At 61.8% G+C, this 55,563-nt stretch carries 54 protein-coding genes, 1 pseudogene and 1 riboswitch (1 of these 56 running past the window's edge); of the genes and pseudogenes, 32 read left to right on the top strand and 23 right to left on the bottom strand.

Annotated features, from left to right (window positions below; translation table 11 throughout):
- The 9 genes from mdcA to madM form a co-directional block, all read left to right on the top strand.
- Window positions 1–1,160: the 3' portion of a malonate decarboxylase subunit alpha gene (mdcA, locus tag V3W39_RS19635; RefSeq protein ID WP_169386924.1), read on the top strand. It extends 511 nt beyond the left edge of the window; only the last 1,160 of its 1,671 coding nucleotides appear in the window; its start codon lies beyond the left edge, outside the window; the stop codon is at window positions 1,158–1,160.
- Window positions 1,161–2,009: a triphosphoribosyl-dephospho-CoA synthase gene (locus V3W39_RS19630; RefSeq protein ID WP_177120038.1), complete on the top strand. Its 849-nt coding sequence runs from the start codon at window positions 1,161–1,163 to the stop codon at window positions 2,007–2,009.
- Window positions 2,009–2,308 (top strand): malonate decarboxylase subunit delta, encoded by a 300-nt coding sequence (locus tag V3W39_RS19625; RefSeq protein ID WP_003216806.1) that lies wholly within the window; start codon window positions 2,009–2,011, stop codon window positions 2,306–2,308. Before V3W39_RS19630 ends, V3W39_RS19625 begins: the two co-directional genes overlap by 1 nt.
- Window positions 2,301–3,143 (top strand): biotin-independent malonate decarboxylase subunit beta, encoded by an 843-nt coding sequence (locus tag V3W39_RS19620; protein WP_259195579.1) that lies wholly within the window; start codon window positions 2,301–2,303, stop codon window positions 3,141–3,143. Before V3W39_RS19625 ends, V3W39_RS19620 begins: the two co-directional genes overlap by 8 nt.
- On the top strand, window positions 3,140–3,916 hold the full coding sequence (mdcE, locus tag V3W39_RS19615; protein WP_177120040.1) for a biotin-independent malonate decarboxylase subunit gamma: 777 nt from the start codon (window positions 3,140–3,142) through the stop codon (window positions 3,914–3,916). The genes V3W39_RS19620 and mdcE overlap by 4 nt, the downstream gene beginning before the upstream one ends.
- Complete coding sequence (locus tag V3W39_RS19610; RefSeq protein WP_330213150.1) at window positions 3,910–4,506, top strand: malonate decarboxylase holo-ACP synthase; 597 nt, start codon at window positions 3,910–3,912, stop codon at window positions 4,504–4,506. The genes mdcE and V3W39_RS19610 overlap by 7 nt, the downstream gene beginning before the upstream one ends.
- Window positions 4,503–5,408 (top strand): malonate decarboxylase subunit epsilon, encoded by a 906-nt coding sequence (mdcH, locus tag V3W39_RS19605; protein ID WP_330213149.1) that lies wholly within the window; start codon window positions 4,503–4,505, stop codon window positions 5,406–5,408. Before V3W39_RS19610 ends, mdcH begins: the two co-directional genes overlap by 4 nt.
- Before the next feature lie 246 nt (window positions 5,409–5,654).
- Window positions 5,655–6,068 (top strand): malonate transporter subunit MadL, encoded by a 414-nt coding sequence (madL, locus tag V3W39_RS19600; RefSeq protein WP_010167643.1) that lies wholly within the window; start codon window positions 5,655–5,657, stop codon window positions 6,066–6,068.
- Between the two features lies 1 nt (window position 6,069).
- A complete protein-coding gene (gene madM, locus V3W39_RS19595; protein ID WP_003216820.1) occupies window positions 6,070–6,834 on the top strand; it encodes a malonate transporter subunit MadM in 765 nt (254 codons plus the stop codon).
- A gap of 102 nt (window positions 6,835–6,936) precedes the next feature.
- Here the strand turns inward: madM and V3W39_RS19590 are convergent, their stop codons facing one another.
- Genes V3W39_RS19590 through V3W39_RS19580 form a run of 3 tightly spaced genes read right to left on the bottom strand, consistent with a single transcriptional unit; the run spans window position 6,937 to window position 8,997 of the window.
- Window positions 6,937–7,851 (bottom strand): LysR family transcriptional regulator, encoded by a 915-nt coding sequence (locus tag V3W39_RS19590; protein ID WP_010167642.1) that lies wholly within the window; start codon window positions 7,849–7,851, stop codon window positions 6,937–6,939.
- A gap of 37 nt (window positions 7,852–7,888) precedes the next feature.
- Window positions 7,889–8,431 (bottom strand): chromate transporter, encoded by a 543-nt coding sequence (locus tag V3W39_RS19585; RefSeq protein ID WP_177079257.1) that lies wholly within the window; start codon window positions 8,429–8,431, stop codon window positions 7,889–7,891.
- Window positions 8,431–8,997 (bottom strand): chromate transporter, encoded by a 567-nt coding sequence (locus V3W39_RS19580; RefSeq protein ID WP_003216826.1) that lies wholly within the window; start codon window positions 8,995–8,997, stop codon window positions 8,431–8,433. Before V3W39_RS19580 ends, V3W39_RS19585 begins: the two co-directional genes overlap by 1 nt.
- A gap of 235 nt (window positions 8,998–9,232) precedes the next feature.
- On the opposite strand from V3W39_RS19580, the gene trhA reads away from it, so the two are divergent.
- The gene (trhA, locus tag V3W39_RS19575; RefSeq protein ID WP_177043129.1) at window positions 9,233–9,850 is read left to right on the top strand and encodes a PAQR family membrane homeostasis protein TrhA; all 618 of its coding nucleotides are present in this window, start codon (window positions 9,233–9,235) and stop codon (window positions 9,848–9,850) included.
- On the opposite strand, the gene V3W39_RS19570 is transcribed toward trhA, so the two are convergent.
- Complete coding sequence (locus V3W39_RS19570; RefSeq protein WP_330213148.1) at window positions 9,845–10,747, bottom strand: LysR family transcriptional regulator; 903 nt, start codon at window positions 10,745–10,747, stop codon at window positions 9,845–9,847. The two genes, trhA and V3W39_RS19570, sit on opposite strands and share 6 nt — an antisense overlap.
- 108 nt (window positions 10,748–10,855) lie before the next feature.
- Here V3W39_RS19570 and V3W39_RS19565 point away from each other — a divergent pair, with 108 nt between their 5' ends.
- From V3W39_RS19565 to V3W39_RS19555, 3 genes are read left to right on the top strand one after another with little or no spacing between them, the layout of a single operon-like run.
- The gene (locus tag V3W39_RS19565) at window positions 10,856–12,097 is read left to right on the top strand and encodes a D-amino acid dehydrogenase (protein ID WP_330213147.1); all 1,242 of its coding nucleotides are present in this window, start codon (window positions 10,856–10,858) and stop codon (window positions 12,095–12,097) included.
- A gap of 10 nt (window positions 12,098–12,107) precedes the next feature.
- A complete protein-coding gene (locus tag V3W39_RS19560) occupies window positions 12,108–12,461 on the top strand; it encodes a RidA family protein (protein ID WP_177043132.1) in 354 nt (117 codons plus the stop codon).
- 47 nt (window positions 12,462–12,508) lie between these two features.
- Window positions 12,509–13,387 (top strand): transporter substrate-binding domain-containing protein, encoded by an 879-nt coding sequence (locus V3W39_RS19555; protein WP_371321477.1) that lies wholly within the window; start codon window positions 12,509–12,511, stop codon window positions 13,385–13,387.
- 134 nt (window positions 13,388–13,521) lie between these two features.
- Here the strand turns inward: V3W39_RS19555 and V3W39_RS19550 are convergent, their stop codons facing one another.
- Together V3W39_RS19550 and V3W39_RS19545 are read right to left on the bottom strand one after the other, a co-directional pair.
- Complete coding sequence (locus tag V3W39_RS19550; protein WP_259195589.1) at window positions 13,522–14,241, bottom strand: 16S rRNA (uracil(1498)-N(3))-methyltransferase; 720 nt, start codon at window positions 14,239–14,241, stop codon at window positions 13,522–13,524.
- A gap of 91 nt (window positions 14,242–14,332) precedes the next feature.
- On the bottom strand, window positions 14,333–15,739 hold the full coding sequence (locus V3W39_RS19545; protein WP_330213146.1) for an adenosylmethionine--8-amino-7-oxononanoate transaminase: 1,407 nt from the start codon (window positions 15,737–15,739) through the stop codon (window positions 14,333–14,335).
- A 281-nt stretch (window positions 15,740–16,020) separates the two neighbouring features.
- On the opposite strand from V3W39_RS19545, the gene V3W39_RS19540 reads away from it, so the two are divergent.
- Together V3W39_RS19540 and V3W39_RS19535 are read left to right on the top strand one after the other, a co-directional pair.
- Window positions 16,021–16,572: a cytochrome b gene (locus tag V3W39_RS19540; RefSeq protein WP_063026565.1), complete on the top strand. Its 552-nt coding sequence runs from the start codon at window positions 16,021–16,023 to the stop codon at window positions 16,570–16,572.
- Window positions 16,573–16,604: 32 nt separating this feature from the next.
- Window positions 16,605–17,201, top strand: coding sequence for a YceI family protein (locus V3W39_RS19535; RefSeq protein ID WP_010167625.1), 597 nt, complete (start codon window positions 16,605–16,607; stop codon window positions 17,199–17,201).
- Between the two features lie 161 nt (window positions 17,202–17,362).
- Here V3W39_RS19535 and V3W39_RS19530 read toward each other — a convergent pair whose 3' ends face one another.
- The 5 genes from V3W39_RS19530 to ahcY form a co-directional block, all read right to left on the bottom strand.
- Window positions 17,363–19,249 carry a DEAD/DEAH box helicase gene (locus V3W39_RS19530; RefSeq protein ID WP_017476487.1) on the bottom strand — a complete coding sequence of 629 codons (1,887 nt, stop codon included), beginning with the start codon at window positions 19,247–19,249 and terminating at the stop codon, window positions 17,363–17,365.
- Window positions 19,250–19,471: 222 nt separating this feature from the next.
- Complete coding sequence (locus V3W39_RS19525) at window positions 19,472–20,275, bottom strand: substrate-binding periplasmic protein (protein ID WP_177043136.1); 804 nt, start codon at window positions 20,273–20,275, stop codon at window positions 19,472–19,474.
- A 69-nt stretch (window positions 20,276–20,344) separates the two neighbouring features.
- Window positions 20,345–21,427 carry a hypothetical protein gene (locus V3W39_RS19520; RefSeq protein WP_177112512.1) on the bottom strand — a complete coding sequence of 361 codons (1,083 nt, stop codon included), beginning with the start codon at window positions 21,425–21,427 and terminating at the stop codon, window positions 20,345–20,347.
- Window positions 21,428–21,502: 75 nt separating this feature from the next.
- Window positions 21,503–22,348, bottom strand: a complete 846-nt coding sequence (metF, locus tag V3W39_RS19515; RefSeq protein ID WP_177112513.1) for a methylenetetrahydrofolate reductase [NAD(P)H] — start codon at window positions 22,346–22,348, stop codon at window positions 21,503–21,505.
- A gap of 175 nt (window positions 22,349–22,523) precedes the next feature.
- A complete protein-coding gene (gene ahcY, locus V3W39_RS19510; RefSeq protein ID WP_330213145.1) occupies window positions 22,524–23,933 on the bottom strand; it encodes an adenosylhomocysteinase in 1,410 nt (469 codons plus the stop codon).
- A 21-nt stretch (window positions 23,934–23,954) separates the two neighbouring features.
- Window positions 23,955–24,060, bottom strand: a riboswitch (S-adenosyl-L-homocysteine riboswitch).
- 198 nt (window positions 24,061–24,258) lie between these two features.
- Between ahcY and V3W39_RS19505 the strand changes: the two genes are divergently transcribed.
- The 4 genes from V3W39_RS19505 (at window position 24,259) to V3W39_RS19490 (ending at window position 29,604) form a co-directional block, all read left to right on the top strand.
- Window positions 24,259–24,663 carry an acyl-CoA thioesterase gene (locus tag V3W39_RS19505; protein WP_034128915.1) on the top strand — a complete coding sequence of 135 codons (405 nt, stop codon included), beginning with the start codon at window positions 24,259–24,261 and terminating at the stop codon, window positions 24,661–24,663.
- Between the two features lie 163 nt (window positions 24,664–24,826).
- Complete coding sequence (locus V3W39_RS19500) at window positions 24,827–26,728, top strand: patatin-like phospholipase family protein (protein WP_330213144.1); 1,902 nt, start codon at window positions 24,827–24,829, stop codon at window positions 26,726–26,728.
- Window positions 26,729–26,791: 63 nt separating this feature from the next.
- Window positions 26,792–27,676, top strand: a complete 885-nt coding sequence (locus tag V3W39_RS19495) for a formate/nitrite transporter family protein (RefSeq protein WP_177131943.1) — start codon at window positions 26,792–26,794, stop codon at window positions 27,674–27,676.
- A 65-nt stretch (window positions 27,677–27,741) separates the two neighbouring features.
- A complete protein-coding gene (locus tag V3W39_RS19490; RefSeq protein WP_330213143.1) occupies window positions 27,742–29,604 on the top strand; it encodes a DUF3857 domain-containing transglutaminase family protein in 1,863 nt (620 codons plus the stop codon).
- 9 nt (window positions 29,605–29,613) lie between these two features.
- On the opposite strand, the gene V3W39_RS19485 is transcribed toward V3W39_RS19490, so the two are convergent.
- Window positions 29,614–30,870: a cation:proton antiporter gene (locus V3W39_RS19485; RefSeq protein ID WP_177043141.1), complete on the bottom strand. Its 1,257-nt coding sequence runs from the start codon at window positions 30,868–30,870 to the stop codon at window positions 29,614–29,616.
- A gap of 254 nt (window positions 30,871–31,124) precedes the next feature.
- On the opposite strand from V3W39_RS19485, the gene V3W39_RS19480 reads away from it, so the two are divergent.
- Together V3W39_RS19480 and V3W39_RS19475 are read left to right on the top strand one after the other, a co-directional pair.
- A complete protein-coding gene (locus tag V3W39_RS19480) occupies window positions 31,125–31,958 on the top strand; it encodes an EamA family transporter (RefSeq protein WP_177043142.1) in 834 nt (277 codons plus the stop codon).
- 31 nt (window positions 31,959–31,989) lie between these two features.
- Window positions 31,990–32,376 (top strand): MAPEG family protein, encoded by a 387-nt coding sequence (locus tag V3W39_RS19475; RefSeq protein WP_177043143.1) that lies wholly within the window; start codon window positions 31,990–31,992, stop codon window positions 32,374–32,376.
- Window positions 32,377–32,498: 122 nt separating this feature from the next.
- Here the strand turns inward: V3W39_RS19475 and mltA are convergent, their stop codons facing one another.
- Window positions 32,499–33,671, bottom strand: coding sequence for a murein transglycosylase A (gene mltA / locus V3W39_RS19470; RefSeq protein WP_177043144.1), 1,173 nt, complete (start codon window positions 33,669–33,671; stop codon window positions 32,499–32,501).
- Window positions 33,672–33,799: 128 nt separating this feature from the next.
- On the opposite strand from mltA, the gene V3W39_RS19465 reads away from it, so the two are divergent.
- A complete protein-coding gene (locus V3W39_RS19465; RefSeq protein ID WP_177043145.1) occupies window positions 33,800–34,249 on the top strand; it encodes a c-type cytochrome in 450 nt (149 codons plus the stop codon).
- A gap of 6 nt (window positions 34,250–34,255) precedes the next feature.
- Here V3W39_RS19465 and V3W39_RS19460 read toward each other — a convergent pair whose 3' ends face one another.
- From V3W39_RS19460 to V3W39_RS19440, 5 genes are all read right to left on the bottom strand, one after another.
- Entirely contained in the window at window positions 34,256–34,651 is a 396-nt protein-coding gene (locus V3W39_RS19460) for a DUF1090 domain-containing protein (RefSeq protein WP_177043146.1), read from the bottom strand.
- A gap of 80 nt (window positions 34,652–34,731) precedes the next feature.
- Entirely contained in the window at window positions 34,732–36,405 is a 1,674-nt protein-coding gene (gene ligB, locus V3W39_RS19455) for an NAD-dependent DNA ligase LigB (protein WP_330213142.1), read from the bottom strand.
- A 110-nt stretch (window positions 36,406–36,515) separates the two neighbouring features.
- Window positions 36,516–36,857: a DUF1090 family protein gene (locus V3W39_RS19450; protein ID WP_177043147.1), complete on the bottom strand. Its 342-nt coding sequence runs from the start codon at window positions 36,855–36,857 to the stop codon at window positions 36,516–36,518.
- Between the two features lie 220 nt (window positions 36,858–37,077).
- A complete protein-coding gene (metK, locus tag V3W39_RS19445) occupies window positions 37,078–38,268 on the bottom strand; it encodes a methionine adenosyltransferase (protein ID WP_003216863.1) in 1,191 nt (396 codons plus the stop codon).
- Window positions 38,269–38,287: 19 nt separating this feature from the next.
- Window positions 38,288–39,283, bottom strand: coding sequence for an ArsR/SmtB family transcription factor (locus V3W39_RS19440; RefSeq protein ID WP_177112517.1), 996 nt, complete (start codon window positions 39,281–39,283; stop codon window positions 38,288–38,290).
- 247 nt (window positions 39,284–39,530) lie between these two features.
- Here V3W39_RS19440 and tkt point away from each other — a divergent pair, with 247 nt between their 5' ends.
- From tkt to fba, 6 genes are all read left to right on the top strand, one after another.
- Entirely contained in the window at window positions 39,531–41,528 is a 1,998-nt protein-coding gene (tkt, locus tag V3W39_RS19435; protein ID WP_330213141.1) for a transketolase, read from the top strand.
- 209 nt (window positions 41,529–41,737) lie between these two features.
- A complete protein-coding gene (gene epd / locus V3W39_RS19430) occupies window positions 41,738–42,793 on the top strand; it encodes an erythrose-4-phosphate dehydrogenase (protein ID WP_177043150.1) in 1,056 nt (351 codons plus the stop codon).
- 27 nt (window positions 42,794–42,820) lie between these two features.
- Entirely contained in the window at window positions 42,821–43,984 is a 1,164-nt protein-coding gene (locus tag V3W39_RS19425; RefSeq protein WP_102605030.1) for a phosphoglycerate kinase, read from the top strand.
- Between the two features lie 29 nt (window positions 43,985–44,013).
- A complete protein-coding gene (locus tag V3W39_RS19420) occupies window positions 44,014–44,241 on the top strand; it encodes a hypothetical protein (protein WP_177043152.1) in 228 nt (75 codons plus the stop codon).
- Between the two features lie 60 nt (window positions 44,242–44,301).
- Window positions 44,302–44,637: an MliC family protein gene (locus V3W39_RS19415; RefSeq protein ID WP_330213140.1), complete on the top strand. Its 336-nt coding sequence runs from the start codon at window positions 44,302–44,304 to the stop codon at window positions 44,635–44,637.
- 174 nt (window positions 44,638–44,811) lie between these two features.
- Entirely contained in the window at window positions 44,812–45,876 is a 1,065-nt protein-coding gene (fba, locus tag V3W39_RS19410; protein WP_003177554.1) for a class II fructose-bisphosphate aldolase, read from the top strand.
- Window positions 45,877–45,936: 60 nt separating this feature from the next.
- On the opposite strand, the pseudogene V3W39_RS19405 reads toward fba, so the two are convergent.
- From V3W39_RS19405 to V3W39_RS19395, 3 genes and pseudogenes are all read right to left on the bottom strand, one after another.
- Window positions 45,937–46,128 (bottom strand): annotated as a pseudogene (locus V3W39_RS19405) (fructose-bisphosphate aldolase); the annotation flags it as partial.
- Window positions 46,129–46,346: 218 nt separating this feature from the next.
- Entirely contained in the window at window positions 46,347–47,576 is a 1,230-nt protein-coding gene (gene alr / locus V3W39_RS19400) for an alanine racemase (RefSeq protein ID WP_330213139.1), read from the bottom strand.
- A gap of 141 nt (window positions 47,577–47,717) precedes the next feature.
- Complete coding sequence (locus V3W39_RS19395; protein WP_177043155.1) at window positions 47,718–48,383, bottom strand: polysaccharide lyase family 7 protein; 666 nt, start codon at window positions 48,381–48,383, stop codon at window positions 47,718–47,720.
- A gap of 308 nt (window positions 48,384–48,691) precedes the next feature.
- On the opposite strand from V3W39_RS19395, the gene V3W39_RS19390 reads away from it, so the two are divergent.
- The 3 genes from V3W39_RS19390 to V3W39_RS19380 are packed head-to-tail and all read left to right on the top strand — an operon-like array spanning window position 48,692 to window position 51,663.
- Window positions 48,692–50,803, top strand: a complete 2,112-nt coding sequence (locus V3W39_RS19390; RefSeq protein WP_177043156.1) for a putative bifunctional diguanylate cyclase/phosphodiesterase — start codon at window positions 48,692–48,694, stop codon at window positions 50,801–50,803.
- Window positions 50,804–50,846: 43 nt separating this feature from the next.
- On the top strand, window positions 50,847–51,347 hold the full coding sequence (locus V3W39_RS19385; protein WP_010167569.1) for a M48 metallopeptidase family protein: 501 nt from the start codon (window positions 50,847–50,849) through the stop codon (window positions 51,345–51,347).
- Between the two features lie 19 nt (window positions 51,348–51,366).
- Window positions 51,367–51,663, top strand: a complete 297-nt coding sequence (locus V3W39_RS19380) for a winged helix-turn-helix domain-containing protein (RefSeq protein ID WP_177043157.1) — start codon at window positions 51,367–51,369, stop codon at window positions 51,661–51,663.
- A gap of 97 nt (window positions 51,664–51,760) precedes the next feature.
- On the opposite strand, the gene V3W39_RS19375 is transcribed toward V3W39_RS19380, so the two are convergent.
- On the bottom strand, window positions 51,761–52,213 hold the full coding sequence (locus V3W39_RS19375; protein ID WP_177043158.1) for a GNAT family N-acetyltransferase: 453 nt from the start codon (window positions 52,211–52,213) through the stop codon (window positions 51,761–51,763).
- 220 nt (window positions 52,214–52,433) lie between these two features.
- Here V3W39_RS19375 and V3W39_RS19370 point away from each other — a divergent pair, with 220 nt between their 5' ends.
- The gene (locus V3W39_RS19370) at window positions 52,434–53,171 is read left to right on the top strand and encodes a substrate-binding periplasmic protein (protein ID WP_330213138.1); all 738 of its coding nucleotides are present in this window, start codon (window positions 52,434–52,436) and stop codon (window positions 53,169–53,171) included.
- A 105-nt stretch (window positions 53,172–53,276) separates the two neighbouring features.
- Here V3W39_RS19370 and yccS read toward each other — a convergent pair whose 3' ends face one another.
- Window positions 53,277–55,460 (bottom strand): YccS family putative transporter, encoded by a 2,184-nt coding sequence (gene yccS, locus V3W39_RS19365; protein ID WP_177043160.1) that lies wholly within the window; start codon window positions 55,458–55,460, stop codon window positions 53,277–53,279.
- Window positions 55,461–55,563 lie beyond the last annotated feature (103 nt).

The raw sequence follows: 55,563 nt of genomic DNA, 5'->3' as shown, positions 1-55,563 counted from the left end.
ACACGCCCGCGCTGATTGAGCCGGCGGCCTTCAGCGATGGCATCGTCATCGTCCAGGTCAACCAGTTGGTGGATGACGTCACCGACCTGCCCCGCGTCGACATCCCCGCGAGCTGGGTCGACTTCGTGGTGGTCGCCGACAAGCCCTTCTACATCGAACCGCTGTTTACCCGCGACCCACGGCACATCAAGCCGGTGCATGTGTTGATGGCGATGATGGCGATCCGTGGCATCTACGAAAAACACAACGTCCAGTCCCTGAACCACGGCATCGGGTTCAACACCGCCGCGATTGAATTGATCCTGCCAACCTACGGCGAATCCCTGGGTTTGAAGGGCAAGATCTGCCGCAACTGGACCCTCAACCCGCACCCAACCCTGATCCCGGCCATCGAAAGCGGCTGGGTCGAAAGCGTGCATTGCTTCGGCACCGAACTGGGCATGGAGAACTACATCGCCGCCCGGCCGGATGTGTTCTTCACCGGCCGCGACGGCTCGCTGCGTTCCAACCGAATGTTCTGCCAACTGGCCGGCCAATACGCGGTGGACCTGTTTATCGGTGCTACCTTGCAGGTCGACGGCGACGGCCATTCCTCCACCGTCACCCGTGGCCGCCTCGCCGGTTTTGGTGGTGCGCCGAACATGGGCCACGACCCGCGCGGTCGCCGCCATGGCACACCCGCCTGGCTCGACATGCGCCACGACGACGCCCCGGAAGCCTTGCTCGAACGCGGCAAAAAGCTCGTGGTGCAAATGGTCGAGACCTTCCAGGAAGGCGGCAAACCGACCTTCGTCGAAACCCTCGACGCGGTGGAAGTAGCACGCAAAAGCGGCATGCCCCTGGCACCGATCATGATCTACGGCGACGACGTCACCCACCTGCTCACCGAAGAAGGCATCGCCTACCTGTACAAGGCGCGTTCCCTGGAAGAGCGCCAGGCGATGATCGCCGCCGTGGCCGGGGTGACTGCCATCGGCATGCGCCACAACCCCAAGGACACCGCGCGCATGCGCCGCGAAGGCCTGATCGCGCTGCCCGAAGACCTCGGCATCCGCCGCACCGACGCCACCCGTGAGCTGCTGGCCGCCAAGAGCGTGGCCGATCTGGTGGCGTGGTCCGGTGGTTTGTACAACCCGCCCGCCAAGTTCAGGAGCTGGTAAATGCACGCACTTAAACTGCACGACCTGACCCTGGCGGAACGCCTGGCCGACATGGCCGTCGATGCGCTGATCGATGAAGCCGACCTGTCACCCAAACCTGCACTGGTCGACCGTCGCGGCAACGGCGCCCATACCGATTTGCACCTCGGCCTGATGCACGCATCGGCCCTGTCGCTGTGGCCGGCGTTCAAGGAAATGGCCGAGGCCGCTATCGAATTTGGCGAAGTTGGTTTGCCCTTGCGCGAAGCCCTCGGGCGCATCGGTCGCGAAGGCGAACAGGCGATGCTCGTCACCACCAACGGCGTGAATACCCACCGCGGTGCGATCTGGGCGCTCGGCTTGTTGGTCGCCGCCGTCGCCCTGCAACCCGAGTCCAGCAGTGCCAACGCCGTGACGTTACGCGCTGCCCGCCTGGCCTTGCTCAACGACCGCTACGCACCACAACCACTGAGCCACGGCGCCCAGGTCGCACAACGCTACGGCGCTCGCGGTGCCCGCGAAGAAGCGCAATTGGGCTTCCCATCGGTGCTGCAACGCGGCCTGCCGCAACTGAAAAAAAGCCGCCTGCACCAACACGGCGAACAGAACGCTCGCCTTGATGCCTTGCTGGCGATCATGACCGACCTGGCCGATACCTGCGTGCTCTACCGCGCCGGCCCCGAAGGCTTGCAGGCCATGCAACAAGGCGCCCAAGCGGTGCTGGACGCCGGTGGCAGCGCAAGCCTCGCCGGGCGCCGCCAACTGCACGAGCTGGACCAGCAACTGCTGGCGCTGAATGCCTCCCCCGGTGGCGCCGCCGACCTGTTGGCCGCCTGCCTGTTTATCGACCGCCTCGACGGAGCGCTGTGATGGAAACCTTATCCTTTGAATTCCCCGCCGGGCAGCCCGCCAAGGGCCGTGCGCTGGTGGGTTGCGTCGGCTCCGGCGACCTGGAAGTGCTGCTGGAACCGGGCACTGCCGGCACCCTGACCATCCAGGTGCAGACCTCGGTCAATGGTGCGCAGCTGCGTTGGCAGCACCTGTTTGAACGGATCTTCCAGGAACAGACGCCGCCCGCACTGAACATCGATATCCACGACTTCGGCGCCACCCCCGGCGTGGTGCGCCTGCGCCTGGAACAAGGCTTCGAGGAGATCGGTCATGACTGACTTGCTCAACACCCACAGCTTCGTCGAACTCGGCGCCCGGCAGCGGGCCAAGGCTTTGCTCGACGCGGGCAGCTATCGCGAATTGATCGATCCGTTTCAGCGTGTCATGTCGCCCTGGCTGAGCCGCCAGGGCGTGGTGCCTCAGGCCGACGACGGCGTGGTGATCGCCAAGGGCAGCATCGCCGGTTTGCCGGTGGTGATCGCGGCTATCGAAGGCAATTTCCAGGGCGGCAGCCTCGGTGAAGTCGGCGGCGCAAAGATGGCCGGCGCACTGGAACTGGCCGCTGAAGACAACCGCAACGGCATCCCGACCCGTGCCATCCTGCTGCTGGAAACCGGCGGCGTGCGTTTGCAGGAAGCCAACCTCGGCCTGGCCGCGATTGCCGATATCCACGCCGCGATTGTCGACCTGCGCCAGTACCAGCCGGTGATCGGCGTGGTGGCGGGCAGCGTCGGTTGTTTTGGTGGCATGTCCATCGCGGCGGGCTTGTGCAGTTATCTGCTGGTGACCCGCGAGGCACGCCTGGGTTTGAACGGCCCGCAGGTGATCGAGCAGGAAGCCGGGCTTGAGGAATACGACTCCCGCGACCGGCCCTTCATCTGGAGCCTGACCGGCGGTGAACAGCGCTTTAACAGCGACTTGGCCGACCGTTATGTGGCCGACGATGTGGCGCAGATTCAGCAGCAAGTCACTGAACTGCTGCATCAAGGCTTGCCGGAAAAACAGCGCAGCCGTCAGGTCGAACATTATCTGGAACGCCTGGCTGCACTGAACGCCGAACCGCAAATCGACCCGGCGACGGTTCGCGATCTGTATCAGGGAGAACGCTCATGAGAGGTTTGCAGTGGTTCAACGCATTGAGCGGCGATGCTACGCCGGTGAGCGGTTTGCCGAACTCGCTGAAAGTCGCTGACGGTGTACTCGGTGATCAACCCGTGCGGTTTATCGCGGTAGTCACGGACCCGGAAAACCGCTTCCCCCGCGCGCGCAATGGTGAAGTTGGTTTGCTCGAAGGCTGGGGCTTGGCCAAGGCGGTTGATGAAGCGATCAATACGGGCGACAAGCGCCCGCTGATTGCCATCGTCGATGTGCCGAGCCAGGCCTATGGGCGTCGCGAAGAAGCCCTGGGCATCCATCAAGCCCTGGCCGCCGCCGCCGACAGCTATGCCCGTGCCCGCCTGGCCGGTCACCCGGTGATCGCGCTGCTGGTGGGCAAGGCGATGTCCGGCGCGTTCCTCGCCCATGGTTACCAGGCCAATCGCCTGATTGCCCTGCGCGACCCCGGCGTAATGGTGCATGCCATGGGCAAGGCCTCGGCGGCGCGGGTGACCCTGCGCAGTGTCGAAGAGCTGGAAGCCCTGGCCGCCAGCGTGCCGCCAATGGCCTATGACATCGACAGCTATGCCAGCCTCGGTTTGCTCTGGGAGACCTTGTCGGTCAGCCAGATCGAGCAGCCCACTCCTGAAGATGTAGCGCGAGTCAGCGATTGCCTGGTGCACGCGATCAAGGATGTGCAGGCGGGCGGCCGTGACCTGAGCGGTCGCCTGGGCGCCACCAATCGTGCGGCTTCCAGCCACGTGCGCCAACTGCTGCGGGAGCAATGGTGAACGCTCACGACTTGCTCTGGGGCATGACCCCGGCGCATGCGCCCGCCGATGCGCCGGCCTGGGTGCTGGAAGCGTTGGCCGCCGGGCATCCGGTGGTGGTACGGCGTGCCATGGCGCCGCCGGGCCAGGTGGCGGTGGGTGTACGCGGGCGCTTGCGCGAGCAGCGCTTCGCCGCCGTGATGCCGATGACAGCCGTGCAACGATGCGTGGTGCCGGAAGACCTGCGCGGCGTGATTTCGCCACGGGATTTGCCGGCGTTGCAGGCCCTCGCTCAACTGCGCCCGGTGTTGGCGAAGGAGAGCTGGGGCGTCACCGGCAGCGCGGGTTTCGAGCTGGCCAGCGGTATTGAAGCGCTGCACGCCAAGAGTGACCTGGATTTGATTTTGCGCACGCCCGAGCCGCTTGATCGCGGTGATGCAGAGGACCTGCTGGCGATACTGGACACCGCGGTGTGCGCCGTGGACCTGCAACTGCAAACGCCTTTTGGCGCGGTCGCCTTGCGTGAGTGGGCCGGTGGTTCACGTCGCGTACTGCTGAAAAATGCCAGCGGCGCGCAGTTGGTGATCGACCCATGGCAGGCCGTGGCATGAGCAGCCTCCTGGCGTTCCCGGGGCAGGGCGCCCAGCGTGCGGGCATGCTCCAGCAGCTGCCGCGCGCGGTGCTGGACGAAGCCAGTGCAGCCTTGAACGAGGACGTGTTGAAGCTTGATTCCGCCGAAGCGCTGGCTTCGACCCGCGCCGTGCAGCTCTGCTTGTTGATTGCCGGCGTCGCCAGTGCACGCTTGCTGGAACACACACCCGATTACGTAGCCGGCCTGTCCATCGGCGCCTATCCGGCCGCCGTGATTGCCGGCTCACTGGACTTTGCCGACGCGCTGAAACTCGTCGGCCTGCGCGGCGAATTGATGCAACAGGCGTATCCCCACGGCTATGGCATGACCGCCCTTATCGGCCCGGACCTGTCCACCGTCGAAGCCTTGCTCGCCCAGGTCCACAGCCCGCAAACCCCGGTGTACCTGGCCAATATCAATGCCGACAACCAGACGGTCATTGCCGGCAGCGACGAAGCGATGAAAGCAGTTGCCATTCTGGTGCGCGGCAATGGCGTCGCCAAACGCTTGGCCGTCAGCGTGCCGTCCCATTGCGCGCTGCTGGAAAAACCCGCCGAGGCCCTGGCCGAAGCATTCGCCCAAGTGACGCTGAAAACGCCGGCCATTACCTACCTGAGCAGCACCCGCGCCCGGCCGATCCACAACACCGAACACCTGCGGGACGACCTGGCTTTCAACATGTGCCGCATCGTCGACTGGCGCGGCACCGTGCAAAGCGCCTACGAGCGTGGGGTGCGCCTGCACATCGAACTGCCTCCCGGCGCCGTGCTCACGGGCCTGGCACGCCGGGTGTTCGAGCAAGGCACCGTCATCGCCTTCGAAGGCGCCCGCCTGGACACCTTGCAGGCCTTGCTGCGAGAGGAGGGAAACCATCACCGATAGAGCTCCACCAAGGCTGATGCTGGTCGGTCAAGAGATAGAGCGGGTCACCAATGACCTGTGGCGAGGGAGCTTGCTCCCGTTGGAGTGCGCAGCGCTCCCAGGATTTCAGGGCCGCTACGCAGCCCAACGGGAGCAAGCTCCCTCGCCACAGGTACGGTATTCATCTTTATCGGATCGGCATTGCCGCCCAAGGCTTTCGAAGCACAAAAACAACAATTTCGATGAAGCACTTTGAGGACAACCATCATGATTATTTACGGTGTGGCGTTGCTGGCGATCTGCATGTTGGCAGGCGTGATTCTGGGAGACATGCTCGGCGTTCTGCTAGGCGTCAAATCCAACGTGGGCGGGGTGGGGATCGCGATGATCCTGCTGATCTGCGCCCGGCTGTGGATGCACAGGCACGGCGGCATGACCAAGGAATGCGAGATGGGCGTGGGCTTCTGGGGTGCCATGTACATCCCGGTGGTGGTGGCGATGGCGGCCCAGCAAAACGTGGTGACCGCACTGCACGGCGGCCCGGTGGCGGTGCTGGCGGCGATTGGTTCGGTGGTGGTGTGCGGTTGCACGATTGCCTTGATCAGCCGTACGCACAAGGGCGAACCGTTGCCCGATGAAGAGCCGCTGATTGCGGCTGCACCTGTCGCGGGAGGTCGCTGATATGTGGGAACTCATTGAGAAAGGCCTGGCCAATAACGGGCTGGTGACGGCGTTTGCATTTGTTGGTGTGGTGATGTGGATTTCGGTGGTGTTGTCCAAGCGCCTGACGTTCGGACGCATCCATGGGTCGGCCATCGCGATTGTGATCGGGCTGGTGCTGGCGTGGGTCGGCGGTACGCTCACCGGTGGGCAGAAAGGCCTGGCGGACGTGGCGCTGTTTTCCGGGATCGGGTTGATGGGCGGTGCCATGCTGCGGGACTTTGCCATTGTGGCTACGGCGTTTGAAGTGCAGGCCACCGAGGCGCGCAAGGCCGGCCTGATCGGGGCGATTGCGCTGCTGTTGGGCACGGTGTTGCCGTTCATTGTGGGCGCGAGTATCGCCTGGGCATTTGGTTATCGCGATGCGATCAGCATGACCACCATCGGTGCGGGCGCGGTGACTTACATCGTCGGGCCGGTGACCGGGGCGGCGTTGGGTGCAAGCTCGGATGTGGTGGCGTTGTCCATTGCCACCGGCTTGATCAAGGCGATCCTGGTGATGGTCGGCACGCCCATGGCGGCACGCTGGATGGGCCTGGATAACCCGCGCTCGGCCATGGTGTTTGGTGGTCTGGCCGGCACGGTGAGCGGCGTGACGGCGGGCCTGGCGGCGACGGACCGGCGGTTGGTGCCGTATGGCGCGTTGACCGCCACCTTCCACACCGGGCTTGGGTGCCTGTTGGGGCCGTCGGTGCTCTACTTCATCGTGCGCGGGATTGTCGGCTAGATCCAATGGCCTCATCGCAGGCAAGCCAGCTCCTACAGTTGACCGAGTACTCCCAGGCAACTCGGTCAACTGTGGGAGCCGGGCTTGCCCGCGATAGCGGTCTCAAGCCTGGCGATTTGCGTACATCCGGCACTCTGCCAACAGCGCGAGCAAGTTCGGGTCGCGCTCCTTGGCTTTCAGAAACACCACGCCAATGTGCTGCTGCAAGCGGTAGCGCGGTTGCAGGGGAATCAGCTTTACCCGGTTCTCGTACACCGCCGCAATCCGTCCCGGCAGCAGCGCATACCCCACGCCCGAGCTGACCATGCTCAGCAGGGTGAAGATGTCGTTGACCTGCATCGCCACTTTCGGCTCGAACCCTGCCTGCTTGAACACGCGGTTGCCGTCCTGATGGGTGGCGAAGCCTTGGGTGAGGGTGATGAAGGTGGCGTCGCGCACGTCCGCCAGGTCGATTTCCTGTTCGCGGTCGAAAGGTGAATCCGCCGGGGTGGCGAGGAAGATATCGTCGGAGAACAGGGCGATCTGCTCGCAGTCCGGGTCGTTGGCGTGCTCGTCGAGGGAGATCAGAATCGCGTCGACTTCCATGTTCTTCAGCTTGTACAGCAAGTCGAAATTGGAGCCGAGGATCAGGTCGATATTGAGTTCGCTGCGGCGGATCTTCAGGCCCATGATCAGCTGCGGCACGGTCTTCACCGTCAACGAGTACAGCGAGCCCAGCTTGAAGCGCTCGGCGGAGAAACCGGCGGCCTCGCGGGTCACCCGCACGCTGTCCACCACATCCTGCACCAGCTTCTGCGCGCGCTCTTCCAGCACATAGGCGCTTTCCAGTGGCGTGAGGTTGCGCCCTTCGTGCTTGAACAGCGGGCAGCGCAGGGCGTTTTCCAGGGAGTGGATCGCCCGGTGCACGCTGACGTTGCTGGTCTGCAATTCAGCCGCCGCCCGCGCCAGGTTGCCGGTGCGCATGAACGCCAGGAAGATCTCCAGTTTCTTGAGGGTGAATTCTTCGTCGATCAGCATGGCCGTGACTCTTGTTCGAATGCCGTCGATTGTGCCCCTAAAACCAGTTCACTCCCAGCCATGCACTGCACAGGCCCAACACCACGCCGAGGATGATCAGCCAGATCGCATTGAGCCGCGTGTAATACACCACGGCGGCGCTGGCGAGGGTCAGTACCAGGCTGGTGGCGTTGTTTTCCAGGCTGTTCATCAGGATGTAGCTGGCGGCCAGGATCAGCCCGATGGAGATCGGCAACAGGCTGCCTTTGACCCGCTGCACCCACGGCGTGTTGGTGTGTTTCTCCAGCCAGCCGGCGCCGACGTAGGTCAGCACCGAGCAGGGCACCAGCTTGGCGGTCAGCGCCACCAGCGCCCCCGGCAACCCGGCGGCTTGCTGGCCGATAAATACCAGGAACATGCCGTTGGGCCCCGGCAAAGCCTGGGACAAGGCGAAGAAGGCGACGAACTGGGCGTCGGTGATCCAGTTCATGTCGGTGACGGTGTAGCGGTGGATATCGCTCAGGGCCACGGTGTTGCCGCCAATCGCCATCAGCGACCACAGCGCGCATTGGATCATCAGGTGGAACAGTACGCTCTGCATCAGCCGGCCACCTTCTGCTTGCCCATGAAACTCAAGGCCAGGGAGCTTGGGATGCAAATCAGCAAGACCATCCACAACGGCAGCACCAGCACCGCCATCAACACGAAGGTCAGGACGAACGCGCTGTAATTTGCCAGGGTTCGCGGCATGGCCTTGAGCAGGCGCAAGGTGGTGCCGAGCATCAGCCCGGTGGCGATCGGCATGACCGCACCGAAGATCTGTTGCACCACGTCATGGCTCCACCATTTGGCATAGGCGAAGCCGGCCAGCACGGTGATCAGCGAGGGGAACAGATACAGCCCGACCACGGTCACAACCGCACCCGGCAAGCCGTGCAGGCGCCGGCCGTAGATGATGCCGACGTTGGCGATGTTCGGGCCGGGGAAGAACTGGCCGGTGGTCAGCAGCTCGTTGAAGCCTTGCTCGCTGACCCACTGCCGGCGGTCGACCATCATCTGCCGAGCCCAGGGCATCACGCCGCCGAAGCCGAACAGGCCGACCATGGCGAAGTTGTAAAACAACTGCCACAGACTGGGATGAGGCTGGGCAGGTTCGAGGTCAGGCATGGGTATTACCGATGAGGTGCTTTTATGTAGGAGCTGGCTTGCCGGCGATAGCGGTATATCAGCAGCAGATGTAGGGCTGACCCACCGCTATCGCCGGCAAGCCAGCTCCCACAGGATGAAGCGAATCATCCATCGGCGTGTGCATTTGGGCAAATGAAGAAAGGTTGTTACCTGATATTGGCCGGGTGACGTCAGAATGGTCTGGGTGATAACGGTTATTCGAGGTGAGTGACACATGTATCACGGGGAACGATTCAACGCCTGGAGCCATTTGCTCGGGGCGGTTGCGGCTTTTATTGGCGCAGTGTGGATGTTGGTGGTGGCCGGTATGGACGGCAGCCCCTGGAAGATTGTCAGCGTGGCCATTTACGGTTTCACGCTATTGGTGCTGTACAGCGCGTCCACCGTGTACCACAGCGTGCGCGGGCGCAAAAAAGCGATCATGCAGAAGGTTGATCACTTTTCGATCTACCTGCTGATCGCCGGCAGCTACACGCCGTTTTGCCTGGTGACGCTGCGCGGGCCGTGGGGTTGGACGCTGTTCGGGATTGTGTGGGGGCTGGCGGTGATCGGCATCCTGCAAGAGATCAAGCCCCGCTCCGAGGCGCGGATCCTGTCGATTGTGATCTATGCCGTGATGGGCTGGATCGTGCTGGTGGCGGTCAAGCCGCTGATTGCTGCGCTGGGGCCTACCGGGTTTGCCTGGCTGGCGTCGGGCGGGGTGCTGTACACCGTGGGCATTATTTTCTTTGCCCTGGAGGACCGCCTGCGGCACTCCCACGGGATCTGGCATTTGTTCGTGATCGGCGGCAGCCTGCTGCATTTTGTGGCGATCATGGGGTACGTTTTATAGCCGGTCCAGTTGCTCCTGGGCGCGGCTGCCGAAAATCTCCAGCAGGCTCGCCAGCATGTGTGGCGGCGGTTCGTCGGCGCGGGTCAGCGCATACAAGGTGATGGGCAGCGGCGGCGCCAGCGGGCGAATGCAGGTGGTGGCCGGTGACGCGCCGAGGGCGGTGAACGGGTCGATCACTGCCAGCCCGGCGCCCGACTCGACCATGGCCCTGGCCAGTGAATAGGTCTGTACCGCGATGCTGACTTGGGGCGGCGGATCCACTGCCTCCAGGTAGCTGTCCAGCTTGGCCGACAACGGGTCGGCGCTGGACAGGCCAATCAACGGCGCGCCCGCCAAAGCCATCAGCGGCAGCGGCTTGCCCAATTCGTTTTCCCTCCAGTAACCCAGCGGCGCCAGCGCCACCAATACGCCGTGGGCCAACGCCTGGGCGCTCAGCCCCGGGTGATCGGGCGGCTGCAGGGTCAACGCCACATCCACTTCACGCATCAACAGGTTTTGCACCAGCTCGCGGCTGTGGGCGCTGGACAGCTCGCAGGCGATGTCCGGGTAGCGTTGGGTCCATTCGCGAATGGCCGGCGGCAGCAACGATAAGGCCAGCGCCGGCGTCGCGCCGATACGCAGGCTCTGGCCCGGCTCGCGGCGCAGGTTTTGCGCCAGGCGCCGCACGGCTTGCAGGCTCTCGGTCACCTTGTCGACTTCCCGCTCCAGCGCCAACGCTTCCGGCGTCGGTTGCAGCTTGCCGCGGATGCGCAGGAACAGCGGGAACCCCAACTGCAACTCGGCGTGTTGCAGCACCTTGCTCACCGCCGGCTGCGAGACATGCAGCAGCTGGGCCGCGGCGCTGATGGAGCCGGTCTGGCGGATGGCCTGGAAGATTTCGATATGACGCAAGCGCATGGGCAGTCCATAACCTTTGTTTATGGGTGACCCATCTTTATTCATTGTCCCGCCGCTGTCACCTGCCCCTAACCTTCAACCCAGACAACACAGGGTTAAGGAACAGACATGGCTCAGCAGGTTTGCGTCATCGGTGGTGGGGTTATCGGCCTGGCGAGTGCCTACGCCCTGGTGCGTGCCGGTATGCAAGTGACGGTGGTCGAGGCCCGGGAAACCCTGGGCAGCGAGACCAGTTTCGCCAACGGCGGGCAGTTGTCCTATCGCTATGTCGCGCCCCTGGCCGACAAGGGCGTGCCGCTGCAAGCCATCGGCTGGATGCTGCGCGGTGACTCGCCACTGAAGCTGCGCCCACGCATGGACCCGGCCCAGTGGCGCTGGATGGCGTCATTCCTGGGGGCCTGCCGTGGCTCGGTGAACCAGCGCAATGCGGCCCATCTGCTGCGTCTGGCGTCCCTGAGCCAGAACACCCTGCAACGCTGGCGTGAAGAAGACCAACTGGGCGACTTCCACTGGCGGCGCAACGGCAAGTTGGTGACCTTTCGCACCCTCGACAGCTATGAGCGCGCACTGAATAAAGTGACCGACCCGTTGCAACAGCAAGTGCTCTCGGCGGCGGACTGTGAACGGCTGGAGCCGACCCTGGACGGCGGCAGCTTTTTTGGCGGCATCTACACGCCCAACGAAGAGGTGGGCGACTGTCATGCCTTCTGCCAGCAGTTGGCGGCGCGGCTGGAAGCGTCGGGGCGCTGTACGTTCCTGCTGGGGCGCAAGGTGACGCGCATCCATCATCACGCAGGCCGTGTGCACTCGATTGAAATGGGCGATGAGGCGATGTCTGTCGAACACCTGGTACTGGCCGCCGGGCACCGCAGCCCCGAGCTGGCCTTGCCTGGCATGTCGTTGCCGTTGTATCCCCTCAAGGGCTACAGCCTGAGTGTGCCGATCGGCGCGCAGCATCGGGCACCGAGCATCAGCATCACCGACTACGACCGCAAGATCGTCTACGCGCGCATCGGCGAGCAGTTGCGAGTGGCGGCGATGGTGGACATCGTCGGCTTCGACACCCGCCTGGAGCCCAAGCGCCTGGCGCTGATTAAACGCCAGGCCCTTGAGACTTTCCCGCTGGCCGGTGACTACCCGCATGCGGTCGAATGGGCCGGCATGCGCCCGGCCACACCCACCGGCGTGCCGCTGATTGGTGCCAGTGCCTGCAGCAACCTGTGGCTTAACCTTGGCCACGGTGCCCTCGGCTTCACCCTGGCCTGCGGCAGCGGCCAGGTGCTGGCCGAGCTGATCGGCCGGCACACCCCTTCCATTGACATGCAGGGCTTCGCGCCCCGCGCCGCTTGAGGATGCCTCGATGACCATCACCCGAATCAACAGTAATAGCCGCCTGTCTGGCGCCGTGGTTTTCCAGGAACTGGTGTTCCTTTCCGGCCAGGTGCCGGGCGAAGGGCGGGACGTGAAGACCCAGACCGAAGAGGTGCTGGCCAAGATTGATGCACTGCTGGCAGAGGCGGGCAGTGACAAGGATCATCTGCTGAACGCGACCATCTACCTGAACAATATCGAGGACGGGTTTGCGCCGATGAATGAAGTCTGGTCCGCCTGGCTGTCGCCGGGGCAGGCGCCGACGCGGACCACGTTGCAGGCACAACTGGCCCGGCCCGATGTGCTGGTTGAGATCAGCGTCATTGCTGCCCGCCGTCCATAAACAACTGGAAAAACCAACGGAGAATAACAATGCAAAAAATCCTGTTGATGAGCTTCACCTTGTTGATGTGCATTCAGGCCCATGCTTCTGAAGCCCCACTGGAAGGCACGCTAAGCAAGATCGCCAACGCCAAGAGCATCACCCTCGGCTACCGCGATGCCTCCGTGCCTTTCTCCTACGTCGGTGACCACAGCGGCAAGCCCATGGGCTACTCGGTGGAACTGGCGAACAAGATCGTCGAGCGCATCCAGCAGAAAACCGGGGTGCCGAAGCTCAACGTGAAATACAACCTAGTGACCTCCCAGACCCGCATCGCCCTGGTGCAAAACGGAACGGTGGACCTCGAGTGCGGCTCCACCGGCGTGACCGCCGAGCGGCAGAAGCAGGTGGCGTTTTCCTACGGGTTTATCTATGTGAAGGGCCAGTTGCTGACCGCCAACGACAGCGGCATCAAAAGCTTCGCCGACCTGCGGGGCAAGAACGTGGTGACCACCGCCGGCACCACCAACGAGCGTTTCCTCAAGAGCTACAACGTTGATCACAAACTGAACATGTCAGTGATCAGCGCCAAGGACCATGGTGAAGCCTTCCAGATGCTGCAATCGGGCCGGGCGGCGGCGTTCTACATGGACGACGCGTTGCTCTACGGCGAGCGCGCCAAGGCCAGGGACCCGCACAAGTGGGTGGTGGTCGGGGAAGAACAGTCGCGGGAAATCTACAGCTGCATGGTGCGCAAGGACGACCCGCAGTTTCTCGCGGTGGTCAACGAAACCCTGGCCGGCCTCTACAGCTCGGGGGAAATCAACGGGATTTACCAGCGCTGGTTTGAACAGCCGATTCCGCCCAAGGGCTTGAACCTGGAGTTCCCGATGACCAGCGAGTTGAAGGCGATTATTGCCAAACCGGTGAGTGACCCGGTGGAATAGTGGAGTGGAAGCCCGATCAAAATGTGGGAGCTGGCTTGCCTGCGATAGCGGTGCATCAGCAACAAATGTATGGCTGACCCACCGCTATCGCAGGCAAGCCAGCTCCCACATTTGATTGGGTTTGCAAAGCCTAGTTAGAAGTCGCCCCACAATTGCTGGGCTACCGACAGTGCCACGACTGGCGCTGTTTCGGTACGCAGCACACGTGGGCCCAGGCGTGCCGAATGGAAACCCGCCCCTTGTGCCGTTTCGACCTCTGCGTCGGTCAAGCCACCTTCCGGCCCGATCAGGAAGGCCAGGCTCCCAGGCTTGGCATGGCTCACCAGCGGCTCGGCCACCGGGTGCAGCACCAGCTTCAAATCCGCCTCGGCCTGTTTCAGCCAATCCGCCAGCAACAGCGGTGGATGAATCACCGGCACCCGCGAACGACCGCATTGCTCGCACGCGCTGATCGCCACCTGGCGCCAGTGCTGCAAGCGCTTGTCGGCGCGTTCGTCCTTGAGGCGCACTTCGCAGCGGTCGCTGAAGATCGGGGTGATTTCATTCACTCCCAGCTCGGTGGCTTTCTGGATCGCCCAGTCCATCCGCTCGCCACGGGACAGGCCCTGGCCAAGGTGAATCTGCAACGGCGATTCGACCTGCCCGGCGAAAGCTTCGATGACTTGCACCACCACGCGTTTTTTACCGACTTCCAGCAAGCTGGCGCGAAACTCCTGGCCGGAGCCGTCGAACAGTTGCACGGCGTCGCCTTCGCTCATGCGCAATACGCGGCTGATGTAATGCGCCTGGGCCTCCGGCAACTCATGGTCGCCAAGGCTCAGGGGGGCGTCGACAAAAAAGCGGGACAGTCTCATTTCTGTTCTCGGAAGAAATACAAAACCTGTGGGAGCCGAGCTTGCTCGCGATGACGCAAGCCTTGGCACCCGATTAATCAAGTGAACTCAATCAACCCGGATCACGAAACCCCGGGTGGAAATCCTTGGGCACCGCCACGCTGACCTTGCTGTTGGTGGCGATATCGATCCCTTCGCTGGCCACTTCAGCCAGGAAGTCGATCTGCTCCGGGGTGATCACGTACGGCGGCAGGAAGTACACCACGCTGCCCAACGGCCGCAGCAACGCGCCGCGCTCCAGGGCATGTTCAAACACCTGCAGGCCACGGCGTTCCTGCCACGGGTAGGCGGTCTTGGTGGCCTTGTCCTGCACCATCTCGATGGCCAGCACCATGCCGGTCTGGCGCACCTCAGACACGTGAGGATGGTCCACCAGGTGCGCGGTGGCGGTCGCCATGCGCCGGGCCAGGGCCTTGTTGTTCTCGATGACGTTCTCTTCTTCGAAGATATCCAGGGTCGCCAGGGCCGCCGCACACGCCAGCGGGTTGCCGGTGTAGCTGTGGGAATGCAGGAAGGCGCGCAGGGTCGGGTAGTCGTCGTAGAAGGCGTCGTACACATCGTCGGTGGTGACCACGGCGGCGAGCGGCAGGTAGCCACCCGTCAGCGCCTTGGACAGGCACAGGAAGTCCGGGCGGATGCCGGCCTGTTCACAGGCGAACATCGTGCCGGTGCGGCCGAAGCCCACGGCGATTTCGTCGTGGATCAGGTGCACGCCGTAGCGGTCGCAGGCCTCGCGCAGCAGCTTGAGGTACACCGGGTGGTACATGCGCATGCCGCCGGCGCCCTGGATCAGCGGTTCGACGATCACGGCCGCCACGGTGTCGTGGTTTTCGGCGAGGGTCTGCTCCATGGCCAGGAACATGGTCCGGGAGTGTTCTTCCCAGCTCATGCCGTCGGGGCGCAGGTAGCAGTCCGGGCTCGGCACCTTGATGGTGTCCAGCAGCAAGGCCTTGTAGGTTTCGGTGAACAGCGGCACATCGCCCACCGACATCGCGGCGATGGTTTCGCCGTGGTAGCTGTTGGTCAGGGTGACAAAGCGCTTTTTGTTCGGCAGGCCGCGGTTGAGCCAATAGTGAAAGCTCATCTTCAGCGCGACTTCGATGCACGACGAACCATTGTCGGCGTAGAAGCAGCGGGTCAGGCCTTCGGGCGTCATCTTCACCAGGCGCTCGGACAGCTCGATCACCGGCTGGTGGCTGAAGCCGGCGAGGATCACGTGCTCCAGCTGGTCCACCTGGTCCTTGATGCGCTGGTTGATGCGCGGGTTGGCGTGGCCAAACACGTTGACCCACCAGGAACTGACGGCATCGAGGTAGCGTTTGCCTTCGAAGTCTTCCAGCCAGACGCCTTCACCGCGCTTGATCGGGATCAGCGGCAGTTGCTGGTGGTCTTTCATCTGGGTGCAGGGATGCCACAGCACGGCGAGATCGCGTTGCATCCACTGATTATTCAAACCCATGTTCATTCTCCTCGAAGCGGCTCGCGGCAGGCGCGGGCGAAACAATCGCGCAAGCCTATGCAATGCAGGGCTGTGTCACAACCCAATTGCATGCTTGTAAGGCAAATCGCAGTAAACACAGGACGGTCTGTCACGTTTCTTGGGAATAGTCCTTAATCTCTTGTTAACTTACTGTGCATAGGCTCTTGATCGTATTTCTCGATATTTCAAAGCGAAAATTTCCGCTTTAATTCGATAGGTAAATCGATAGTCTTGGCCATAGCTCTTACGGGATTTGGGACATGCAACTACGTAATTCACCGGCCCGCTACGGCTGGGTCAGTATTGTTTTGCACTGGGGCGTGGCCCTGGTGGTGTTCGGTCTGTTCGCGTTGGGCCTGTGGATGGTCGGTCTCGACTACTACAGCACCTGGCGCAAAGACGCCCCGGACCTGCACAAGAGCATCGGCATCACGCTGTTCGCCATCATGCTTGTGCGCATCGTCTGGCGTCTGGTCAGCCCGCCGCCGCCACCGCTTGCCAGCTATAGCCGTATGACACGCCTGGGGGCTGCGTTTGGCCACGCATTCCTGTATCTGGGGCTGTTTGCCGTGATGATCGCCGGTTACCTGATTTCCACCGCAGACGGTGTCGGGATCCCGGTGTTTGGCCTGTTTGAGATTCCTGCACTGGTTTCCGGGCTACCGGACCAGGCAGACACTGCAGGCGTGGTGCATTTGTACCTGGCCTGGGTATTGGTGGTGTTCGCCGGCCTCCATGGTGTGGCAGCGTTGAAACACCATTTCATTGATCGTGATGTGACCCTGGTTCGTATGCTGGGGCGCAAAGCCTGATGTTCAACCTCGACTCACAAGGAATAGAAAGCATGTTGAAAAAGACTCTCGCCGCTCTGGCCATTGGTTCTGCTCTGCTGACTGCCGGTCAGGCGATGGCAGCTGACTACGTTGTCGACAAGGAAGGCCAGCACGCCTTCGTTGACTTCAAGATCAGCCACTTGGGCTACAGCTTCATCACCGGTACCTTCAAGGACCTGGACGGCAAGTTCAGCTTCGATGCCGCCAAGCCTGAAGACAGCAAGATTGAGTTCAACGTCCGCACCGCCAGCGTGTTCACCAACCACGCCGAACGTGACAAGCACATCGCCAGCAAAGACTTCCTGGACGTTGGCAAATTTGCCGATGCCAAGTTCGTCTCCACCAGCGTCAAGACCACCGGCAAGAATGCCGCTGGCCAAGTCACTGCTGACGTGACCGGCGACCTGACCTTCCACGGCGTAACCAAGCCGATCGTCGTCAAGGCCACCTTCCTGGGTGAAGGCAAGGATCCATGGGGCGGCTACCGTGCCGGCTTTGAAGGCACTACCTCCTTCAATCGCCAGGACTTCGGCAAGCAGATGGACCTGGGCCCAGCGTCCAACACGGTTGAGCTGTACGTGACGTTTGAAGGTGTGAAAGCGAAGTAATGCTTCGTATGTAGGAGCCGGCTTGCCGGCGATAGGGCCGCACCGTATGTGACGTTCTCAAGATCGTCATCGCCGGCAAGCCGGCTCCTACAGTTTTCAAGCTTCAATGAAAAATGCCCCGGATCTCGCGATCCGGGGCATTTTTTATGCAGCGCTGAAAATCAGCGGTTGCGGGTCAGCAACGCCGGCTTTTCACCACGTGGACGGCCCGGCAGTTGATCCAACTGCTCAGGTGTCAGCGTGCGATCACTTTTCGACTCTTTGTGGATGATCTTCGGTGCCGGGCCGCCGCGCGGGTTTTGCACCGCTGGCTCCGACAAACGAGGTTGATCATCACGGGCCGGGCGACGGTTGCGCGACTCTTCGCGACGGGCCTGGCCGTCACGGGGTGCACCGTTACGCGGGCCGCTGCGCTTGGCCGGCGGGGTGCCGGTGGTAGCGCCGTTGCTGCTGCGCGGACCGTTCTGGCGACCTTGTGGCTGGCCGCCGGTGCGTGGTGCGGAACCTGCGCCTGCGCCCTGGGCTGGAGCGCCTGGACGACGACCACGACCCTGGGCCGGCTTGGCCTGGGGCACGTAGTCAACGCGGTTACCGAAGTTGTCCACGTCGTCGTCCAGGAACTCGTCCGGAGCACGGTCGGCGGCAGCACGTGGCGGCTGGCTCGGCTGGCGCTGTTCGCGGGCCGGGGTGCCTTCACGGGGCTTTTGCTCACGGGCCGGGCGTTCGCCACGGCCATTGGTCGCAGCCTTGTCCTTGCCGCCCTTGTCCTTGCCCTTGTCTTTACGACCGCCACCACCACCGCCGCCGTTCGGGCCATCGCCCTTAGGACCGCGTGGGTTGTTGCGCGGGTTACGCACGTCCGGACGCTCGCGCACTTCAGGCTTCTCGGCCTCAACAGCGCTGGAGTCGAAGCCCATCAGGTCGCCGTCGGCGATTTTCTGCTTGGTCATGCGCTCGATGCTTTTCAGCAGTTTTTCTTCGTCCGGTGCGACCAGGGAAATGGCCTCGCCCGAACGACCGGCACGGCCAGTACGGCCGATACGGTGCACGTAGTCTTCGTCGACGTTTGGCAGCTCGAAGTTGACCACGTGTGGCAACTGGTCGATGTCCAGGCCGCGAGCGGCGATGTCGGTGGCCACCAGGATGCGCACTTCACCGGCCTTGAAGTCGGCCAGGGCTTTGGTGCGGGCGTTCTGGCTCTTGTTGCCGTGGATCGCGACGGCGGTGAGGCCGTGCTTGTCCAGGTACTCCGCCAGGCGGTTGGCGCCGTGCTTGGTACGGGTGAACACCAGCACCTGTTCCCACGCGCCGGCGGTGATCAGGTGGGCCAGCAGGGAACGCTTGTGGGCAGCGGGCAGGCGGAACACGCGCTGCTCGATACGCTCCACCGTAGTGTTCGGCGGCGTGACTTCGATGCGCTCGGGGTTATGCAACAACTTGCCCGCCAAAGCGGTGATGTCGTTGGAGAACGTGGCCGAGAACAGCAGGTTCTGGCGTTTGGCCGGCAGGCGCGCGAGGACCTTTTTCACGTCATGGACAAAGCCCATGTCGAGCATGCGGTCGGCTTCGTCCAGCACGAGGATTTCCACGTGGGACAAATCGACGCTGCCTTGGCCGCACAGGTCGAGCAAACGACCCGGGCAGGCAACCAGTACGTCGACACCACGGGACATGGCCTGAACCTGTGGGTTCATGCCGACGCCGCCGAAGATGCAGGCACTGACGAACTTCAAGTCGCGGGCATACAGCTTGAAGCTGTCATGCACTTGGGCGGCGAGTTCGCGGGTAGGGGTCAGGACCAGTACGCGCGGTTGGCGCGGGCCATGACGCTGGGATTTGTCCGGGTGACCGTTGGGGAACAACCGCTCCAGGATCGGAAGGGCGAAACCGCCGGTTTTACCAGTACCTGTCTGAGCCGCAACCATCAGGTCGCGACCTTGCAACACGGCGGGAATGGCCCGCTGTTGCACCGGAGTAGGCTCGGTATAGCCCGCTGCCTCGATGGCGCGGACTAAAGCCTCGGAGAGACCGAGGGAAGCAAAGGACATGAGTAATCCTGTTTTAGTTAGGGCTTGGCCCAGAGGGATAGTCTTGCCTGGCGTGAATGGCGTTTAGATGAACGCAATCCCGTCCGGTCCTGCTGGGGCTGGCGGGCACTCAGACGGCTCGCGCGGGCTTGAAAGCTGCGCTGTAGCGGGGTCGGGTGCCTTTTGCAAGACCGAAGCGTCCGGGCGTAAGCCTGGCGGAAAGGCCGGAGTATAACAGAGCAATCACTCTGCGCTGCTTTCCTGCTGCTCAACGGTGCTCGCGGGCAGGGCCAGGGCGCTGGTTTGAGGGCTGCTGCCTGCATATTTGGCGCTCAAGGCCGCGTAGGCCGGCTCTTGCTTGAAGCGTTTGAGTTCGGCGGCAAAGCGTTGCACCAGCAAATCCATGCCGGCCCCACGGCGCACGGCCAGAAATTGCGGCTGGTGGCTGATCACCTGGGGCGCCTGGGTGATCTGGTCCTCAAGCCCGAGGGCCTTGAGCACATGCTGGCCGACCCGGCGGTCGGTGATCACCAGGTCGATCCGCCCAAGGGCCAGTTTGCCGAAGTTGGCCTCGTGGCTGGCGGCCGGCTCCTGCTTGAACAGGGTGGATTCGCTGAACTCGGCGCCGTAGAGGTAGCCGGGCGAGGTGCCGATGGTCAGGCCGCGCAGGTCGTCGAAGGTCTGGAACGGATGCGGGCGATCATTGGCGTAGAACAGCACGAACTCCACATCGGACAGCGGCTCGCTGGGGTACAGCAATACATTGTCCCGTTCGTGGCTGTGGAAAATATCCAGTGCGCCATCAGCCTGGCCTTGGTCGAGCATCGCCAGGCAGCGCTTCCAGGGCAGGAATTGCCAGTCCACATCGATGCCCAGGCGCTGGAACACGATCACCGTGGTCTCGTAGTCGAGCCCGCGCATGGTGCCGTTGTCGTCATACACGTACGGCGCCCAGGGCTCGGTGACAATGCGTAATTTCTCGCCGTGGGCGCCGAGGCTCAGGCAAGCGAAAAGAACAGCGGTCAACAACCGGAAAGTGACAGGCATGCCCTGAGATTACGACTGTCGCGGGCTAAAGAGAAGCTCTGGCACAGTGATCTGCGGGCGGCTGGCGGATTACCGGCCTGGAGTTTTGATCAGGTGTTCGTAGATCGCCTCGCGGCGCTCGCCGAGAATCAGGCGCACCACGGGATTGGCGAACCAATGCTCCAGCAGATGGGCGTCAACGGGCTTGCCCTGGCGCTCTTCCTGATTTTGTCGGGCCTTGTCCCACCAAACCGGGCCACACGCCTGGTCGAACTCGTTTTCATGTTCGTAGCAGCCGTAGAGGATTTCCCGGATGAACTGCTGCTGATGCTTGGGCAATGCCAGGGTGATCAGCTTGTACATCAGGCGTTGCAGGCGCGGCGGGCGGGGCAGGTGGGCCGACACCTGGCGCGTGTCGTCCAAAGCCGTGACGCTGGTGGGGTTCGTCGCATGTTTGGCGATCCACGCCTTGACCTTGGCCCGGAACAGCTGCTTGCGGCTCCAGTAGTGGTGGATCAGGTCCGGGCATTCACGCACGTTGAGGGTGCGATAGGCCGCGATGGACAGGCAGAACTCTTCCAGGGTGTAGGCGCCCTGGGCATGGGGAAACAGTTCGTCCATCAACTCGATCGAGCGGTCGAGGATGTGCGCGTCCTGCTGCGTCAGGCCCATGACCCCGGAATTGAGGGTCATCATGTCGTCGTCGGCCACGCCCATGTCCAGCAGGCGCTGGTACAAGGCGCTGTACAGGATGCTTTCGTGGTTGTCGCCGTATTTGGTGTAGAAGGCGTTGCACAGCAGGGTGCCGGGCTGCACACGCTCAAACAACGCCAGGGGCGAATGGTGGAAAAACGTGTCGGTGTCGATCAGCAGCGCCACTTCGGATTCTTGCAGTACTTGCCGCAGCACCACGTGCTTGGTGCGAAAGTGGTAGCCATGAGGTTCGCACCAGCGTTTGCGCGTGGCTTCGTCCAGCGGGCGCACCGTCACCGGCAACAGGCGATAGGGTTCGGGGTTGTCACTGAAGACCTGGATGTCGAGGCCGGCATCCGGCGTATCCCGCAGAAAGGCCAGGGCGCTGGCGATGCTGAATACGGCTTCCTGATGGTAAGTCTCTGCGCCGAACACGAGGTAGACCAGTTGCGGGCGGGACATCGGGGTGGCTGTATTCATGAACTGCAGAATTCCGTGTACGTTTAGAACGGCAAAGGCCCTCATTGTGAGGGCCTTGGCATTTCGGGACAGACCTTAGCGTGGCAGCTTGAGGTTGTTCCAGACAGCGAGGCTTGGCTCAGCCTGGTTCAGGGTATAGAAGTGCAGCCCTGGTGCGCCACCTTGCAACAATTGTTCACACATTTCGCTGATGACCTGTTCGCCGAACGCCTGGATGCTCTTGACGTCGTCGCCGTAGGCTTCCAGTTGTTTACGAATCCAGCGTGGGATTTCCGCGCCGCAGGCGTCAGAGAAACGCGCCAGTTTGCTGTAGTTGGTGATCGGCATGATGCCCGGCACGACCGGGATGTTCACACCCATCGCCTGTACACGCTCAACGAAGTAGAAGTAGCTTTCGGCGTTGAAGAAGTACTGGGTGATCGCACTGTTGGCGCCGGCGTTGGCTTTGCGCACGAAGTTCTGCAGATCGTCTTCGAAATTGCGTGCCTGGGGGTGCATCTCCGGGTAAGCGGCCACTTCGATATGGAAGTGATCACCGGTTTCTTCACGGATGAAGCTCACCAGGTCATTGGCGTAGCGCAGCTCGCCGCTGGCCATGCCCATGCCGGACGGCAGGTCACCGCGCAGGGCGACGATGCGCTTGATGCCGGCTTGCTTGTATTGGGTCAGCAGGCTGCGCAGGTCGGCCTTGCTGTCGCCCACGCAGGACAAATGCGGAGCCGCAGGTACTTTGATTTGGCTTTCCAGCTGCAGCACGGTGTTGATCGTGCGATCGCGGGTGGAGCCGCCGGCACCGTAGGTGCAGGAGAAGAAATCGGGGTTGTAGCTGGCCAATTGCTTGGCGGTCGCCATCAGTTTTTCATGCCCAGCATCGGTCTTGGTCGGGAAGAACTCGAAGCTGTAGCGGCGGTCTTGGGACATGGTCATACCTATGGAAACTCATAAAGCCAGAAGGTGCACACCGTCAATGTGGGAGCGGGCTTGTGTGGGAGCCGGGCTTGCCCGCGATGCAGGCACCTCGGTGCGTCAGTCACACCGAGGTGATGCTATCGCAGGCAAGCCAGCTCCCACTTAAAGCCGGTGCCTACAGTAGGACTTAGTAGCGGTAAGCGTGCGGCTTGAACGGACCTTCAACGCCCACACCGATGTAGTCGGCCTGGGTCTTGGTCAGTTGAGTCACCACGCCGCCGAAGCCGCGGACCATTTCCAGGGCCACTTCTTCGTCGAGTTTCTTCGGCAGTACTTCCACGGTCAGGCGCTCGGCTTTCTGGGCTGGCGACAGGTCGGCGTATTTCTGGCCGAACAGGAAGATCTGGGCCAGTACCTGGTTGGCGAACGAGCCATCCATGATGCGGCTTGGGTGGCCGGTGGCGTTGCCCAGGTTGACCAGACGGCCTTCGGCCAGCAGGATCAGGTAGTCATCGTTCTGCGGGTCGAAATCACCAGCGCCGGTACGGTGAACCTTGTGTACCTGTGGCTTCACTTCTTCCCATGCCCAGTTCTTGCGCATGAAAGCGGTGTCGATTTCGTTGTCGAAGTGACCGATGTTGCACACCACGGCGCGCTTTTTCAGGGCCTTGAGCATGTTCGAGTCGCACACGTTGACGTTACCGGTGGTGGTCACGATCAGGTCGATCTTGCCCAGCAGGGCCTTGTCGATGCTCGCTTCGGTGCCGTCGTTCTGGCCGTTGATGAACGGCGAAACCACTTCGAAACCGTCCATGCAGGCTTGCATGGCGCAGATCGGGTCAACTTCGGACACTTTAACGATCATGCCTTCCTGGCGCAGGGACTGGGACGAACCCTTGCCCACGTCACCGTAGCCGATCACCAGGGCTTGCTTGCCGGACAACAGGTGGTCGGTGCCGCGCTTGATCGCATCGTTCAGGCTATGACGGCAGCCGTACTTGTTGTCGTTCTTGCTCTTGGTCACCGAGTCGTTGACGTTGATGGCCGGGATTTTCAGCTCGCCCTTGGCCAGCATGTCCAGCAGGCGGTGTACGCCGGTGGTGGTTTCTTCGGTCACGCCGTGGACGCGGTCGAGGATCTGCGGGTACTTCTTGTGCAGCAGCTCGGTCAGGTCGCCGCCGTCGTCGAGGATCATGTTGGCATCCCATGGCTTGCCATCCTTGAGGATGGTTTGCTCCAGGCACCACTCGTACTCTTCTTCGGTCTCGCCTTTCCAGGCGAACACGGCGATGCCGGCAGCGGCGATAGCGGCAGCGGCCTGGTCTTGAGTCGAGAAAATGTTGCAGGACGACCAGCGTACTTCGGCACCCAGGGCAACCAGGGTTTCGATCAGCACGGCAGTCTGGATGGTCATGTGGATGCAGCCGAGAATCTTCGCGCCCTTGAGCGGCTGCTCAGCGGCGTACTTGCGACGCAGGCCCATCAGGGCTGGCATTTCGGATTCGGCGATAAAGGTTTCGCGACGGCCCCAGGCAGCGAGGGACATGTCGGCGACTTTGTAGTCGGTAAAACCTGCAGGCGTGATTACAGCGCTCATGAAGAGCCTCCATTCGTAGTGTGCGAATGGGCGCCGTTGTGCGTTTAGTATCCAGCTGGCTAACCAGGCCGGACAACGCCCCATCCGAGCCTGACAGGTCGAGCCTGCTGCAGCGCCCCTCGGACAGGTGGCGGGAGAACGGTATCAATCGAAGATGACCGTTTTGAAGCGGAGGCGATTATAGCCGCCTGCGCCTGACTTCTAAAGCCTTTCTGTCGGCGGCATGAAGATCGCTCATGGGGCTGATAGGCAATGGCTCATAGAGCTTGGGCCCGGCCTCTGCCATGATGTTGCCCATCATTTCGCAACACGCTTTGGAGTGAACATGAACTTCCACACCCGCAAATGGGTAAAACCCGAAGACCTCAACCCCAATGGCACTCTGTTCGGTGGCAGCCTGCTGCGCTGGATCGACGAAGAAGCGGCCATCTACGCGATTGTCCAGTTGGGCAACCAGCGGGTGGTGACCAAGTACATCTCCGAAATCAACTTCGTCAGCGCCTCGCGCCAGGGCGACATCATCGAACTGGGCATCACCGCCACCGAGTTCGGCCGCACCTCCATCACCCTGACCTGCGAGGTGCGCAACAAGATCACCCGCAAGAGCATCCTGACCGTGGAAAAAATGGTCTTCGTCAACCTGGGTGAAGACGGCTTGCCGGCGCCCCATGGCCGCACCGAGATCAAATATGTGAAGGATCAGTTTCAGGAAGACGGCCTCAGCGAATAACGTCGTGCGGGCGTGACTTGTTTTGCAAGACGCTTCCGGATGGATCGTTCCAGGCTCTCTCGTCACACAGGACTACACCCTGTAGAGAGAGTCGACAATGGAACTGTTAAACCCTGCTCAGCCTTCATACCCTCAAACTTCGCCAGCCGCTGCCCGAGACATCGTGGGCAGTGGCCTGTCAGCGGCATTCGACACGGCCTCGGCACCGGTTGTCCAAAGGAGTGGCCACGCTACCGTTCAACCCCAAGGTACGAAAACGTCCCTGGTAGACGGCGCAGGTGAACGCAACCTGGCGTTGAGTCGCTACCCGAATGGCGTTGTGGAAGTGACGCTGTCCCCACCGCCGATCACTCAACTGGTACTCAGTGGCGGCGGTGCCAAGGGCATTGCCTATCCGGGGGTGGTCCAGGCGCTTGAAGATAAAAACGCCTTGAAGGGTATCCGCAGTATTTCAGGCTCATCTGCCGGCGGTATTTCGGCAGCCCTTCTGGCCAGTGGGATGGGGGCCAAGGACTTCGACACGCTGTCGGACCGCCTTGAATTGCCCAAGCTGCTGAACAGCAAATACGCCATTCCCGCTTGGCTGCAGGATGCGAGCTCGAGTGTCGGGAAGGTGGCGGGCAAGGTCAGCAGCCTGGCAGAGGTTTTGTTTAACGTGTTGCCACGCCTTGGCTCCAAGGCCGAACCCCTGGAGGCATTGGTGCGCGACGAGTCGCGAAAGACGGTGCTGGCGCACATTGCCGATTTGCCCAGGGACCAGCGCACACCACAAATCCTGGCGATTGCGGACAAATTAAGTGCGGGCGGCGCGACGACGTTCGGTGATTTGCAGGTGTTGAGCCGGCATATCCCGGCAATCAAAGAGCTCAATATCACGGGTACCGGCTTGTTCGATGGCCGACCGCAATTGGTGGTGTTCAATGCCAGTCTCACGCCGGACATGGACATCGCGCGCGCCGCGCATATTTCGGGGGCGCTGCCGGTGGTGTTCAAGGCGCCGCAGGAGCAAGGGCATGGGTTTCAGGAACACGGCGAGAAAACCTTCTTTCAGGATGGCGGCCTGCTGCTCAACACTCCCGCCACTGACTTTTTCCAGCGCACGTTTCCCTCCAGTGCACTCGCCGATACTGAACAACTGATCTTGAAGTTCGACGGTGATGAGCCCGCGGCGGTGCGCGGCAGTCGCCTTGACGGTTTCAAGGACCGGTTTCTCGGGATCCCGAACGCGGCCAATCATGAGCTGATGGCCTCGAAACTCAATGTCATGAAGGATCAGACGGTCGTTATGCCATTGAAGACCGGCATGGGTGACTTCAGCGGATTTCTCAACGGCACGATCAATTTCACCATGCCGCTGGAGGTCAAGAATCACCTGCAGGAACTCGCACGGGCTGCGGTGAATGCCCATATGGAAAAACGCTCTGAAGTGCGGGAGCAGTATTTATTCGGCTCGATTGAAGGTGCTGTGTTGGCCATGAGCGATTCCATGCTTGCCAGCGTAAAGGACGCACTTGATCAGGACGAAGCGTCCAGTGACGTGCTGCGTTTTCGAAACGAAGCCCGGCAGGGGCTTGCCATGCTTGATAAGGCTGTCGCGTCGGCCAATACCGGCGATCGGCTGCAAATGACGCCTGAATTGGCGTCGGCGTTGCGTAACCTGGACGCCCTGGCCAGCCGCCCGGAATACGTCGAGTGGCTGGGAGTTCGCCTCAATGATGCGGACAAGCCCAATTTTCAGCAGCTGCTGCAAGCGCCGCATCAGAACGCCTCAAGGGTCCTGGCCAGTGCCATCAGCGAAATGAAAAAGCGCAATATCGCGGTGATCGCCGACAACTTCACTCGGGAGGTTCTCTATCCCTCGTTGTTTCGCCCGGGCCAGCCGGATTCGAATGTCGCCCTGCTGCGTCGGGTTGAACACAACCTGGGCCGGGCAACGACGCCGGCCCAGGTCAACCAGGCGCTCGATGACATCGTTGAAAACTACGTGGCACGTAATAAACCCTGGTCGCAGCCGGGGCGCTCCACGACAGTGGAAATGGCCAAGGCATGGCGCCTGGCGGTTTAGTGGCTGAACAGTCCTGAACGCCGCGTGTCGTAGCTAAAAGCACACAACGGATTCAGGAACGCCATGGCCACTGAAAAAGACGGCAAGACCCCCAACCTGTCGCAGGAAGAGCAGCACGACGTCGACAAGAACCAGCCGCCTCGCGCGGCGGTTCTGCACGAAATCATCCGCACCCAAGGCGACCAGGAACTGGAGCGTACCGTGGCGGCACTGTGGTGGTCGGCGCTGGCCGCCGGCCTGACCATGGGGCTGTCTTTGATGGGCATGGGTTTGCTCAACTCGCGGCTGCCGGATGGCGAAGGGTTCAAGGTGATTGCCAGTTTTGGCTACTGCGCAGGCTTTCTTGCGGTGATTCTCGCGCGCCAGCAACTGTTCACCGAAAACACCCTGACGGCGGTGTTACCGGTGATGAGCAAGCCTACCCTGAGCAATGCCGGCCGGCTGCTGCGCTTATGGACGGTGGTGCTGGTGGGCAACCTGTGCGGCACCTTGCTGGTGGCGTATGTGATGCTGCACCTGCCGATCTTCGACACCAAGACCGACCTGGCCTTCCTGGAAATCGGGCGCAAGGTCATGGAAAACGACCCCGGGCAGATGTTCGCCAAGGGCATCGTGTCCGGCTGGATGATTGCCACCATGGTCTGGATGATCCCGTCCATGGAAAGCGCCAAGCTCTGGATCATCATCTTGATCACCTACCTGATGGCGCTCGGGGATTTCACCCACATCGTGGTGGGCTCGGCGGAAGTGTCGTACCTGGTGTTTGCCGGCGAGTTGCCGTGGAAAGACTTCTGGCTGATCTTTGCCGGACCGACGCTGGCGGGCAATATCATCGGCGGCAGCTTCATCTTTGCGCTGATCAGCCACGCGCAGATTCGCAGCGAAAGCAGCCTGCCGGGCAAGGTTGCCGACCCGCGTCACCCTCAGAAGATCAGCAAGGAGCCGTAAGCCGATTCGTCATAAATGAATGGCAAAGTCGCGGCGCGGCTTTTCATTCATCAAGAAGGATCTTTATGCGGGCTTCCCCTCTTTTCCCATGGCGCAGGCTATTGGGGCTGGTGCTGGTATCAGGTGTGTTGGGTTCTGCGCAGGCCAGGGATGAGGGTGCAGACCCCTCCGTGACCGTCGAGAAAATGGCTCAGTCATTTGTGATCAACGCCGACGGCAGCTATGTGCAGGACTACGAGTCCGTGATGCGCATCAACGAAGAACGTGGCATACGGTCCCGCGCGCAGCAGCCGGTGAGTTACAACCGTTCTCTGGATACGCTGGAGATTGTCGAGGCGTTCACCCAAAAGCCTGACGGACGCAAGGTGGCGGTGAGTGCAGAGCAGATCAAGGAACAGCAGGAACGGGCTTCCGCCGATTCACCCATGTTCCAGGACTCCCGGGTCAAGGTGGTGATCTTCCCCGAGGTGGCGGTGGGTGATCGTCTGACCCTGCGTTACCGGCTCGTGCGCAAGACCGCGCTGTTCCCCGGCGAATTTATTGACTCCGCATCGCCAAGCCTTTACCCGATGGAGCAGTTCAACCTCACCTACGATTTGCCGGCGGATAAACCACTGTACGTCGACGCCAAAGGATTTAACGCTTCCACGCCGGCGGCCGCGCCCGGGCGCAAGGTGTATCGCTGGGACTACGTGCCTGCGGAAAAAAACCGACCCGAGCAAGGCGCCGTGGCCTACATGGATTACGGCCAGCACCTGGCGGTCTCGACCTTCCCGAGTTACCGGGCGTTGGCCAAGGCCTACGATGCCCGGGCTACCGTCGAAGTGACCCCGGCCATCACCGCATTGGCGAACCAACTCACGGCCAACCTGCCAACACCCCGGGCCAAGGCGTTGGTGTTGAGTGACTGGGTACGCCGGAACATCCGGTATGTGGCGGTGTACATCAATGCGGGCGGAGTGGTTCCCCACGCTGCGCAGTCGGTGCTGGAAAACCGCTACGGTGACTGCAAGGACCATGTGGCCCTGCTTGAAGCGTTGCTCAAGGCCGTCGCCATTGAAAGCACCCCGGCGCTGATCAGCTACGGCAGTGCGTACACCTTGCCCAAGGTCGCGGCGTTGAGCCCGATCAACCACGCAATCACCTATATCCCCAGCCTGGACCTGTTCCTGGATTCGACCGCGACCGGCACGGCCGCCGGTTACCTGCCCAACCCCGATCTGGACAAGCCGGTGTTGTTGACCCGTACCGGCGAGATGGGCCATACGCCAGCGACCCAGGCTGGCAAGGAATCCAATGAGCTGGTGTTCAAGGTGGATGACAGCGGTGCGGCAGACTTTACCCTGGCCAAGCGTCTGGAAGGGTGGCGCGCGGAGTTTGCCCGTGCCTGGATCAAATCGATGAAACCGGCGGACCGTGATTTGATGATCCAGAAAATTCTGCACGGTTATGGCCAGGCGGGCAGCGGCACCCTGCAAACCGACGCCCTCGACAGCGACGCCCCAAGCTTCAATGCCATGATGGTGGGGCGTACGGACAACCTGGTGAGTGTGCCAGGCCCGATCGGGGTGCCAGCATTGAGCAGCCTGGGCGGAGGGATTGCCCAGGAGGTGTTTGGCTTTGCCGTGGAAAAAGACCGCACGCAGGCCTTCACCTGCATTTCCGGAGAGACCCGTGAGACGGCCCGGTTCGAGTTTCCCAAGACCCTCAATATTCTGGCGGTGCCCAAGGCGGTGTCGCTCAAGGGCGCCGGCTTCGAGTACAGCGCCACCTATTCCCGGGAGGGCAACACCGTGCTGATTTCACGCACGGCCAGGTTTGCCCACCCGCAAGCGGTGTGCAGCGCCGAACTCTTCGCGCAGATGAAACCGGTGATCCGGGCCATGGCCAATGACCTGAAGAGCCAGATCATCGTGCAGACGCTTTGACCGTCAGCTTCAGTGGTGAGCCTCGGGAGCAGGCTCATCCTTGGTCACATGCTTGACCAGCTTGCCGATGCTCAAGCCCTGCAACAGGATCGACGACAGCACCACGATGTAGGTGATGCTCAGCAGCAAGTCACGCTCCGGGCCCAGCGGCAGGGCCAGGGCCAGTGCCACTGAAACCCCGCCGCGCAAGCCGCCCCAGGTGAGGATGCGGATGGTGCCGCGAGGCACCGTGCGCCAGCGTCGCAACAGCAGGATCGCCGGGGCCACTGTCAGCAGGCGTGACAACAGGATTGCCACGGCCAGCAAACTGGCCGCCAGCACGTGCAGCCAGTTGAATGGCAACAGCAAAAGCTCCATGCCGATCAGTGCGAACAGCAGCGCGTTGAGCATGTCATCGAGCAGTTCCCAGAAACCGTCGAGGTAGCGCCGGGTCATGTCGTTCATCGCCAGCTTGCGGCCCAGGTTGCCGATGATCAGCCCCGCGACCACCATCGCAATCGGCGCCGAGACGTGCAGTTCGGTGGCCATGGCCGAGCCGCCGATCACCAGGGCGAGGGTCAGCATCACTTCGATCTGATACTGCTCGATGCTCTTGATCATCAAGTACACGATGTAGCCGATCAGCCCGCCGAACACCACGCCACCAATCGCCTCATGGGCAAACAGCATGGCCGTGGCGCCGACCGTGGGCGTCTCGCCCAACTGCGCGATGCCCAGCAACACGGTGAACACCACCACCGCCGTGCCGTCGTTGAACAGCGACTCGCCGACGATCGTGGTTTTCAGCGGTTTGGATGCGTTGGCGGTCCGCAGCACGCCGAGCACGGCAATCGGGTCGGTGGGGGAAATCAGCGCGCCGAACAGCAGGCAGTACAGGAAGCTCACGTGCCAGCCAAACAGGGCAAAGATGTAGTAGGCCAGGCTGCCGATCACTACGGTGGCGATCAATACGCCGAAGGTGGCGAGCAGGCCGATGGGCCAGCGGTAGCTGCGCAGGTCGCTCAGGTTGACGTGCAAGGCGCCGGCGAACAGCAGGAACGAGAGCATCCAGTTCATCAGCAAGTCGCCGAAGTCGATCTGGCCGATCAACTGCTGGATGCGCTCTTCAAGGCCGGGGTAACCGATAAAGCTCAAGCCTTGCAGCAGCAGGGAAAACATCAGCGCCGTTACCATCACGCCGATGGTGGGCGGCAGGCCGATGAAGCGGTAGTTCACATAAGTGAGCAGGGTGGTCAGGCAAATAAACGCAGCGACAAGTTCAAGCATCCGGGGTCCTTGGATGGGGAGTGAGTAGTGAGTTGGATAGGTGGACCGCAGCGAGGCGGCGACGTTGCAAGCAGATGGAGAAAAGTGCCGTCAGGCATACGCATGCCCACGCTCGGGTCGATGAGGATCGGGCAGCAGCAAAAAATTATGGGTAGAGGTCTTTGCGCAACTGAGTGCGGCGTGGTTGGCTTTAGTATAAACAGGTGCTGACATATGGCGCATCAATTCTGCTGTTTCTGACTGGGGAGTCACGAGTGATTGCAACAGCTCTGGTACTGGTAGCGGCGCTGCTGCATGCGACGTGGAACACCTTGATCAAATTCAGCGGCGAGCGCCTGTTGGTGATCGCCTGCATGGACACCGTGGCGTTGCTGTTTGTCTTGCTGGCGGTAGGTTTCGTGTCGTTGCCGCCGCTGGAAATCTGGCCATGGATCATCGCCTCGGCACTGTTTGAACTGCTCTATCGCTACCTGCTGATCCAGGCCTATCGGGTGGGCGACCTGGGGTTGGTGTACCCGCTGATGCGCGGGCTGTCGCCCCTGGTGGTGCTGGTGCTGACGCTGGTGTTTGCCGGTGAGGTGCTCAGCACCCAGCAGATCCTCGGCATTCTGCTGATTCCGTTCGGAATGCTGTGCCTGTTGTGGCAGGGTGGCGGCGGTGACCGGTTGCCGTGGTCGATGCTGCCGGTGGTGGCATTGATCGGGCTGTGCATCGGCTGCTACACCTTCCTCGATGGCCAGGCATTGCGCCGTTGGTCACACCCGCTGGATTACCTGGTGTGGCTGACGCTGATCAGCGCCTGGCCGTTTCCGTTGCTGGCGGTGGTGCGCAAACGGGCAGCATTCGTGCTGTTCTGGCGCACACAGTGGCGGCTGGGGCTGAGCGTCGGGTTGTGCGTGTTGTTGAGCTACGCTCTGGTGCTTTGGGCCATGCAATTGGGCTCGATTGCCGAGGCTGCCGCGCTGCGGGAAGTCAGCGTGATCCTGGTGGTGCTGTTCGGCATGCGTTACCTGAAAGAACCTTTCGGCCGCCCGCGGCTCATAGCCTGTGGGTTGGTGCTGATCGGCATGTTCGTGATGAAACTCTAACCGTCGGATAAAACTAAAAAAGGAATGAGTTATGACAGTCGCTTTCTGGTGTGTGTTGATCGCAATCTTCCTGCCGTACCTGTGCACCGGCGTGGCCAAGTTCAGCGGCGGCAAGTTCGGGCCCCGGCAGAACCATGACCCGCGAGCGTTCCTGGACACCCTTGAAGGGTTCGCCAAGCGCGCCCACAGTGCGCAACTCAACAGTTTTGAAGTGACCCCGGCCTTTGCGGCGGCGGTGATCATTGCCCATTTGGCAGGCGCAGCATCGCTGGTGACGATCAACGTGCTGGCGGTGCTGTTTATCACCAGCCGTCTGCTCTACATCATCTGCTACCTGGCGGACTGGGCGATCCTGCGGTCAGTGGTATGGGCGGTGGGGATGGCGTTGATTGCGAGTTTCTTCTTCGTCTCGATCTAAAGCCTGACGCTGTTCAAGTGTGGGAGCGGGCTTGCCCGCGATGCAGTCAACTCGATGTGTCAGTTACACCGAGGTGATGCTATCGCAGGCAAGCCAGCTCCCACAGAGTTCAGTGGTGTTATTCAGCTCCCTGTCGGCGCATCCGGCACTTTCGGCAGCGCCGCGCCTTTGGGCCACAGCATCCAGATCTGCCCCTGCTGCTTCATGTTGCCCGCCAACTCGCCTGCGGCATCACCGGTTCCCCAAAACAGGTCGGCCCGCACTTCGCCGGTAATTGCACCGCCGGTATCCTGCGCGGCCACCGGGCGGGCAATCGGCGCACCGTCCGGTCGCGTCGTCGACAACCACAACAGGCTGCCCAGCGGAATCACCTTGCGGTCCACTGCCACGCTGTAACCCGCCGTCAGCGGTACGTTCAGCGAGCCACGGGGGCCTTCGTTGCTGTCGGGGCGTGCGCTGAAGAACACGTAGCTGGGGTTGCTCGCCAGCAATTCGGGAATGCGCTGGGGATGAGCCTTGGCCCAGGCGCTGATGGCGCCCATGGTCACGTCTTCTTTTTTCAACTCGCCTTGCTCCACCAGCCAGCGGCCGATAGGGCGGTACGGGTAACCGTTCTGATCACCGTAACCGACCCGCAATTGGCGGCCGTCGGCCAGCTGAATGCGGCCCGAACCCTGGATCTGCAGGAATTGCAGGTCCATCGGGTTGGTCAGCCAGGCGATCGGCTTGGCGGTGGAACCTTGCTGGTTGATGGTGCTGGCATCGTCATAGGGCTTGAGTACCCGGCCTTCCAGGCGACCGCGCAGGCGCTTGCCCTTGAGTTCCGGGTAGATGCTGTCCAGGTTGACGATGATCAGGTCGTCCGGCACGCCGAACACCGGTACATGGGCGGTGGGCGTTTCGGTGAGGCTGCCGGGGTAAACCGGCTCGTAGTAGCCGGTGATCAGGCCGTTGGGGCTATTGTCGGCCGAGCGCAAGCCGTAGACGTCGAGGTTGGCCTTGAGGAAGTCACGAATCGCCACGGCGGTTGATGGCACGCTGGCAGATGCCGCGCAGGTCGTGCCCCACACCGGGTCAGCCTTGAGCCGTTGGCAGGCGCTGCGCCAGGACTCGAAGCCGGCTTGCAGGTCGCTGTCCGACACGGCCGGCAGGTTTTCCCAGGTAGCGCCGACGTAGGTCGCAATGGCATGAGGCTTGGCTTTCTCGTCCTTGCCGGTGTCGCAACCGGCGAGCAACGCGATCATTGGCAGAGCCCACGCCAGGCGGCGACTCCAGGGTTTAAAGCGGGTATTCATACACATAGTTCCTGAAGCGATTGCCCGCGCCGGTCGGCGTTCGAGCAACCCTTATTATTAATAGGGGTATTGGTCTTTGCGGGCCGGGCGAGGATACTGGCCGCCGTTTCCCGTGACCTTGAGCCATCATGACTTTTAAAAGACTGACCGTTGTATTGCTGGCCTGCCTGACACTGTCCGCCTGCGGCGGGGTGGACCCGAACTCGCCCCTTGGCCAGCGCAAGGCGATTTTCAAGCAGATGCTCAAGACCGGCGAAGACCTGGGCGGCATGCTGCGTGGGCGCATTCCGTTCGATGGCGCCAAATTTGCCGAAGGCGCGGTCAAGCTCGATGCGTTGTCCCATGAACCGTGGAAACATTTCCCGAGCGTGCGCGAAGAAGACCACACCAGCGCCAAGGACGAGGTGTGGCAGAAACAGGCACGTTTCCAGGAAATGGCCCGAACCCTTGAAGCGGCCACCGGTGAATTGGTGATCGCCAGCCAGGTCCAGCCTTACAAGGCCAGCAACCTTGGCCCGGCCGTGCAGAAAGTCGAAGATGCCTGCACCGCGTGCCATAAACAGTTCCGCGATCACTGAGGCGTCTTACTTGTCCAGTTCGTCCAGGGCTTCCTGCAAGTCCTTGCGTGACTGGGCCAGCTTGTCCTTGCGCTTGTTGATCTTGTCGGAATCACCCTTTTTCATGGCCTTGTCGAGGTCGGCCTGACGGCGGCTGACTTCGTGCTTGGCGTCGAGCACCTTGTTTTCGCGCTCCTTCTTCAAGGAGGCGTCGGTGCAGTTGGCGGTGACTTCACTCAAGGCTTTTTCCAGGCCGGCTTGTTGCTCGCTGTTGCCGTGGGCCTTGGCTTGTTCGATCTGGGTACTGATGGCCTGGCGCTTGGCGGCGCAGCCGGTGAGTGGCGGGGCTTCCTCGGCGGCCAGCAGTGGCGTGGCCATGAAGGCAGCAACGGTCAGCAGGGCAAAAGGTGCAAGAAACTTCATAAACGCTCCATGGGAAACAAGGTCGCAATCAGGTGGGCAGGATGAATTCTGCCGTCACCGGGTATGCCGCTGGGCGGAGGTCAAAAACCTTCTATCCCGGCGGCCCGTAATGTTTCACTCAAGGCCTGCACCTGCGGGTCGCGAAAAAAAGCGCTCAGTTGCGCCGCGCGGCCCGGGCCAATGCCGTCTTCGGCCAGCCAGGCTTGAGTGTCTTTGGCGGCCAGGGTTTGCCAGCCGCCTTGCAGATTGTTGCGGGCCGTGGGCGGTACTCCCAGGGCCTTCAGCCATTGTGCGAACGGTCGCTGCCGGGCGCTGCGCAAGCTGTCGAGCAAACGCGCACTGCTGCGTTCGCCGAAGCCATCAATGTTAGCAAGCTCTGCCTCATCCAGGGTTAACCAATCGAGCAGGCCACCGATTAGACCGGCCTGGATCAAGCTGTTCCAGGTTTCGCGGCCGATATGCGGCAGGGCCAGGCCCTGGGCGCCGCTCAGCCAGGTCAGGCGCGCCAGCAACTGGTCTTCGCAGCCGGGGGCCAGTTGCCAGCAACTCAACGGATGGAAGTCCTTGGCCTGCGGGACCTGCAATTCGGCCCGTGAATGGCTGCGCAGGATGACGTGGTCCAGGCGCGGGATGACTTGCCCGGCGAGGCTGATGGACACCTGGTCGCCAGGGCGAATATCCAGTTCCTGCCAGCGTTTCAGGGACCCCACACTGACCCGGCTGATTTTCCGGTCATCGAGCAGTACCGGCTCCAGCTCCAGGATGGAGGTGATGCGCCCGGTGCGGCCGATCTTGAAGTGCACCTTGCTTACATGGGCCAGTGCCTTGACCGTCGGGTACTTCCAGGCGACCGCCCAATAGGGCGCGCTGACCCGCCAGCGTTCCGCCGGCGGTCGTTGGCTCTGGTGCAACACCACCCCGTCACTGGCGAAGGGCAGTGGGTGGCTGTACCAATAGCTGCGCCAATGCGCCGCATCGGTGATGTCCTTGATCGGCTGGCTGTAGCGCCCGCTATCGGTGAACCCCCATCGCGCAAGCTGGCTCAGCGTCTCGGAAAAATCTCCGGGACCTTTGGGCCAGGCCCACACAAACAGACCGATATTGGCCGCCTGCGCCTCGCTCAACTGCCGACGGTTCATCAGCCCGGCCACTTTGCTGCGGGCGCCGAGGCCCCCTTCGTCCGCCTGCACATGGTCCCTCAGCCGCCAATAGAGTTCGCCTTGCAACAGCACGTCAACGGGCTCGGACAACTGCTGGACGATTCCGGGAATCCGGCGGGCGGAGGCTGACCAGTCCTGCCCCAACTGGCCATCGCCGCGACTGATGACCCGGCTCAGTCGGCCCTTGCGGTAAACCAGGGTCACGGCGACGCCATCGACCTTGGGCTGCACCCACACGTCCTGGCGAGTGCTCAGCCAGGCCTGGACGGCGTTATCGTCCAGCAGTTTTTCCAGGCCAGTGTGTGGCGTCGGGTGGGGGATCGTGCCTCGTGCGCTGCCCAGCGGGTTGTCCGTGACTGCGACGGAGGGGGCAAAGCAGCTGCGCCATTGGGCAAGGCGCTGGCGGGCCTGGTCATAGAGCTCATCGCTGATCAATGACTGGCCGAGCCGGTGGTAGCTGTCATCCCACTGGCGAACCTGTTGCGACAGGGTGGCGATCTGGGCTTGCGCGTGATCGGTGTCCCAGTCGGGGCACTCCCGTGCCCACGCAATCAGTGGCGAGAAACTGAGTAAAAAGACAAGCAGTAGGCGCATAGGCGACATCATCATGAGCATCCTTGCTCTGAAAGGGCGCCCAGCCTATGCCATCCCTGCGGGCATAAAAAAGCCCCGCAGTCGCGAGGCTTTTTACCCGATGTTTCTGCTTACTTGAACAGACCGCCCAGGGCTTTCACTTTGTCGTTGCTGTCAGCCTTGGCCTGCTGCTTTTGCTGGCCGGCATCGAGCTTGTCCTGGGACTCGCCGACTTTTTTGCAACCTTTGTTGACTTGATCCAGGGCAGCCTGCATGGCCTTCACTTTCATGTCTTCGCCATTGGCTTTGGCAGCGTCGACCTTGGCTTGCAGGTCTTTGCCCTGTTTTTCGCAGTCGCCGGCAGACACACCCAGTTGCGAAGTCAGGCCGCTGAGTGCGCTCAGGTCGGCGTGCGCCGGCAGGGCGAACAGGCTGAGCAGAAGGGCGGCAGGGGCGAGTGTGGAAATGCGCATGAAAACCTCAATGTTCGATTGCCTGCGCGCTTATGGCTCCCGGGCAGGCGCAGTGCAATATCCAGTAAGAGGTGAAGGCCCGGGAGGGCGCGGATTCTAGAGGGCCATTATTTGGCCTGCAAGCATTGGATCCAAAAAACGTGAACATCGCCCGCAAATCATCCGGCAATAAAAAGCCCCGCCGGGATAACCCGGCGGGGCTTTGTGTACACCGTGATGCTTACAGGCCGGCGGCAGTGCGCAGGTCGTTGGCGCGGTCGGTCTTTTCCCAGGTGAACGTGGTGAAGGTGTCGTTGCCGACGGTCTTCTGTTCAGGGGTGCGACCGAAGTGGCCGTAGGCCGCGGTTTCCTGGTACATCGGGTGCAGCAGGTCGAGCATGGTGGTGATCGCGTAAGGGCGCAGGTCGAAGATCTCACGCACCAGCTTGACGATCTTGTCGTCGCTGATCTTGCCGGTGCCGAAGGTGTTCAGCGAGATCGACGTAGGCTGGGCCACACCGATGGCGTAGGACACCTGGATCTCGCAACGCTCGGCCAGGCCGGCTGCCACGATGTTCTTGGCCACGTAACGACCGGCGTAGGCAGCGGAACGGTCAACCTTGGATGGGTCCTTGCCGGAGAACGCGCCACCGCCGTGACGGGCCATGCCGCCGTAGCTGTCGACGATGATCTTGCGACCGGTCAGGCCGCAGTCACCCACCGGGCCGCCGATGATGAACTGGCCAGTCGGGTTGATGTGGAACTGGGTGTCTTTGGTCAGCAGTTCGGCCGGCAGCACGTGCTTGACGATCAGTTCCATGACGCCTTCACGCAGGTCGGCGTAGGAAACGTCCGGGTTGTGTTGGGTCGACAGTACGACAGCGTCGATGGCGACGACTTTGCCGCCTTCATAACGGCAGGTCACCTGGGACTTGGCATCCGGGCGCAGCCATGGCAACGCACCCGATTTACGGGCTTCGGCCTGGCGCTTCACCAACTGGTGGGAGAAGGTGATCGGTGCTGGCATCAGCACGTCGGTTTCGTTGCTGGCGTAGCCGAACATCAGGCCCTGGTCGCCGGCACCCTGATCTTCAGGTTTGGCGCGGTCGACACCCTGGTTGATGTCCGGGGACTGCTTGCCGATGATGTTCATCACGCCGCAGGTCGCGCCGTCGAAGCCGACGTCGGAGCTGTTGTAGCCGATATCGATGATCACATCACGAACGATCTGCTCCAGGTCGACCCAGGCAGAAGTGGTGACTTCACCGGCGATGATCGCCACGCCCGTTTTCACCAGAGTCTCGCACGCCACTCGGGCGAACTTGTCTTCAGCGATGATAGCGTCCAGCACCGCGTCAGAGATCTGGTCGGCGATTTTGTCCGGATGCCCTTCAGACACGGACTCGGAGGTGAAAAGGGAGTATTCGCTCATCTCGATGTTTTCCTGATATTTACCGATGGTGAGTGTCGCCAGCCGGCCGCTGAAAATGTCGGACCTGAATCTGGAAACCATTACGTAAACCTACATAGAGGCTTTCCCCGGGAACGAGTCCCGCAGCGGTGGCCCAGCGGGCCAAATCGTCCTGTTCAAAACCCAGCCAGAGATCACCGCAGGCCTCCCTGGCCCAACTCTGGTTGTGGCTGCATAAATCCGTAATCAGCAGGCTGCCGCCTGGTTGCAGCAAATTCGCCATCTGCTTGAGGGCTTCTGCCGGGGCGGCGAAATGGTGCAGGACCATGTTCAGCACCACGCAGTCGGCCCGCAGGCTGGTGTCATTCAGGGCGTCCGCCAACTGCAGGCGGACATTGCCCAGCGCCTCGCGCTCACACAACTGGCGGGCCAGCTCCAGCATCGCCGGGCTGTTGTCCAGCGCCGTGACCTGATGAAAGCGCCGCGCCAGCTCCGGCAGGAAACCGCCGTCGCCGGGGCCCACTTCAACTGCCGTGGCCTCATCACTGAAGCTCAGCTTGTCCAAAAGTGCCAGCACGCTTTCGCGGTACTGCGCCAACCCGGCGATCAGGTCCTGCTGGGCGCGAAACTTCTCTGCTACCCGTGAGAAAAAATCCTGGCTGGCTGCTGCGCGTTGGCCGTGCACCTGGCTGATACGCGACTGCACGTCAGCCGGCAGGGCCAGGCTGTCGATTTCTTCCAGCAGAGCGGCGTGGAGCTTACCGCCCAACTGTTCGGTGTGGGGCAGGGCGCGACGGTAAAAAATCGCATTGCCTTCGCGGCGGGTGGCCACCAGGTCAGCCTGGGCCAGCACCTTCAAGTGGTGGCTCATGCCGGACTGGCCGATGGCGAAGATTTGTGCCAGCTCCAGCACCCCGAACGAATCGTTGGTCAGCGCACGCAGCACATTCAGGCGCAATGGATCGCCGCCGGCCTTGCACAGGGCTGCCAGCTCGTCGCTGTCGTCGGGGCGAATGGAAGGTGCGCTTGAGTTCATAGGGCAGCAGTCTAGAGACGGTGGGAAAACCTCGCAAGGCCAATATCAAAAAGTTTTGATATTGGTCGATAATCGGTGGTTATAAGCAGCCGCTATAACCCATAGACGAAGTGCTGAACGGTTTCTCCAGCCAATCCACAGGAAAAACACCCTCAAGTGACTATCTGTCATTGCCCCGAGGGCCGTGGCTGAGGGAAAATGCCGATCCTTTTTTCCGTTTCTTTTATTCAACTCCAGGAGATCAGCGATGCCCAGCCGTCGTGAGCGTGCCAACGCCATTCGTGCCCTCAGCATGGATGCCGTGCAAAAAGCCAACAGCGGCCATCCCGGTGCCCCGATGGGCATGGCGGATATCGCCGAGGTACTTTGGCGTGACTACCTGAAACACAACCCGAGCAACCCGTCGTTCGCCGACCGTGACCGCTTCGTGCTGTCCAACGGCCACGGCTCGATGCTGATCTACTCGTTGCTGCACCTGACCGGCTACGACGTCACCATCGACGACCTGAAAAACTTCCGCCAGATCCACAGCCGCACCCCGGGCCACCCGGAATACGGCTACACCCCGGGCGTGGAGACCACCACCGGTCCACTGGGCCAGGGTTTGGCCAACGCCGTGGGTTTTGCCCTGGCTGAAAAAGTCCTGGGCGCGCAATTCAACCGCCCGAACCACAACGTTGTCGACCACCACACCTACGTGTTCCTGGGTGATGGCTGCATGATGGAAGGCATTTCCCACGAAGTCGCTTCCCTGGCCGGTACCCTGGGCCTGGGCAAGCTGATTGCCTTCTACGATGACAACGGCATCTCCATCGACGGCGAAGTCGAAGGCTGGTTCACCGACGACACGCCAAAGCGTTTCGAAGCCTACAACTGGCAGGTGATCCGCAACGTCGACGGCCACGATCCTGAAGAGATCAAGACCGCCATCGAAACCGCCCGCAAGAGCGAGCAGCCGACCCTGATCTGCTGCAAGACCACCATCGGTTTCGGTTCGCCGAACAAGCAAGGTAAAGAAGACTGCCACGGCGCCCCACTGGGTGACGCGGAAATCGCCCTGACCCGTGCTGCGCTGAAATGGAACCACGGCCCGTTCGAAATCCCGGCCGACATCTACGCCGAATGGGACGCCAAGGAAGCCGGCCTGGCTGCCGAAGCCGAGTGGGACCAGCGTTTTGCTGCCTACTCCGCCGAATTCCCTGAATTGGCCAACGAGCTGGTACGCCGCCTGGCCGGTGACCTGCCTGCCGACTTCTCGGAAAAAGCCTCGGCCTACATCGCCGAAGTGGCAGCCAAGGGCGAAACCATCGCCAGCCGTAAAGCCAGCCAGAACACCCTGAACGCGTTCGGCCCGCTGCTGCCTGAGTTCCTCGGCGGTTCGGCTGACCTGGCCGGTTCCAACCTGACCCTGTGGAAAGGTTGCAAAGGTGTTTCGGCGGAAGACGCCAGCGGCAACTACATGTACTACGGCGTACGCGAGTTCGGCATGAGCGCCATCATGAACGGTGTTGCCTTGCACGGCGGCCTGGTGCCTTACGGCGCGACCTTCCTGATGTTCATGGAATACGCGCGCAACGCGGTACGCATGGCGTCGTTGATGAAGAAGCGTGTGATCTTCGTCTACACCCACGACTCCATCGGCCTGGGCGAAGACGGCCCGACGCACCAGCCGGTCGAGCAATTGACCAGCCTGCGCACCACGCCGAACCTCGACACCTGGCGCCCATCGGACGCGGTCGAATCGGCTGTGGCCTGGAAGCACGCTATCGAGCGTAAGGACGGCCCTTCGGCGCTGATCTTCTCCCGTCAGAACCTGCAGCATCAAACCCGCGACGCGGCGCAGATCGAAGGCATCAGCCGTGGTGGCTACGTGCTCAAAGACTGCATCGGCGAGCCGGAGCTGATCCTGATCTCCACCGGTTCCGAAGTGGGCCTGGCGGTTCAGGCGTACGACAAGCTGACCGCCGCCGGTCGCAACGTGCGTGTGGTTTCCATGCCGTGCACCAGCGTTTTCGAAGCCCAGGACGCCGACTACAAGCAATCGGTGCTGCCGTTGCAGGTCAGCGCGCGTATCGCCATCGAAGCGGCTCACGCCGACTACTGGTACAAGTACGTGGGCCTGGAAGGCCGCGTGATCGGCATGACCACCTACGGTGAGTCGGCGCCGGCGCCAGCGTTGTTCGAAGAGTTCGGTTTCACCCTGGAAAACATCCTGGGTCAGGCTGAAGAGCTGCTGGAAGACTAAAGCGCGTCCCCTTGTAGGAGCGAGCTTGTTGTGGCGAGGGAGCTTGCTCCCGCTGGGCTGCGAAGCGGCCCCAAGCCGTGCGATCGAGATGTGTCAGATACACCTCGTCAGCCGGTCTGGGAGTGCTTCGCACTCCAGCGGGAGCAAGCTCCCTCGCCACACCAGCCAGCTCCTACAATGGTTTGTGTCGCCCACAATGCGAGAACCCCATGCCTCAACCGCGTCCTTACAAAGTTGCACTCAACGGCTACGGCCGGATTGGTCGTTGCGTCTTGCGTGCTCTGTTCGAGCGAGGGGCGGCGGCCGGGTTTGAAATTGTTGCGATCAACGATCTGGCCGACATGGCCAGCATCGAATACCTGACACGCTTTGACTCCACCCACGGCCGGTTCCCCGGCGAAGTGCGGGTCGAGGACGACTGTCTGCATATTAATGGCAACTGCGTGAAGGTATTGCGCAGTGCCACCCCCGAAGGCATTGACTGGGCGGCGCTGGACGTCGACCTGGTGCTGGAATGCTCCGGTGCCTATCACACCCGTGCCGATGGCCAGCGTTTTCTCGACGCCGGCGCGCCACGGGTATTGTTCTCCCAGCCGATGGCCAGCGAGGCGGATGTCGACGCCACCATCGTCTACGGCGTGAACCAGGACTGCCTGACCGGCGCCGAATTGCTGGTGTCCAACGCCTCCTGCACCACCAACTGCGGCGTGCCGCTGTTGCGCCTGCTGGACCAGGCGATCGGCCTGGAATATGTGTCGATCACCACCATTCACTCGGCGATGAACGATCAGCCGGTGATCGATGCCTATCACCACGAAGACCTGCGCCGTACCCGTTCGGCGTTTCAGTCCGTGATTCCGGTGTCTACCGGGCTTGCCCGCGGTATCGAGCGACTGTTGCCGGAACTTGCCGGGCGAATCCAGGCCAAAGCCGTACGGGTACCGACGGTAAATGTGTCGTGCCTGGATATCACCATGCAAACCGTCAGCGACACCGACGCCGGCGAGGTCAACCGGATCCTGCGCGACGCCGCCACCAGCGGCCCGCTCAAAGGCCTGTTGGCCTACACCGAGTTGCCGCACGCCAGCTGTGATTTCAACCACGACCCGCATTCGGCCATCGTCGATGCCAGTCAGACCCGTGTTTCCGGCCCACGGCTGGTGAACATCCTGGCGTGGTTCGACAACGAATGGGGTTTTGCCAACCGTATGCTGGACGTGGCTGATCACTACCTGCAAACCGCTTCCCCAAAATCCGCTCTCTAATTCAAAGACTCTCAGGAATTGCCACCCATGACCGTGTTGAAGATGACCGACCTCGATCTGCAAGGTAAGCGCGTACTGATCCGCGAAGACCTCAACGTCCCAGTCAAGGACGGTGTCGTCACCAGCGATGCGCGAATCCTGGCCTCGCTGCCGACCATCAAGCTGGCCCTGGAAAAAGGCGCGGCTGTGATGGTCTGCTCCCACCTGGGTCGCCCGACCGAAGGTGAGTTCTCGGCAGAAAACAGCCTCAAGCCTGTGGCCGAGTACCTGAGCAAGGCCCTGGGCCGCGACGTGCCGCTGGTGGCCGACTACCTGAACGGCGTGGACGTGAAGGCTGGCGACATCGTGTTGTTCGAAAACGTGCGCTTCAACAAGGGCGAGAAAAAGAACAGCGACGAACTGGCCCAGCAATACGCTGCCCTGTGCGACGTGTTCGTGATGGACGCCTTCGGCACCGCTCACCGTGCCGAGGGTTCGACCCACGGCGTGGCCAAGTTCGCCAAAGTCGCCGCAGCTGGCCCGTTGCTGGCTGCTGAACTGGACGCACTGGGCAAGGCCCTGGGCGCTCCGGCCCAACCGATGGCCGCCATCGTTGCCGGCTCCAAGGTGTCCACCAAGCTCGACGTACTCAACAGTCTGAGCCAGATCTGCAACCAACTGATCGTCGGCGGCGGCATTGCCAACACCTTCCTGGCCGCTGCCGGCCATCCGGTGGGCAAATCGCTGTACGAGCCGGACCTGCTGGACACCGCCCGCGCCATCGCCGCCAAGGTCAGCGTACCGCTGCCGGTGGACGTGGTAGTGGCCAAGGAATTTGCGGAAAGCGCCGAAGCCACCGTCAAGCTGATCGCTGATGTGGCCGCCGACGACATGATCCTGGATATCGGCCCGCAAACTGCAGCGAACTTCGCTGAACTGCTGAAATCGTCCCAGACCATCCTGTGGAACGGTCCGGTGGGCGTGTTCGAGTTCGACCAGTTCGGCAACGGCACAAAAGTGCTGGCCCACGCCATCGCTGAAAGCTCGGCCTTCTCGATTGCCGGTGGTGGCGACACCCTGGCGGCCATCGATAAATATGGCGTTGCTGACCAGATCTCCTACATTTCTACCGGTGGTGGTGCGTTCCTCGAATTCGTCGAAGGCAAGGTACTGCCGGCCGTAGAAGTGCTGGAAAGCCGGGCCAAGGGCTAAGGCACTTGCTGAGGAAAAGGAGCATTCCGATGATCAAGTCGTTGGCACTGGTGATCGCAGCAGGCCTGTTGGCCGGCTGCGGCAGCGCGCCGAAAACGCCGCCGGAGTCTGAAAAGGCCGGGGCGGCGCGGCAAAAGAGTTGCTACCAGGCTGACTGGCAAGCCGAAACCATGCCGGTGATCAACAAGCGCATCGGGCCCGACGGGTTGGAGAAATACGATTCCCCGCCCAAAGGTCAGGAACAGGGTTGCCCTTGACGGGTCTGATTCAATAACCGACAGCAGCGGTGGCCCCAGGTCGCCGCTTGAGGATTGGCAATGAAAGGCGTTTTCGCCCTGGCAGCACTGGCTTTATTGGCCGGATGCACCAACCTGAACATGTTCGACAAGCAGGCCGAGCCAGCGGACAAGTGGACCACCTGGACGTGTGACAGCCAGGCGCAAGTCAACTGGCGCTTTGCCGACCAGGGCCGCACGCAGGTGGATGTACGCCTGGGTGGTTCGGACCAGGTTTACCGCCTCAAGCAGGAAGTGGCGGCCTCGGGCGTGCTGTACAGCGACGGCCAGTTGGCGTTTCACACAAAAGGTGAGGAAGGCCTGGTTTACTGGGTTGCCACCGATGATTTGATCGGGCGCGGCTGTAAAGCTCAATAACACGCCGCGATCACCTGTAGGAGCCGGCTTGCCGGCGATAGCGTCAGTCGCCTGACAGCAATAACGATTCAGCAGGCCAGGCTTTGAAAGCCTGACCTTCAATAACTTGAATAGCAGCCGCCGCTACGGCAGGCTTGCACGATTAACGACCCTCGACCGGGAGAGAGACTCACAATGGCACTTATCAGCATGCGCCAGATGTTGGACCACGCAGCCGAATTCGGCTATGGCGTTCCAGCCTTCAACGTCAACAACCTTGAGCAGATGCGCGCCATCATGGAAGCCGCTGACAAGACTGACTCTCCAGTGATCGTCCAGGCCTCGGCCGGTGCGCGCAAATACGCCGGCGCCCCGTTCCTGCGTCACCTGATCCTCGCCGCGATCGAAGAATTCCCGCACATCCCGGTGTGCATGCACCAGGACCACGGCACCAGCCCTGACGTGTGCCAGCGCTCCATCCAACTGGGCTTCAGCTCGGTGATGATGGACGGCTCCCTGGGCGAAGACGGCAAGACCCCGACCGACTACGAATACAACGTACGTGTTACCCAACAAACCGTGGCCATGGCTCACGCCTGCGGCGTTTCGGTTGAAGGCGAGCTGGGCTGCCTGGGTTCCCTGGAAACCGGCATGGCCGGTGAAGAAGACGGTATCGGCGCCGAAGGCGTGCTGGATCACAGCCAGATGCTGACCGACCCGGAAGAAGCTGCCGACTTCGTCAAGAAGACCCAGGTTGATGCCCTGGCCATCGCCATCGGCACCAGCCACGGCGCCTACAAGTTCACCAAGCCACCTACCGGCGACGTGCTGGCGATCGACCGCATCAAGGAAATCCACAAACGCATCCCCAACACCCACCTGGTGATGCACGGTTCTTCCTCGGTACCGCAAGAGTGGCTGGCGATCATCAACCAGTACGGCGGCGACATCAAAGAAACCTACGGCGTGCCGGTTGAAGAAATCGTTGAAGGCATCAAGTACGGCGTGCGCAAGGTCAACATCGACACCGACCTGCGCCTGGCCTCCACCGGTGCGATGCGTCGCCTGATGGCCACCAACCCGAGCGAATTTGACCCACGTAAATTCTTCGGCGCTACCGTGACTGCCATGCGTGACGTGTGCATCGCGCGTTACGAAGCCTTCGGTACGGCGGGCAACGCTTCGAAGATCAAGCCGATCTCGCTGGAAGCGATGTACCAGCGTTACCTGAAAGGTGAGTTGAACGCCAAGGTCAACTAAGCCCTACGCGTTAATGAAAAAGCCCGCAGCGATGCGGGCTTTTTTGTGGCTGAAATCTGGTCAGGCGACTGTGGGTGTGTCGAAGCCGCGGTATTCGATGACGCGGAATACGTCGCTAACGTCCTGCACCAGGATGCGGGCGGTGTTGAGGCGTTCGCGCAGGCAGGCGTTCAGGTCCGGTAGCGGAGCTTCGCTGTCGATCAGGAGTACGGGGTATTCGGTGGCTGTTTCGGTGCAAGGGGTGAAGCGGCGCCCCGATTCACCGCAACGGCCCTGTAGGACACACCGAACCCATGTGGGAGCCGGGCTTGCCCGCGATGGCGGTGGGTCAGCCAACTTATTCTGTGACTGATACACCGCCATCGCGGGCAAGCCCGGCTCCCACAGGGATAAGTGGTGTTTAAGCGATTGTGTTAATCACCGAATGATCCGCAGGTCCTATAGGACGATACCTACGCATAGGTGGGGACTTAGTTTTCCACCAACACCTTCGGATTCGAGTTACCCCACACCGTATACAGATCCGCCAGCAACGCCCCGTTGATGTCTTCAACTTCCGCCTGGCTGGTCTCAACCGCGCCTTGCTTGCCGAACAACACCACCTCATCACCACTCTTCACGGTCGGCACGTCGGTGACATCCACCATCAGCGTGTTCATCGACACCTTGCCCACCACCGGCACGCGATGGCCGTTGATCAGCACCACGCCCTTGTTGGTAAACGCCCGGCGGTAGCCGTCGGAATAACCCACGGTGATGTTCGCCAGTTTCGAATCCCGCGCCAGGGTGTAGGTGCGGTCATAACCCACGGTGTTGCCCTTCGGATAGCTATTGACCGAAGCCACGTGGGACTTGAACTGCATCACCCGCTTGTATTCGGTGAACGACGGTACGGTGTCACCAAACAACAACCCGCCCGGGCGCACCATGTCCAGCCGCGACTCGGGCACTTCCAAAGTGGCGAAGGAGTTGGCGGCGTGCAGGGTGATCTTGCTGCGGTCGAGTTGGGCGACGTTGATCAGCCAGTTGGCCTGCTCGTTAAACGCCTTGAGGCCGGTGCGCACGTCGGCGGCGTCTTCGACGGCGAAGTGGGTCATGATCGCCTTCACTTGCAGGTTCGGCACCTTGGTGATCGCTACGGCGTCGCGGCGGCCCTGGGCGCTGGTCATTTCCACGCCATTGCGGCTCATGCCGCTGGAGTTCAGGCCCAGGTGTACCACCAGCGGGCGGCCGTGGTTTTCGGCGATCAGGCTGGCGCGTACGGCGAAGTCCAGGTTGCCCACCAGTTCCTCGACGTTGTATGGCAGCGCGGCTTCCAGTTCGCTCAGGGCGGCGGTGCGTACGCGGATCAGTTGGCCCTTGAAGCCGCTTTCACGGACCACGCGGGCTTCTTCGTTGCTGGCGATGCCGACGCAGGGTACGCCCAGTTTGATCACCGAAGGCATCAGCAAGCCGATGCCGTGGCCGTAGGCATCAGCCTTGAGCACGGCGCAGATTTTCGACTTGTCGGCGAGGCTGGCTTGCAGGGTGCGGATGTTGTTTTCGAAGGCGACTTTGTTGATTTCGACCCAGGCATTGCTGTCCTGGATATTGACCTGGGCCACCCCGTCGGCCATCGACAGTGGCGGGGCGGCGAAGGCCGGGTTTTGCAGCAGAGCCATGCCCAGAGAGAGGGCGAGCAGGGTGCGGGAAAAGGGCATTGGGCAGTCTCCATGACTTTCTTATAGGGGGTAGTGCGCGTGCGCGGCGCCATACTCGGATTGTCCTACAAGAAAGTCGAGACCCTGGGTCGCGGTTCTGTCCTAAAGCGTCGTGGGACCGGTCGCTGAAGCGAATCAGCGTCAGTCGTGGTCAATGTCCAGCTTGGCAAATGTCACCCGGGCGCCTTCCTTGCTGTTGCCACTGTTGTCCTGCACATAGGCGCCGGCCTTGAAGTACAGCGGTTGCTTGCCCCACGCGGCGCCAATGCGTTCGTTCCATTGCCCGCTGGCGGCGTCGACACTCAACAGGCCGGCTTTATTCAGGTGGATGACGTAGGTGAAGTTGCGGTCCAGCGGTACGTTTTCGGCAACGATGATCACCCGGCCTTCATCTTCAGTGGGGCGCATGCGCACCTTGGCGACGATGTTGCCGGTCTGGGTTTTTTCCTTGTACTGATACTCGACCTTGATCAGCGGTTTCTGGCTGTCATAGGCGTGGATTTGACCGATGACGATCTTGCCGGACGACGGCACCTGGTTCACCGCCAACGTGGCGCGCAGGAAGTTGTCGGCGTCGCTGTAGAGCCAGTTGCGCAGGCGGCCATCGGCGTAGGTTTCCCGCAGTTCGCTGCGGGGGTAAACCGCGTTTTCGGTGCGTGTGCCGGTGACCGGGGTCCAGAACTGCACACTGCTGCCTTCGGCCTGAAAGTATTGGTCCTTGAACCCACTGAGCAGTTTCGGGGTGTCGATGGTCGAGGGCGGGGAGCCGACGGGGATGCTCAGGTTCCAGGTGGACAGATCAATCATTGAAAGCGCCTTAAACAGGGAGAGAAGGTTGCGGCTCGAGAGCTGGCACTTTCTTTATAGGTGGCTGGAAATGGATTGTTAATGATTTTGTGGCGGTTTGTTGGCGCCAGGTAAATGTCAAAAAGCCATGTTTCCCGTAAATCGCGGGCTGTAGACACCGACCGTTAGTCGGTTGCCTGAACTTTGGCGTCATGATGGCACCGTCATGGCTTCTGCTTTAAGGGATCCGGGGCTAGAGTGAGTCCTTATTGTTTATCCGGTTTTGTCGCAAAAATGACCGGAGTGACGCCGACGACAGAGAAGCAGCAATGGAATGCGCTCCAATCAAGCCCCGCGATGGTTGTTCAGTGCTTTTGGTGGTCGATGACTATCCCGAAAACCTGATCAGCATGCGTGCGCTATTGCAGCGTGAAGACTGGTATGTGGTAACCGCAGCGTCCGGGGTTGAAGCCCTGGGATTGCTGCTCGAGCACGACGTCGACCTGGTGTTGCTGGATGTGATGATGCCCGGCATGGACGGGTTCGAGGTGGCCCGCCTGATGCGGGGCAGCCAGCGCACGCAGATGACCCCGATCATCTTTCTCAGCGCCCACGCCCAGTCGCCGGCGGCGATGCTGGAGGGCTATGCCAGCGGCGCCATCGACTATCTGCTCAAACCCTTCGACCCCAATATCCTCAAGCCCAAGGTCCATGCCCTGCTGGAGCACCAGCGCAACCGCCGTGCCCTGCAGCGCTTGAGCCATGACCTGGAGTCGGCCCGGGCCTTCAATGCCTCGGTGCTGGACAACGCCGCCGAAGGCATCCTGGTGGTGGGCGAAGACGGAGTGATCAGCTACGCCAACCCGGCCATTTCGCGATTGCTGAATGCGCCGGTGGCGCAGATTCAGGGCGCCGAGTTCCTCGGGTTCCTGCAAAAACCCCATGTGCCCGGCTGGGCCGACTCGGCCTTGTATGAAGGCTACAAGCGCGGCGAAACCTGGCGCCTGCACGATGCGATCCTGCGCACCGCGCCGGGCCAGCAACTGCCGGTGGCCATGTCGTGCGCGCCGTTGCCGGCCGAGCAGAAAGCCATGGTGGTCACCGTGCTGGACATGTCCGAGGTGCGCCACCTGCATCAGCAGCTGGAGTTCCAGGCGGTCACCGACCCGCTGACCGGCCTGCTCAACCGGCGTGGGTTTCACCAGGCGGTAGACAATGTGCTGTTGCGCAGTGAGCGTAACGAGCAGTCGCTGGTGCTGCTGTACCTGGACCTGGACGGGTTCAAGCGGGTCAACGATTCCCTGGGGCACGACGCCGGTGACCGGGTGTTGCGCTGGGTCTCGGAGCAGTTGAAGGCGTGCCTGCGTTCCTACGACATTCTCGGGCGCATGGGCGGGGATGAATTCACCGCGCTGCTGGAGCTGGAATTTCCGGAGCAGGCGGCGAAAATTGCGGAAAAACTGATCGAACGGGTGTCGATCTGTCAGCAGGTCGACGGCCTGGATGTGATGCTCGGCGTCAGTATCGGCATCGCCACCTTCCCGGACTGCGGCTCGGACCTCAATGGCCTGCTGCGGGCGGCGGACGTCGCCATGTACGAAGCCAAGCGCGCCGGGCGTCAGCAATATCGTTATTACGATCAGGAAATGAATGGCCGGGCCCGCTCGCGGCTGATGCTCGAAGACAGCGTGCGCAGCGCCATCGAGAGCAAGGATTTCACCCTGGTGTACCAGCCGCAGGTGTCGTTGCACGACGGCCATCTGCGGGGCGTGGAGGCGCTGTTGCGCTGGCAGCATCCGAGTGTCGGCGATGTGCCGCCGGGGCTGTTTTTGCCGTTGCTGGAAGAGGCGCGGCTGATCAGTCAGTTGAGCACCTGGATCTACCAGCAGGTGGCCGCCCAGCGGCAGGCATGGAAGGCCGTGTTCAGTGATGAATTGGTGCTGAGCGTGAGCTTGAGCAGCAGCCAGTTCAACATGCCGAACCTGGCTGGCCAGCTGCAGCAGGTGCTGGAGCGACATGGGCTGCAAGGCCGCCAGCTTGAGGTGGAGGTCAGCGAAGAAAGCCTGATGCACAACCTGGAAGAGTCCACCAAGCAGCTCAAGCTGTTGCGCCAGGCCGGCGTGCGGATTGCCCTCGATGACTTCGGCGCGGGCAACTGCTCCCTGGCCCACCTGCGGGACCTGGAGTTCGACACCCTCAAGCTCGACCCCAAGCTGATCGCACGGCTGCCCGGCTCTTCCCGGGATGCGGCGATGGCGAAGAGCATTATCGAACTCTGCCGGCATTTCGACCTGTTGGTGATTGCCGAGGGCGTCGAGACCCAGGAGCAGGCGCAATGGCTCAAAGCCAACGGCTGTCAGTTCATCCAGGGACCGCAGGTGGCGCCGCCGTTGATGGCCGATGAAATCGCCAACTGGCGCCTGCGCGCAGCGCTACGCTGAATTCGCTACACTGGCGCCTATTCAAATACCCGTTGTTGACCCCATGACCGCGCTGAAATACCTCCAGGCCTACCCCGCAGCATTGCAGGAACAAGTGCGCCAGTTGATTGCCAAGGACCAACTGGGCGACTACCTGACGCAGCGCTACCCTGAACGGCACGGCGTGCAGAGCGACAAAGCCCTGTACAGCTACGCCCAGGCCCTGAAGCAGGAACACCTGCGCAACGCGCCGGCCATCGACAAAGTGTTGTTCGATAACCGCCTGGACCTGACCCACCGAGCCCTCGGCCTGCACACCACCATCTCCCGGGTGCAGGGGGGCAACCTCAAGTCGAAGAAAGAAATCCGCATCGCCTCGCTGTTCAAGGAAGCCGCGCCGGAGTTTCTGCGGATGATCGTGGTCCACGAACTGGCGCACTTCAAGGAATCGGACCACAACAAGGCGTTCTACAAACTCTGTGAATACATGTTGCCGGGCTACCATCAGGTGGAATTTGACCTGCGGGTGTACCTGACCTGGCGGGACCTGCAGGGCAAGCCCTGACCTTCAAAGGCGATCGAGCATGGATGTGAGCAAGACCAAAAGCAGCTTCTACCGGCGCCTGTACGTGGCGTACCTGATCGACAGCCAGTTGGCCAGCAGCGTCCCGGCGCTGACCGAGGCCACGGGCATGCCCCGGCGCACCGCCCAGGACACGATTGCGGCGTTGGCGGACCTGGACATTGTGTGTGAGTTTGAACAGGAAGATGGCGCTCGCAATCATGCCGGGCGCTATCGGATTCGTGATTGGGGCGCAATTGATCGGCGCTGGATCGAGGCGAACCTGGCGAGCATTAAACAGGTGTTGGGTTACCCCTGAGACACCGGTTGCCTGTCCCGACGCCATCGCGGGCAAGCCCGGCTCCCACAGTTGATCGAGTGCTTATGTGGGAGCCGGGCTTGCCCGCGATGGCGTTCTAAGCGCGGCGCATGCCTATATGTGGAATGTCATCCTCAAGGTACTCCTCACCCGCCACCACAAACCCGTACCGCCCGTAATACCCCTGCAGATGCGCCTGGGCCGACAGATAGATCGGCACCTCAGGCCATTGCTTCTCGGCCTGCCGGAGGGCCTCATCCATCATCTGGTGGCCCAGCCCGGTGCCCCGTGCGCCCGGCGCGACAATCACCCGGCCAATCACCACATCACCGCCCTGTGATTCAGGGTCAAGCAGGCGCAGGTAGGCTTGCAACTGACCGTCATCCCAGGCCATCAGGTGATGGGTGTCACCGTCCAGGTCCTGGCCATCGATGTCCTGGTACACGCATTTCTGCTCGACGACGAAGACCTCCGAACGCAGGCGCAAAATGGCGTAGAGCTGCTCCTTGCCCAGGTCACTGTGGTGTTTGCAGACCCATTCGACTGTCATGGTGTTCTCTCGGCTAATTGTCTGCTCAGGATAGTAAGCGTGCAGGCGACGAGTGTCTAAATTGCGATTTTTTGTGAGTGGCGTCAATTTGCCATCATTCAGTGCGTTCGCGGCTGTCTTCTTTGTGTAATCTGCAGGGCAGGCTCATTGATGAGCTACTGTTAAATCCTCGGGTTTGCCCCCGGGGTCAGGCCATAGAATGCCCGCCAAGGACTTGAGCATGCCGCGATTTTCTCGTGCCGTTGCTTTGATCGGTTTGTTGTTGCTGGCCCAGACGGCGGCGGCAGAACGCTTGCGCCTGGTGGCGGATGCCTGGCCGCCGTTTACTGACTCCACCCTGGTCAATGGCGGGTTGGCCACCGACCTCGTGACCACCGCCCTGGCCCGCGCCGGCTACGCCAGTGAGTTTGAACAGGTGCCTTGGGCCCGGGCGCTGATGGGCGTGGGCGATGGGCGGTACGATGTGCTGGTCAATGCCTGGTACGACGATGCGCGTACGCAATTGGGGCAGTTTTCTGACGAGTATCTGCTCAACCGGGTGTTGTTTCTGAAGCGCCGTGACGATTCCATCGAATACCAGAACCTGCAGCAACTCCACGACTACCCCATCGCGGTGGTGCGCGGTTACGCCTACTCGGCGGCGTTCGATGCCGATCCGCAATTGCAGAAAGTCCCGGTGCATAACTTCGCCATGGCCGTGCGCATGCTGGCGGCGCAGCGGGTGCGGTTGACGGTGGAGGATGAGTTCGTTGCCCGCTACTACCTGGCTCGGGAATCGGCCGCTGTGCGCAATGCGGTGGAGTTCCTGCCGGTGCCGCTGAGCGAAAACAGCCTGCACATTCTGGTCAGCCTGAAAAATCCCCGGCATGAGGAGATTGTTGCCGGGTTTGATCGGGAGATTGTCAGGATGAAGGCGGATGGCAGTTATGCGCGGTTGATGAAGCAGCATGGGATGTAGTGAGGCTAATGGCCCCATCGCGGGCAAGCCCGGCTCCCACAGTTGGCCGCACTTCAAAGGTGGAACTCGGTCAACTGTGGGAGCTGGCTTGCCTGCGATAGCGATTCAGGCCTCGCTGGTGTCTTTGATCAGGTGAGCCGCCAAGGTGCGCAACGGCCCCAACTGCCGGCAGATCAACGCCAATTGCGTCTGCACCAACCGTTGCCCCTCATCAATCTCATCCGGCATCTGCTCCAGCTCTACCGCCAACGCTTCCTCCGCATCACTCTGGATCGCGATCGGCTGCTTGTTGGCCAGCCCCGTGGCGATCTCGTCGATGCTCGCCGCCAGCGTCTTGCCCGCACCTTCGATCAAGTGCTCGCGCATCTCGGCCGGCAGCTGGGTTTCCCGGTGTGCACCGAGCCCCGACAGGTAGCTGAGCAGCGTGTGTGACAGCACCAGGAACCTGAACCCCACGTCCGCTTCCTTACGGAAGTGCCCCGGCTCCATCAACATGTTCGCCAGGGTGGTGGACAGCGCCGCATCGGCGTTGTGGGCGTTGCGCCGGGCCAGGCGGTAAGCCAGGTCGTCGCTTTTGCCGGCGGCGTACTGCTGCATGATCTGGCGCAGGTAGATGCTGTTGCAGGTCAGGGTGTTGGCCAGCACCTTGTTCAGGCGTCGACCTTGCCAGTCCGGCAGGAACAGGAACACCGCCAGCCCGGCGATCAGGCTGCCGAGCAAGGTATCGAACAGCCGCGGCAGGAACAGCCCGTAGCCGTCGCCCACCTGGTTGAAGCAGAACAGCACCATCAGCGTGATCGCCGCGGTCGCCAGGGTGTAGCGGGTGGTGCGGTTGATAAAGAACACCAGGCCGGCGGCGATGGCGAACATCGACTGGATCAGCGGGTTGGGGAACAGGTCGAACAGCGCCCAGGCGATGGTCAGGCCGATGGCGGTGCCGATGATCCGCTGGCCCAGCTTGCGCCGGGTGGCGCCGTAGTTCGGCTGGCACACGAACAGCGTGGTGAGAATGATCCAGTAGCCCTGGGACGGGTGGATCAAGTGCACCATCCAGTAGCCGATACTCAGCGCCAGGGGCAGACGCAGGGCGTGGCGGAACAGCAAGGACGTCGGCGTCAGCTGCGTGCGCAGGCGTGTCCACATTTCCTTGAGGTTGCGCGGTGCACGGTCCAGCAGGCTGCTGTCGGTGGCATCGGCCAGGCTGTCGGGGTTGGCGGCGTCGCCCAGCAGGCGGTCCAGGGTCGAGAGGTTGGCCGCCAGGGCGCGCAGGGAGCGCAGCAGGCCGCGCCAGGCCGGGTTGCTCTGGATGCGCAGGTGTTCCAGGGAGGCATTCAGGTCGCCCAGGGCTTCGGCGAAGCTGTCGTCATAGACGAACGGCTGGCGCAGTTGGATCGATTCGGCGAGGGTCTGGCAGGCTTTGCCTTGCTGGCGCAGCAGGCGCTGGCAGCGGAACAGCACGTCGCTGTGGAAGAAGGCTTCGGCGAGGGCGTTGTAAGGGTAGTGCGAGGAGCTGGCGCGTTCGTGGATGTCCTGGGCCAGGAAGTACAGCTTGAGGTAGCGGCTGACCTTGGAGCCCGGGCGGCCATTGCCGACGCGGTGCAGGATGATTTCCTTGGCGGCGTTCAGCGCCGCCACCACCCGGCCGTTTTGCTGGGCCAGTTCCAGGCGCCGCGCTTCCACATCCAGCTGGCGGATCGGCTCGAACAGCGACGACTTGAGCTTGAGGTAACGCCCCAGCTCGCGAAACAGCCGTGCCAGGCTCTGCTGCACCGGCTGGTTGGAAAACAATACCTGCCACAACACCGAGAGCGCGCCGTACCAGGCAGCACCAGCCACCAGCAGCAAGGGTTCATGCCAGAAGTCGGTAACGGCGCCACCGCGCTGGTCCACGCCGATCATGGTGTAGACCGACAGAATCAGGGTGGCCGAAGCAATCGCCCCATAGCGCTCGCCCAGCGCGCCGAGCATGGTCAGGCCGAAGCTTGAGAGCGCCAGGAAAATCGCGAAGATCCATGGGTAGGGGAACAGCAGTTCGACGGACAGCGCGGCGGTGCTGAAGCACACCAGCGTCACGGCGAGGGCGTTGAGGCGGCCTTGCCAGTTGTCATCGGTCTCGGCCAGTGCGCTGGCGATAATCCCCAGGAACAACGGGATCAGCAGCGCCATTTCATTCTGGTACCAGCACAGCGCCATGCTGCCGGTCAGGGCGATGAATACCCGTACGCTGTAACTGAACTTATCCAGTGCCCAAAGGCGCCGCATGGACTGCTTGAAGGAGGTCGATGACATGAAGTCTGGGGTCTTCCGGGACGATGTCGCTAAATTGAGCCAGTAATGACGCCACGGCAAGCGTGGCGATCACATCCAACAGCAAAATTTATTACAGGCATTC

Source organism: Pseudomonas sp. Z18(2022) (assembly GCF_036346535.1).
Lineage (GTDB): Bacteria > Pseudomonadota > Gammaproteobacteria > Pseudomonadales > Pseudomonadaceae > Aquipseudomonas > Aquipseudomonas yamanorum_A.
The sequence above is the reverse complement of the archived record's forward strand: the minus strand, read 5'-3'. Positions and strand labels throughout refer to the sequence as shown.

Bases quoted from the DNA above. Each gene is read 5' to 3' on its own strand.
- V3W39_RS19390 (WP_177043156.1), top strand. From the start codon at position 48,692: ATGGAATGCGCTCCAATCAAGCCCCGCGATGGTTGTTCAGTGCTTTTG.
- V3W39_RS19425 (WP_102605030.1), top strand. From the start codon at position 42,821: ATGACCGTGTTGAAGATGACCGACCTCGATCTGCAAGGTAAGCGCGTA.
- V3W39_RS19560 (WP_177043132.1), top strand. From the start codon at position 12,108: ATGACCATCACCCGAATCAACAGTAATAGCCGCCTGTCTGGCGCCGTG.
- V3W39_RS19535 (WP_010167625.1), top strand. From the start codon at position 16,605: ATGTTGAAAAAGACTCTCGCCGCTCTGGCCATTGGTTCTGCTCTGCTG.
- yccS (WP_177043160.1), bottom strand. From the start codon at position 55,460: ATGTCATCGACCTCCTTCAAGCAGTCCATGCGGCGCCTTTGGGCACTG.
- V3W39_RS19525 (WP_177043136.1), bottom strand. From the start codon at position 20,275: ATGCCTGTCACTTTCCGGTTGTTGACCGCTGTTCTTTTCGCTTGCCTG.
- V3W39_RS19545 (WP_330213146.1), bottom strand. From the start codon at position 15,739: ATGGGTTTGAATAATCAGTGGATGCAACGCGATCTCGCCGTGCTGTGG.
- V3W39_RS19620 (WP_259195579.1), top strand. From the start codon at position 2,301: ATGACTGACTTGCTCAACACCCACAGCTTCGTCGAACTCGGCGCCCGG.
- V3W39_RS19505 (WP_034128915.1), top strand. From the start codon at position 24,259: ATGAACTTCCACACCCGCAAATGGGTAAAACCCGAAGACCTCAACCCC.
- V3W39_RS19520 (WP_177112512.1), bottom strand. From the start codon at position 21,427: ATGAATACAGCCACCCCGATGTCCCGCCCGCAACTGGTCTACCTCGTG.
- V3W39_RS19460 (WP_177043146.1), bottom strand. From the start codon at position 34,651: ATGAAGTTTCTTGCACCTTTTGCCCTGCTGACCGTTGCTGCCTTCATG.
- ligB (WP_330213142.1), bottom strand. From the start codon at position 36,405: ATGCGCCTACTGCTTGTCTTTTTACTCAGTTTCTCGCCACTGATTGCG.
- trhA (WP_177043129.1), top strand. From the start codon at position 9,233: ATGTATCACGGGGAACGATTCAACGCCTGGAGCCATTTGCTCGGGGCG.
- V3W39_RS19385 (WP_010167569.1), top strand. From the start codon at position 50,847: ATGACCGCGCTGAAATACCTCCAGGCCTACCCCGCAGCATTGCAGGAA.
- V3W39_RS19540 (WP_063026565.1), top strand. From the start codon at position 16,021: ATGCAACTACGTAATTCACCGGCCCGCTACGGCTGGGTCAGTATTGTT.
- ahcY (WP_330213145.1), bottom strand. From the start codon at position 23,933: ATGAGCGCTGTAATCACGCCTGCAGGTTTTACCGACTACAAAGTCGCC.
- metK (WP_003216863.1), bottom strand. From the start codon at position 38,268: ATGAGCGAATACTCCCTTTTCACCTCCGAGTCCGTGTCTGAAGGGCAT.
- V3W39_RS19630 (WP_177120038.1), top strand. From the start codon at position 1,161: ATGCACGCACTTAAACTGCACGACCTGACCCTGGCGGAACGCCTGGCC.
- V3W39_RS19370 (WP_330213138.1), top strand. From the start codon at position 52,434: ATGCCGCGATTTTCTCGTGCCGTTGCTTTGATCGGTTTGTTGTTGCTG.
- mdcH (WP_330213149.1), top strand. From the start codon at position 4,503: ATGAGCAGCCTCCTGGCGTTCCCGGGGCAGGGCGCCCAGCGTGCGGGC.
- V3W39_RS19395 (WP_177043155.1), bottom strand. From the start codon at position 48,383: ATGATTGATCTGTCCACCTGGAACCTGAGCATCCCCGTCGGCTCCCCG.
- V3W39_RS19565 (WP_330213147.1), top strand. From the start codon at position 10,856: ATGGCTCAGCAGGTTTGCGTCATCGGTGGTGGGGTTATCGGCCTGGCG.
- V3W39_RS19415 (WP_330213140.1), top strand. From the start codon at position 44,302: ATGAAAGGCGTTTTCGCCCTGGCAGCACTGGCTTTATTGGCCGGATGC.
- V3W39_RS19590 (WP_010167642.1), bottom strand. From the start codon at position 7,851: ATGCTGATCGACGAAGAATTCACCCTCAAGAAACTGGAGATCTTCCTG.
- V3W39_RS19375 (WP_177043158.1), bottom strand. From the start codon at position 52,213: ATGACAGTCGAATGGGTCTGCAAACACCACAGTGACCTGGGCAAGGAG.
- V3W39_RS19530 (WP_017476487.1), bottom strand. From the start codon at position 19,249: ATGTCCTTTGCTTCCCTCGGTCTCTCCGAGGCTTTAGTCCGCGCCATC.
- V3W39_RS19550 (WP_259195589.1), bottom strand. From the start codon at position 14,241: ATGAGACTGTCCCGCTTTTTTGTCGACGCCCCCCTGAGCCTTGGCGAC.
- epd (WP_177043150.1), top strand. From the start codon at position 41,738: ATGCCTCAACCGCGTCCTTACAAAGTTGCACTCAACGGCTACGGCCGG.
- V3W39_RS19450 (WP_177043147.1), bottom strand. From the start codon at position 36,857: ATGCGCATTTCCACACTCGCCCCTGCCGCCCTTCTGCTCAGCCTGTTC.
- mdcE (WP_177120040.1), top strand. From the start codon at position 3,140: ATGAGAGGTTTGCAGTGGTTCAACGCATTGAGCGGCGATGCTACGCCG.
- V3W39_RS19475 (WP_177043143.1), top strand. From the start codon at position 31,990: ATGACAGTCGCTTTCTGGTGTGTGTTGATCGCAATCTTCCTGCCGTAC.
- V3W39_RS19485 (WP_177043141.1), bottom strand. From the start codon at position 30,870: ATGCTTGAACTTGTCGCTGCGTTTATTTGCCTGACCACCCTGCTCACT.
- V3W39_RS19610 (WP_330213150.1), top strand. From the start codon at position 3,910: ATGGTGAACGCTCACGACTTGCTCTGGGGCATGACCCCGGCGCATGCG.
- V3W39_RS19555 (WP_371321477.1), top strand. From the start codon at position 12,509: ATGAGCTTCACCTTGTTGATGTGCATTCAGGCCCATGCTTCTGAAGCC.
- V3W39_RS19420 (WP_177043152.1), top strand. From the start codon at position 44,014: ATGATCAAGTCGTTGGCACTGGTGATCGCAGCAGGCCTGTTGGCCGGC.
- V3W39_RS19570 (WP_330213148.1), bottom strand. From the start codon at position 10,747: ATGCGCTTGCGTCATATCGAAATCTTCCAGGCCATCCGCCAGACCGGC.
- V3W39_RS19490 (WP_330213143.1), top strand. From the start codon at position 27,742: ATGCGGGCTTCCCCTCTTTTCCCATGGCGCAGGCTATTGGGGCTGGTG.
- madL (WP_010167643.1), top strand. From the start codon at position 5,655: ATGATTATTTACGGTGTGGCGTTGCTGGCGATCTGCATGTTGGCAGGC.
- V3W39_RS19440 (WP_177112517.1), bottom strand. From the start codon at position 39,283: ATGAACTCAAGCGCACCTTCCATTCGCCCCGACGACAGCGACGAGCTG.
- V3W39_RS19495 (WP_177131943.1), top strand. From the start codon at position 26,792: ATGGCCACTGAAAAAGACGGCAAGACCCCCAACCTGTCGCAGGAAGAG.
- tkt (WP_330213141.1), top strand. From the start codon at position 39,531: ATGCCCAGCCGTCGTGAGCGTGCCAACGCCATTCGTGCCCTCAGCATG.
- alr (WP_330213139.1), bottom strand. From the start codon at position 47,576: ATGCCCTTTTCCCGCACCCTGCTCGCCCTCTCTCTGGGCATGGCTCTG.
- V3W39_RS19580 (WP_003216826.1), bottom strand. From the start codon at position 8,997: ATGCCTGACCTCGAACCTGCCCAGCCTCATCCCAGTCTGTGGCAGTTG.
- V3W39_RS19380 (WP_177043157.1), top strand. From the start codon at position 51,367: ATGGATGTGAGCAAGACCAAAAGCAGCTTCTACCGGCGCCTGTACGTG.
- madM (WP_003216820.1), top strand. From the start codon at position 6,070: ATGTGGGAACTCATTGAGAAAGGCCTGGCCAATAACGGGCTGGTGACG.
- V3W39_RS19585 (WP_177079257.1), bottom strand. From the start codon at position 8,431: ATGCAGAGCGTACTGTTCCACCTGATGATCCAATGCGCGCTGTGGTCG.
- metF (WP_177112513.1), bottom strand. From the start codon at position 22,348: ATGTCCCAAGACCGCCGCTACAGCTTCGAGTTCTTCCCGACCAAGACC.
- mltA (WP_177043144.1), bottom strand. From the start codon at position 33,671: ATGAATACCCGCTTTAAACCCTGGAGTCGCCGCCTGGCGTGGGCTCTG.
- V3W39_RS19625 (WP_003216806.1), top strand. From the start codon at position 2,009: ATGGAAACCTTATCCTTTGAATTCCCCGCCGGGCAGCCCGCCAAGGGC.
- fba (WP_003177554.1), top strand. From the start codon at position 44,812: ATGGCACTTATCAGCATGCGCCAGATGTTGGACCACGCAGCCGAATTC.
- V3W39_RS19465 (WP_177043145.1), top strand. From the start codon at position 33,800: ATGACTTTTAAAAGACTGACCGTTGTATTGCTGGCCTGCCTGACACTG.